Origin of the sequence: Nocardioides sp. Soil774 (genome assembly GCF_001428125.1) — a bacterium.
GTDB lineage: Bacteria > Actinomycetota > Actinomycetes > Propionibacteriales > Nocardioidaceae > Nocardioides.
Genome location: NZ_LMSM01000005.1, coordinates 397965 through 455635, shown reverse-complemented (window position 1 = coordinate 455635; position 57671 = coordinate 397965). Strand labels below are relative to the sequence as shown.

Here is a 57671-nt window from a genome sequence, read left to right as displayed (position 1 = left end):
TCGACGCACTCGGCCTCGGCGACCTGGCCCTGCGCCTCGACCCACGGCGGGTCGTCACGGTCGCGGCGACGGAGATCGCGCGCGAGCACGTGGGCCGACCGGTGCCCAACGTGCCGCTGCTGGGCGCCTTCGCCGCGCTCACCGGCCAGGTCTCCCTCGCCGCGGTGTGCGACGCGGTCCGCGAGCGCTTCCCTGCCGAGCTCGGCGAGGGCAACGTCCGCGCGGCCGAGGTGGCCCACGAGCAGGTGCTCGAGCAGCTGAGGACGTACGCCGATGCGTAGCCAGGTCGAGGGGTCGCAGGCCGTCGCGCGCGCGGTCACCTTGTGCCGGCCGCAGGTCATCGCGGCCTATCCGATCTCGCCGCAGACCCACATCGTGGAGTCGCTGTCCGACCGGGTCCGCACCGGCGAGCTGGCCGGGTGCGAATACCTCATGGTCGAGTCGGAGTTCGGTGCGTTGTCGGCCTGCATCGGGGCCTCCGGCGCCGGCGCCCGCGCCTACACCGCGACCTCGAGCCAGGGCCTGCTCTTCATGGCGGAGGCGCTCTTCAACGCCTCCGGACTGGGCCTGCCGATCGTGATGACGCTGGCCAACCGCGCCATCGGCGCGCCCATCAACATCTGGAACGACCACTCCGACTCCATGGCGATGCGCGACTCCGGCTGGATCCAGCTCTTCGCCGAGTCCAACCAGGAGGCGGTCGACCTCCACGTGCAGGCCTTCCGGCTGGCCGAGTCGCTGTCGGTGCCGGTGATGGTGTGCATGGACGGCTTCGTGCTCACCCACGCCTTCGAGGAGGTCGACCTGCCCACCCAGGAGCAGGTCGACGCCTTCCTCCCGCCGCTCGTGCCCCAACAGCTGCTCGACCCCGACGACCCCGTCACGATCGGGGCGATGGTCGGCCCCGAGGCGTTCACCGAGGTGAAGTACCTGATGCACGTCAAGCAGATGGCCGCCCTCGACGAGCTGCCGGTGATCGCGGCCGAGTTCCGCGCCGCCTTCGGGCGGTCGTCCGGTGGGCTGGTCAAGCCCTACCGCACCGACGACGCCGAGACCGTGGTGGTCGCGCTGGGCTCGGTGCTCGGCACCATCGAGGACGTCGTCGACACCATGCGCGACGAGGGCCACTGCGTCGGGGCGCTGGGCATCACCTGCTTCCGCCCCTGGCCGGCCGCCGAGGTGCGCGAGGCGCTGGCGCACGCGACGCGCGTCGTGGTCGTCGAGAGGGCGTTCGCCGTGGGGGCGGGCGGCATCGTCGGGCAGAACGTCCGCGACGCCACCCGCGGCCTGCCGCTGGAGGCGTACGACGTGGTGGCCGGCCTGGGCGGGCGGCCGGTCACCCGCGCCTCGCTGCGCCGGCTCCTCGACGACGTGCTGGCCGAGCGGCTCGACCCGACGGCGCTGCACTTCCTCGACCTCGACCACGCGCTGGTGCAGCGCGAGCTCGAGCGGTCGCGGCACGGGCACCGCCCCGGGCCGCACGCGGAGAACATGCTGCGCGCGCTCGGCACCGTCGCGTCCGGGGCCTACGAGTAGGAGGCGCGTGATGGCGTTCCAGGAGATCAAGCTCTACCAGACCGGCACGTTCGTGGCCGGGAACCGGCTGCTGGACCCCGACCAGCGCTCGGTGCAGGCGCGCACGGGGCGTTCGAACACGCTCACCTCCGGCCACCGTGCGTGCCGCGGCTGCGGCGAGGCGCTGGGCGCGCGCTACGTGCTCGACGCCGCCATGCGTGCCACGGACGGGCGGCTGGTCGCGGTGAACTCGACGGGCTGCCTCGAGGTGTTCTCCACGCCCTACCCCGAGTCGTCGTGGCAGCTGCCGTGGCTGCACTCGCTCTTCGGCAACGGTCCCGCCGTCGCGGCCGGTGTCGCCGCGGCGCTGAAGGCGCGCGGGCTCGACGACGTACGCGTCGTGGGGCAGGCAGGGGACGGCGGCACGGTCGACATCGGCTTCGGGTGCCTGTCGGGGATGTTCGAGCGCAACGACGACGTGCTCTTCGTCTGCTACGACAACGAGGGCTACATGAACACCGGCGTGCAGCGCTCCGGCGCGACCCCGCCGGCAGCGAGCACCGCCAACACCAAGGCGCTGGGGGACCAGCCGGGCAACGTGTTCGGCCAGGGCAAGAGCGTGCCGCTCATCGCGATGGCGCACGAGATCCCCTACGTCGCGACGGCGACGGTCGCCGAGCTGCGCGACCTGGAGGCCAAGGTCGAGAAGGCGATGACCTTCCGCGGCGCGCGCTACCTGCACGTGTTCGTGCCGTGCCCGCTCGGCTGGGGCGCCGACTCCGCCGACACGATCAGGCTGGCCCGCCTCGCGAAGGAGTCGGGCATCTTCCCGGTCTTCGAGGCCGAGGCCGGCGAGGTCACCGCTGTGTCCAGGATCCGCCGGCAGGTCCCGGTCGAGGACTACCTGCGCCCGCAGCGGCGCTACGCGCACCTGTTCGGCGACCACCCACGCCCCGACCTGGTCGCGCGCATCCAGGACCGGGCCGATCGCAACATCGCCCGCTTCGGGCTGCTCCCGGAAGGGGACGAGTGATGGACAAGCCCTTCGCGATCACCCTCGACGTCGGCACCAGCCGGGCCAACAAGACCGGCTCCTGGCGCACCGAGCGCGCGGTCTACACGAACCGGATGCCGCCGTGCAACGACGCCTGCCCGGCCGGGGAGGACATCCAGTCCTGGCTCTACGAGGCCGAGGCCGGCGGCGACGGCTACGAGCGGGCGTGGCGCCGGATCATGGACGACAACCCGTTCCCGGCCGTCATGGGCCGGGTCTGCTACCACCCGTGCGAGACGGCCTGCAACCGCGGCCAGCTCGACGAGGCCGTCGGCATCAACTCCGTCGAGCGCTTCGTCGGCGACGAGGCCATCCGGCGCGGCTGGACCGTCTCGGTCGACGTCCCACCGACCGGCCAGCGGGTCCTCGTCGTCGGTGCCGGCCCCTCGGGGCTGTCGGCGGCCTACCACCTGGCCCGTCGCGGCCACGCCGTCACGATCAGGGAGGCCGGACCGATGGCCGGCGGGATGATGCGCTTCGGCATCCCTCGCTACCGGCTCTCGCGTGACGTGCTCGACGCGGAGGTCCAGCGGATCCTCGACCTCGGCGTGGAGCTGGAGCTCGACGCGAAGGTCACCGACCTCGACACGCTGCGCCACGACTTCGACGCGGTCTTCCTCGCCGTGGGCGCCCAGCTCGGACGGCGGGCCTACATCCCGGCCGGCTCGGCCGCGCACGTGCTCGACGCCGTCGACCTGCTGCGAGGCGTCGAGGAGGGCGAGCGCCCGCTGCTCGGTCGCCGGGTCGCGGTCTACGGCGGCGGCAACACCGCGATGGACGCCGCGCGGACCGCCAGGCGACTCGGGGCCTCCGAGGCGATCGTCGTCTACCGCCGCACCCAGGACCGGATGCCCGCCCACGAGTCCGAGCTGCGCGAGGCCGAGGACGAGGGCGTGCTCTTCAAGTGGCTGTCGACCATCACCCAGGTCGACTCCGGCCGGCTCACGATCGAGCGGATGGAGCTCGACGACTCCGGCTTCCCGCAGCCCACCGGGGAGCTCGAGGAGCTCGATGCCGACTCGCTGGTGCTCGCGCTCGGCCAGGAGACCGACCTGTCGCTGCTCGACGGCGTGCCGGGGCTCGTCGTCCAGGACGGCGTGGTCAGCGTCGGCGCCGACATGATGACCGGCTGCCCGGGGGTGTTCGCCGGCGGCGACATGGTGCCGCAGGAGCGCTCGGTCACGGTCGCGATCGGCCACGGCAAGAGGGCGGCCCGCCACATCGACGCGTGGCTGTCCGCCGAGGTGCCGGAGCCCGGCGTACGCCCTGCGCTGGCGACGTTCGACACGCTCAACACCTGGTACTACTCCGACGCCCCGCGCGCGCACCGGCCACTGCTCGACCGGGCCCGACGCGAGTCGAGCTTCGACGAGGTCGTGCTGGGCCACGACGAGGCCACGGCGCTGCTGGAGGCGCGGCGCTGCCTGTCGTGCGGCAACTGCTTCGAGTGCGACAACTGCTACGGCGTGTGCCCCGACAACGCGGTCATCAAGCTCGACCAGCCGGGCGAGCGCTACCTGATCGACCTCGACTACTGCAAGGGCTGCGGGATCTGCGTCGCCGAGTGCCCGTCGGGGGCGATCCAGATGTTCCCCGAGCAGGTCTGAGCCGCGAGCGGGGGGCGGTGCGTGAGGAGGGTTCTGAGGCTCGAAAAGCCGCCTCACGCACCGCTCGCCGGCGTGCTCGGACCTGGGCGGTGCGTGAGGAGGGTTCTGAGGCTCGAAAAGCCGCCTCACKCACCGCTCGCGCGACGGTTCCTCACCGGAAGTCGCGCGAGGACGCCCGCGACTGCAGCACCGCACCGGCGCCGGGCACCACGACGTCGATGGCCTCGACCCGGTCGGCGATGAGGTTGGTGACGCCCTCGTTGCGCTCGAGCCGGCCGCGGACCACCACGGCGACCCGGTTGCGGGCGGCCTGCCGGTGGACCTTCATCACCCCCACCGAGCACACGACGTTGAGCATGCCGGTCTCGTCCTCGAGGTTGAGGAAGGTCACGCCCATCGCGGTGCCCGGCCGCTGGCGGTGCGTGACCAGCCCGCCGACGTGCACGCGGCGCCCGTGCTCGACGTCGGCGAGCTCGCCGACCGAGCGCACGCCCGCGCGACGGAGCTCCTCGCGCAGGTGCTCGACCGGGTGCCGATCGGGGGAGATGCCGGTCGCCCACAGGTCGGCGAGGGTGATCTCGGGCTCGCTCATCCCGGGCAGCGACGGCGCCGCCGGTGCGGGCGTGGTGCCGGGCAGGTGCTCGGCGGCCTCGGAGAAGCCCGCCGCCCACAGCGCCTCGCGCCGGTCGAGCCCCCAGGCGGCGAACGCCCCCGCCGTCGCCAGCGCCTCCAGCTGCGCCGAGGTCAGGCCGGCGCGACGGGAGAGGTCGGTGACGCCGGCGAACGCTGCCTCCTCGCGCGCTGCGACGATCCGGCGCGCCACGTCGAGCCCGATCCCGCGCACCGAGTCGAGCCCGAGGCGTACGGCGAGTGCTCCGTCGCGACGGTGGGCGGGCACCGGGTCGGGCGTGCCGGGCACCCACTCGGTGCGGGTGAACCGTGGCCGGCAGCACTCCTCGAGCCCCGTGGCAGCCACCGGGCCCACGACGGCTCCTTCCAGGTCGGCCTGCGCGGAGGACCGCGTCACGTCGGGACGGCGTACGTCGACGCCGTGCCGGCGCGCGTCGCCGACCAGCGACTGGGGGGAGTAGAAGCCCATCGGCTGGTTGCGCAGCAGCCCGGCGAGGAACGCTGCGGGGTAGTGCAGCTTGAACCAGGAGGAGGCGTAGACCAGCAGCGCGAAGGACAGCGCGTGCGACTCCGCGAAGCCGAAGTTGGCGAAGGACAGGATCTTCACGTAGATCGAGTCGGCGAGGTCGCCGGTGATCCCGCGCTTCGCCATCCCGGCGTAGAGCTTGGCCTTGACCGACTCGATGCGCTCGACGCCCCGCTTGGAGCCCATGGCCCGGCGCAGCAGGTCGGCGTCGTCGCGGCTGCAGTCGCCGAGGGTGACCGCCATCGCCATCAGCTGCTCCTGGAACAGCGGCACGCCCTTGGTGCGCTCGAGCACCGGCACGAGCTCGGGGTGGTCGTAGGTGATCGCCTCCTGCCCGGTCGCCCGGCGGACGTAGGGGTGCACGGCGCCGCCCTGGATCGGACCGGGCCGGATCAGCGCGATCTCGATGGCGAGGTCGTAGAACTCGCGCGGACGCAGCCGCGGCAACGTGCCGATCTGGGCGCGGCTCTCGACCTGGAAGACCCCGATCGAGTCGGCACGACACAGCATGTCGTAGACCGCGGGCTCCTCCTTGGGCATCGTCGCGAGGTCCCACCGCTCGCCGAGGTGCTCGGCGACGAGCCGCATCATGTGGTCGAGCGCGCCGAGCATCCCGAGCCCGAGCAGGTCGAACTTCACCAGCCCCATCGACTCGCAGGCGTCCTTGTCCCACTGCAGCACCGTGCGCTTGTCCATCCGCCCGCGCTCGATCGGGCACACCTCGCCGATGGGCCGCTCGGTCAGCACCATCCCGCCGGAGTGGATGCCGAGGTGGCGCGGCGCGCCCATCAGCTCCTCGGCCAGCGCGACCACCGGGGCGGGCACGTCGTGGGCGTCGGGGTCGCCACCCGATCCGAACTGGTCTCCGGCCACCACCGACTTCCAGCCGTCGATCTGCTTGGACCACGCGTCCTGCTGGCCGGGGGAGAAGCCGAGCGCCTTGGCGGCGTCGCGCACGGCCATCCGCGGGCGATAGCTGATGATGTTGGCGACCTGGGCGGCGTTGCGGCGGCCGTAGGTGTCGTAGACCCACTGGATGACCTCCTCGCGCCGGTCGGAGTCGAAGTCGACGTCGATGTCGGGCTCCTCGTCGCGGTGCGCGGAGATGAAGCGCTCGAAGGGCAGCTGGTAGAAGACCGCGTCGACGGCGGTGATGCCGAGGGCGTAGCAGACCGCCGAGCTCGCGGCCGACCCCCGGCCCTGGCACAGGATGCCGCGCTCGCGGGCGAAGGCGACGATGTCGTGCACGATGACGAAGTAGCCGGCGAAGTCCTTCTCCGACACCACCCGCAGCTCGTGCTCGAGCCGCTCGCGGGCCGCCGCCTCGTGGGGCACGCCGGCGTACCTCTCGGCGAAGCCGCGCTCGGCCAGCACCCGCAGCCACGAGTCGGCCGTGTGGCCCTCGGGGATCTGCCGCTTGGGCAGCGCGGGGGAGGCCTTGCGCAGGTCGAAGGCGAGCTCGTCGGCCAGGGTGACGCTGCGCGCCACCGCCCTGCGTCCGAGGTCATGGGCGTACGCCGCCAGCGCGGCGGTCGTCTCCGCGCCGCTGCGCAGGTGGGCCGAGGCCGAGAGGTCGAGCCAGCCGTCGAGCTCGGCGAGGCTGCGGCGCGCTCGCACGGCCGCCATCGCCGAGGCCAGCCGGTGGCGGTGCGGGGTGGCGTGGTGGACGTTGCCCGCGGCGACGACGTCGAGCCCGTGGTCGGTGGCCAGCCGCGCGAGCGCGGCGTTGGTCGCGTGGGCGCCCGGGCGCGGCGAGAGCTCCACGACGACGTGCTCGAGGCCGAACAGTGACGTGAGGCGGTCGAGCTGCTCGGCGGCTGCGGCCTCGCCGCCGGCGGTCAGCGCCTGCCGCACGGTGCCCTTGCGGCAGCCGGTGAGCACCACCCAGTGCCCGCGACCCCGCTCGCCGAGCTCGTCGAGGTCGTAGACCGGCCGCCCCTTCTCGTCGCCGCGCAGGTGCGCGTCGGTGATCGCCGCGGCGAGCCGGTGGTAGCCCTCGACGCCGCGCGCCAGCACCAGCAGGTGGCTGCCCTCGGGGTCGGGCACGCCGTTCTGCGGGCCGGTGAGGCCGAGCGACAGCTCGGCGCCGAAGACGGTGGGCAGGTCGTAGGCCGCGGCGGCCTCGGCCAGCATCGGTGCGCCGTAGAAGCCGTCGTGGTCGGTGATCGCGAGCGCGTGCAGGCCCAGCCGCACCGCCTCCTCGACCAGCTCGGCCGGCGACGAGGCGCCGTCGAGGAAGCTGAAGTGGCTGTGGCAGTGCAGCTCGGCGTAGGGCGTGACCGCGGTGGGCCGCTCGATGGGCCGCGCCTCGGTGGTGCCGCGCTTGCGGCGCGACACCGGGGCGTCGTCGGCTCCGGGCAGGCCGCTGAGCCGGCGCTCGAGCTCCTTCCAGTGCATGGCGGGGTTGTTCCAGCCCATCAGTCCCTCCGCCGATCAGTCATAGCCGGCCTCCAGCGACCAGCCCTCGGGAGCGCGCAGCAGCAGCCACGCGCGGCCGTCGGCGCCGACGACCTGGAAGCGGGCGGCGATGCCCGTGCCGCCCGACCACCAGCCCTCGTCGGTCGGCCACGGCCCCGCCCACGCCGTGACGGGCTGCCACGGAAGCACCCCGCCCCCGACGCGGAATCGCCGCGGCTCACCCGTCACCACACCGCGGTCGGTGACCCGCACCTCGCGTCCCGCGTCGTCGACGACCTCGGCCGGGGGGGGGAGCGGCGAACACGCGGACCGGCGCCGGCCCCGGCACCCGTCCGGGCCACGGCCGGTCGACCGGGCGCAGGTCGACCGCACGCTCGCCCCACGGCACCAGCGCCTGTCGGGCCGCCGGGCTGCGCCCCCCCTGCAGCACGGGACGGCGTACGGCGTCGAAGCCGACCATGCCCTGCACCCGGGCCACGCCCCGCTCGACGAGGTCGTCCGAGGCGCTGCCCCACAGCGCCTCGCCGTGCGCGGCCGCGGGCTCCACCACCTCGGGCACGAACCTGACGCGCTCGATCGGCGCCCGCACGGCACCCGTCTCCTTGCGCGCGCGCAGGGCGCTGGCGGCCCCGCTCGTGGACCCGGCCGACTGCAGCTGCCAGTGCACCCGGTCGACGAGGTCGCGCGCGCTGAAGTGGCGCGGGTGCAGCCAGGTGCGCGAGGAGCAGACCACCCCGTCGGCCTCGGCCTCGACGCGCACCCCGGTCGCCACCAGCTGGTGGTGGGCGAGCTGGGTGACGAAGCGCTCGGCGGTGGTGCGGCTGCTGAAGGTGATGGCCTCCACAGAGTCGAGCGGGGGCTCGAAGACCACGTCTGCGTCGAGCTCGGGCGGCGGGGTGCGGGCGGCGAAGAGGGCCCGCTCCTCGCCCCTCGCGCGACGCCGCACGGAGGCGCCGTAGGTGCCGAGCCGGTGCTCGACGGCGTCGCCTGGCAGGTCGGCGAGGTCGCCCAGCGTGCGCAGCCCGAGCCTCTGCAGCAGGCCGACGAGCTCGCGACCGCGAGGCCCGTCGTCCTGCAGCACGTGCACGGGCAGACGGCGCAGGAACGCAGGCGACCCGCCCTCGTCGACGACCACCCACGACTGCACCTCGGCGGTGCGGGCCGCCTGCTCGGCGGTGAAGAGGTCGTCGGCGATGCCGACCCGCACGTCCCACACGCCGCCGTCGACCAGGGCCTGGCAGGCGGTCGCAGCGGCGGCGGTCTCCGTGCCGTACCAGCTGCCCGGGGCCCGGACGGCGAGCAGCCCGGGGCGCAGCGCGGCGACACCGGGGCGCAGGTCTTCGATGATCCCGAGCACCCGCTCGAAGGCCCGGGCGTCTCGGTCGGGGTTGGCCGGCAGCAGCACCAGCTCGGGGCACCGGGCCTGGGCGTCGCGACGGCGCTGGCCGCGACGCACGCCCTCCGCGCGGGCGGGGCCGTTGCACACCTCGACGAGGTTGGCGTGCAGGACCGCGGCGGGGGAGCGCAGCGACCCCTCGGCCTCCTCGAGCGCGGCGACCACCGACCAGTCGGGGCACCACACGACCATCACGCGCACGGCAGGCTCACCCGGACGCCCGGATCTCGCGGACCCGCTCGACCTCGCGGGCCTCGATGCGAGCAGCTCCCGGCCAGGCGAGGTCGGCGTGCTGCGGCGCGCGCGCCCCACGGCGTACGACGACGCGCGCCCGACGCTCCTCCAGCTGTCCCGTCCCCGAGGCGAGGCCGGTCCACACGGAGCGCTCCACGCTCAGCCGGGCCTCCGCGCGGGGCCAGTCGCCCTGCACCACCAGCACCGACGAGCGCGTGCGAAGCCGGGACTCGAGGAGGCCGGCGGTGCGCTCGCTCACCGACGCGGGCGGGCGCAGCACCACCACCCGGAGCACGTCGACCAGGGCGGCGGTGACCTCGAGCCAGTGCTCGCCCGGGTCGGGGACGAGCACGGTGCGCGAGAGCTCGACGCCGAGCTCGGCGGCGGCCTCGACCCCGAAGTCGGCGCACCCGGCGAACCCCACCCACTCACCGGCGCGCGAGGCCCCGGCGACGAGCGCGAGGGCGAGGGAGGCCGAGTCGACGGCGTACGTCGAGCCGGCCTGCAACGGCACCAGGTCGGCGAGTACCGGCAGGGTGGCGACCGGCTGCGCTGCGGGTCTACGCTCCATCGCGGCCACCCGTTCGCGCAGCTGCTCGACCACCGAACGCCCGGGGTCGAGCGCGGTGATCGAGCGGGCGGAGGACATGGGTCCATCGTCGAACAAGTGTTCGAACGAGTCAAGTGAAGCGGACTGGTCGCATTGACTCGCCGAGCGAGCCGGCCATTGGGGTTGAGTGGACCCTTGCAATCATATCCGAACAGGCGTACGATGGGGCGAGCACGCTGATCCGGAACGGGTCCCACGTCTGAGGTGACGAGGACCCCGGGGTCAGGACAGTCACCCATAGAACCCGTCGTGGTGCTGACGGGATGCCTTGCGGCTCACCGGTGACGACCCGGCAATGGTGCCACCAGTCATGCNGGAGCGGCTGGGCACCCCCGTCGTGGTGCTGACGGGATGCCTTGCGGCTCACCGGTGACGACCCGGCAATGGTGCCACCAGTCATGCCTCACCGTTCTCGCCCCGGATCCTGGGCGGTGTCCAGTGAGTGCGTGCGAGGAGGTGGCCCCCGTGGATCGAGTGCATCCGATCATCGAGTGTGCGGCCGACGTCCGGGCCGCGCTGAAGGGTGCCGCGTCGGTGGAGCCGGCGTTCATGACGTTCGAGGAGAAGCGGTCCGCGCTGGTCGCGTTGACCGAGGCGCGGTCCCAGCTCGACGCGCTGAGTGTGCGGGTGCTGGCCGCCTCTGACGAGGTGGGCGAGGAGCAGGGTCTGCGGGACTCAGCGGCGTGGCTGGCCGTCGAGACCCGGGTGACCCGGGGCGCGGTGCGGCGTGACCTGGCGCTGGGGCGGGCGCTGGGGGAGCACGCCCACGTCGCGCAGGCACTCACCTCCGGTGGGCTGCGCACCGAGCAGGCGCGGGTGATCGTGGAGGCGGTTGGCGCGCTCCCGGCGCGGGTGGATGGCGAGACGCGTGAGAGGGCGGAGGCGATGCTGGTCGGGCTCGCCGCGCAGCACGACGCGCGGGAGCTGCGGCAGATCGGGAAGCGGATCCTGGACACCGTCGCCCCGGAGGTGGGGGAGTGCCACGAGGAGTCCGTGCTCCAGGAGGAGGAGTCGCGGGCCGACGCGGCCGTCGACTTCACCCTGGCCGACGACGGGTTGGGGAGGTGTCATGGCACGTTCACGGTGCCGTCCCGGGTCGGGAAGATGCTGAAGCGGCACCTGCTGGCGTTGGCGAACCCGGCGCGGCACACCGAGGCCGAGCTGCGTGACGAGACCGGCGGGTGGAAGCCGATGCGGCGTCGGATGGGGGAGGCGCTGGTGGAGTACGTCGAGCGCTACCCGGTCGATGCTTCCCCGCAGACCGCGGGGGTGAACGCCACGATCGTGGTCACCATGACGTTGGAGCAGCTGCTGGGTGAGCACGCGACCGCGCTGCTCGACGATGGCACCCGCATGTCCGCGGGTCAGGCCCGCCGGCTGGCGTGCGAGGCCGCGATCATCCCGGTCGTCCTGGACCCGAAGTCGCAGCCCATCGACCTCGGGCGCGCGGCACGGTTGTTCACCAAGGCGCAGCGCATCGCCCTCGGTCTGCGCGACGGCGGCTGCACCGCCCGCGGCTGCGAGACGTCCGCGTCGGGCTGTCACGCCCACCACGACGACCCGTGGTCCCGGGGCGGGCTCACTGACCTCGCCAACGGCCGGTTGTTGTGCCCGCGCCACCACCGTCTGGCCCACGACTCCCGCTACGCCATGACCGTCCACGCCGACAACAAGGTCGAGTTCNGACCTCGCCAACGGCCGGTTGTTGTGCCCGCGCCACCACCGTCTGGCCCACGACTCCCGCTACGCCATGACCGTCCACGCCGACAACAAGGTCGAGTTCGCCAGGCGCACGTAGGCCGAAAGGCTCCACGGCCCGCCGTCCAGGTCTGAGCGCACGTCGCGCAGGCCGTCCCTTCGAGCACGCCATGAACCTGTGGGAGCTCTCGGTGAGCTTCGCGATGGCGACTGCGGAGGCACGGCCTTCGCCCCGTCACGCTCGAGGTTGACCGAGTCCGAGTTCGAGTCCGCGGTCGATCGTCGTGGGTCAGGCGACACAGGACGGCGGAGACGCCCGCACATGGCGCGATCAGCTCGACCGGCTCTGCCGAGGTGCAGGCCTTCATGGAAGGCTTCCTGAGGCCCACGTACTACGGGCCGGAGCTCGACACTTCCGCAGCTTCGTCCCTCGCTTGCCGGGTCGCGGCGACGATGAGCGCCTTGCGCATGCGCTCCCGGGCCTTCTCCTTCGCAGCCACCAGGGCCAGATGGGTCGCGAGGGATCTGGATGCCGCCGTGCGGTTTCGGACCGTCGCCCTGCGCGACACGGACCGATTGAGCCGCCTTGTCGCCGTTGCGGGGTTGGACACCCCGTCCGGGCACACATCAGTGGTCACCTTCACGGACGCTATGGCGGTGCCCTGTCTCCGCACCCGAGCATCCGCTGTGAATCCTGCCCCAGCGCGCGTCACGCGGAGCATCTCCACCTCTGTGAACCGCACCGTCACCGACGAGGCGAGAACCTCCCTCGAGCTTTCCGTATCCGGACAGACTCGCGCGCTCACGCGTGGCTGTCCGGCCGCGGCAGGGGCGCCAGGGAGCATTGCGACAACCAGCGCCACCAGCACCATCACGAGCGTTTGCCGAGCTTGAACCGGACCGTTCAGCACAGTGACCTCCCATGTCGGGGCCACCCTATGCACGTCCGACCTCGCTCCACGCCGACGCACCTGTCAGGCGGGGGAGGGCCCAACCTCGCCGAGGCGGTGGGGGGAGTCCTGCTGCTCGTCGGGGTGCTCGTCGCGCTGCGCGTGCGAGGGCGCGCGCAGCCGGGTGCAGCCCGGACTCACGCCTCCGTGAGCCGGGCCACCACCTCACGGCGCAGCACCTTGCCCATGGGGTTGGTGGGCAGCTCGTCGACGAACACGACCCGTCGCGGCACCTTGTAGGCCGTCAGCGACTCGCGTGAGTGGGCCCGCAGCTCGTCCGGCAGCACGGGGACGCCCTCGACCGTGACCACCGCGGCGACCACCTCCTCGCCGCCGTCCTCGTGGGGGAGGCCCACGACGGCGACGTCCAGCACGCCGGCGTGGGTGCGCAGCACGGCCTCGACCTCGGAGGGGTAGATGTTGAACCCTCCGGTGATGATGATCTCCTTGATCCGGTCCACGATGGTCAGGAACCCGTCGGGCGACATGGTCACCACGTCGCCGGTGCGGAACCAGCCGTCGTGGAAGGCCGCAGCCGTCTCGTCCGGCAGGCCGCGATAGCCGGGGAAGACCTGCGGGCCGCGCACCAGCAGCACGCCGCGCTCGCCCAGGGCGACCTCGCGGTCGAGGTCGTCGGGGTCGGCGATGCGGATCTCCACGTCGGGGAACGGCACCCCGATGGCCCCGGCGCGCCGGGCCGTGCTCATCGGGTTGCCGACGATGACCGGTGAGGTCTCGGTGAGTCCGTAGCCCTCGACCAGCAGCCCGCCGGTCGCGCCCTCCCACCGCTCGACGAGGGCGGCCGGCAGCGGCATGGCCCCGGACAGGGCGTAGCGGATCCCCCTGATCGAGACGTGGCGACGCTCGGCCTCGTCGACGATGCGCTGGTAGAGCGGGGGGACCGCGGGCACGAAGCTCGGCACCTCGCGCGCGATCGCGTCCATGATCAGCCCGGTCTCGGGCTTGGGCAGCAGCACCAGCTTCGCGGCCAGCGCCACGCCCAGCAGCACGCTGACCGTCACGCCGTAGGCGTGGAACAGCGGCAGCGCCACCAGGAAGGACTCCTCTCCCTCCCGCAGACCCGGCACCCAGGCGCGGCCCTGCACCACGTTGGCGACGAGGTTGCGGTGCAGGAGCGGCACACCCTTCGGCACCCCGGTCGTGCCGGAGGTGTAGAGCAGCAGAGCCACGTCGTCCCTGCCCGGGCGCGGGTGCGCGGCGTCCAGGGGAGCCGAGGAGGACAGCTCGCTCCACTGCCGGGCCTGTGGCGCCGGGGCGGTCAGCTGGTCCCGGGCGGCACGAGCCCTTGCCACCGGCAGGCGAAGCGCGAGCCGCTTGCGCCACGGCAGCCGGGTGGTCATGTCGACCGCGACCACGTGCTCGAGGGCCGACCCGTCCCGGAGGGACTCGATCACGGGCACGACCTTGTCCCACACGATCGCCACCGTCGCGCCGTGGTCGAGGAAGGGGCGGCGGAGCTCCTCGGTCGTGTAGAGCGGGTTGTGCTCCACGACGGTCGCCCCGAGCAGCAGCACCGCGAAGAAGGCGATCACGTTCTGCGGGCAGTTGGGCATGACGAGCGCGACGTTGTCGCCGGGGCGTACGCCGAGCGCGTGCAGGCCGCCGGCCACCCGCCGCACCTCGTCGTCGACCTCGGCGTAGGTCCAGGTCCGGCCTAGGAAGTCCAGGGCCGGCCGGTCGGGACACGTCTGCGCCGCGGACTCCCACAGGTCGAGCACCGTCCGGTCGCCGTAGTCGAGGTGCAACGGCACCCCCGGGGCGTAGGAGTCTGCCCAGAGGGGCTCGGGAGCGGTCACGTCGCCAACGTATCGCCCCGGCGGCGGCTCAGGCGTGGCGCACGACGACCTGGCCCCCGTCGACCTCCCACCGCTGGTCGAGCCGCACGTTCTCCAGCAGCCGCCGGTCGTGGGAGACGAGCAGCAGCGCGCCGTCGTACGACGCCAGCGCCTCCTCGAGCTGCTGGATCGCCGGCAGGTCGAGGTGGTTGGTCGGCTCGTCGAGGACGAGCAGGTTGACCCCGCGTGCCTGGAGCAGCGCCATCGCCGCACGGGTCCGCTCGCCGGGGGAGAGCCGTCCCACCCGGCTGGTGACGTGGTCGGCCTTCAGCCCGAACTTGGCGAGCAACGTGCGCACCTCGGCCTGGGTCATGGCCGGCACGGCGGCCTCGAACGCGTCGCCGAGAGGCAGCGCGTCGTCAAGGGTGGTGCGGGCCTGGTCGATGACGCCGACCGCGACGGACGCCCCCAGGGAGGCGGAGCCCGAGTCGAGGGTGGCGTGCCCGAGGAGCAGTCTCAGGAGCGTGGTCTTGCCCGCTCCGTTGGGACCGGTGATGCCGATCCGGTCGCCGGCGTCGACCTGCGCGGAGACGGGCCCGAGCCGGAAGTCGCCCTGCGCCAGGGTCGCCTCGTTGAGGGTCGCGACCACCCCGCTCGAGCGCGGCGCCGCGGCGATGTCGAACTGCAGCACCCACTCCTTGCGGGGCTCCTCGACCTCGTCGAGCCGCGCGATGCGCGACTCCATCTGGCGCACCTTCTGTGCCTGCTTCTCCGACGACTCGGTGGCCGCCTTGCGCCGGATCTTGTCGTTGTCGGGGTTCTTCTTCATCGCGTTGCGCACGCCCTGCGAGCTCCACTCGCGCTGGGTGCGCGCGCGCTTGACCAGGTCGGCGCGCGTGTCGGCGTAGGCCTCGTAGGCCTCGCGCGCGTGGCGCCGGGCGACGGCCCGCTCCTCCAGGAACGCGTCGTAGCCGCCGTCGTACACGGTCACCTGCTGCTGGGCCTGGTCGAGCTCCACGATCCGGGTCACGCAGCGGGCCAGGAACTCGCGATCGTGCGAGACGAGCACGACGCCGCCGCGCAGCCCCTGCACGAAGGCCTCGAGCCGCTCGAGCCCGTCGAGGTCGAGGTCGTTGGTCGGCTCGTCGAGCAGCACCACGTCGAAGCGGCTCAGCAGGAGCGCGGCGAGCGCCACGCGCGCGGCCTGGCCGCCGGACAACGAGGTCATGAGGGCGTCGGGGCCGACGTCGAGGCCGAGGTCGGCCAGCACGGGGAGGAGTCGGTCGTCGAGGTCGGCGGCACCGCTCGCCATCCAGCGGTCGAAGGCGACGGCGTAGGCGTCGTCGGCGCCCGGCTCGTCCGACCCGAGCGCGGCGGCGGTGGCCTCCATCGCGGCGGTCGCCTCGGCGGCACCGGTGCGGCGCGCGACGTACGCCGCCACCGTCTCGCCCGGCACGCGCTCGTGCTCCTGGGGCAGCAGCCCGACGAACGCGTCGCGCGGCGCGCAGCTGACCGAGCCCGCCACCGGAGCGGCAGCCCCGCCGAGCAGCGACAGCAGGGTGGACTTGCCCGCACCGTTGGCGCCCACGACGCCGATGACGTCGCCGGGGGCGACGGTCAGGTCGAGGCCCTCGAACAGGATGCGGTGACCGTGCCCTCCGGACAGGTCCTTCGCGACGAGCGTGGCGGTCACGGGCGCGAGCGTAGTCGTCAGCGGGGCAGCCCCGAGAACTGGTGCGCGACCCGTGACCTTCGCCCCTGTCGAGGTGGCCGGGCGCCGACGACGCTGGGGGCCGGGAGGTGCTCCGATGGGCGAGCGACGACGGCTGGGTGCGCAGGACGCGCTGTGGCTGGAGATGGACGAGCCGGGCAACCTGATGGTGGTCGACAGCCTCTTCTGGACCGCGGAGCCGATCGACTGGGACGCGTGGACCGTCGTCGTGGAGGAGCGCCTGTGGGAGCGGTTCCCGGTCTTCCGCAGCGTGGTGGTGCGCAGCGACGGCGGCTGGTGGTGGGAGGAGCGGCCGGACGCCAGGTTCGAGGACCGGCTGGAGCGGGTGGTGCTCCCCGACCCCGGTGGGGACGCCGAGCTCCAGGCGCTCATCGCGTCGCGGCGCACGGTGCCGCTCGACCGTGAGGAGCCCCTGTGGCGCGCCGTGCTGGTCGACGGCTACCGCGGCGGCAGCGCGGTGCTGTTCCGGGCCCACCACGCCATCGCGGACGGCATCCGCATGGTGCAGCTGACGCTCAGCGTCTTCGACCCGGCGCCCGACGCACCACCCCTCGCCGACGTACGTCCTCACGACGGAGCCGCGCAGGTGGTCGGGCCGGTGGTCGGGCCTGCCCCCGCAGGCGGCGGCGTCGTCGGGACGGCCCGCGCCTCGGCCCGGCTCGCCCGCACCCTCGTGGCCAACCCCGTCGGCGGGGCGCACACCGCGCTCGGCGCCGGTCGCTCGCTCGCGGGCGCGGTCCTGGGCAGCGTGCCGGGCGACGTGGACACCGTCCGCAAGCTCGTCCTCGGCACCCGCAACGACGCCACCCGCTGGACCGGGTCGGTCGGGGAGCGCAAGGCGATCGCCTGGTCCCCGCCGATCGCCCTCGACGCCGTGAAGGCCGTCGCCGGGGCCCACGCCGCCACCGTCAACGACGTCCTGGTGACCTGCGTCGCCCAGTCGTTGCACGACTACCTCGCGGGCCACGGGACGGTGTGCCGCAGCGTGACCTGGGACGTGCCGGTCAACCTGGTGCCCTTCGACCCGGCGCTGCCCGTCGAGCTGGGCAACAGCTTCGCGCTCGTGCAGCTCGAGCTGCCCACGCACCTCGACGACCCGCTGCGCACGCTCGGCGTCGTACGCCGTCGCATGGGCCGCATCAAGTCCGGCCACGAGGCCGTCGTGGACTTCGGCGTCCAGGCGGTCATGTCCCGGCTGAGCAGGCGGGTCTACCGCTTCTCGGTCGACCTGCTAGCCAACCGCGCCGTCGGCGTCCTCACCAACGTGCCCGGCCCTCAGGTGCCGCTCCACGTCGCCGGTCGCAGGATCGAGGGGATGATGGGCTGGGCGCCGCTGACGGCGGACCAGGTGATGAGCTTCACGATCTACAGCTATGACGGCAAGGTCTTCGTCGGCATCGCCGCCGACGCCGGCCTGGTGCCCGACCACGAGCAGGTGGTGGACGGGTTCGTCGACGCGTTCCACGCCCTCGAGCGGCTGACGCTGCGCTGATCCCGCCCGCAGGAGTGGGGCGCCGTCGGAGGCCGCGCGGGAGGATGGGGTCGTGGGACCAGACGAGGAGCGGCGGCGCGGCGACGCGGTCCAGTGCGCAGCAGCGCTCGCGACCGTGGTGCTGGCTGGCCTCGTGGCCGACCGGCACCCGACGGCCGACCGTCGGGTCTTCGCCGCGCTCAACCACCACGAGTCCGACCCCGCGGTGCTGCGGGTGGTGCAGCAGCTCGGGATCCCGTGGGTGCTGCCCGGCACCGCCGTGGCCGCGGTCGCGACGGGTCACCGCGGGCTCGCGCTCGCCGCAGCGCTGGCCCTGCCGGTGGAGAAGGCGCTGGAGGTCGGCATCAAGCAGGTGCGGACCACACCCCGGCCCCTCTACGTCGAGCCGACCGTCCTGCGTGACGACGCCCCCGTCGAGGGCGGGTCGTTCCCCTCGGGTCATGCCGCCATCGCTTTCACCGCCGTCCGACTCGTGGCGCCCTACGTGCCGCGACCGCTGGCCGCGTCCCTGTTCGGCTGCGCGGCGGTGGCTGCGGGCGTGCGGGTCTCGCAGGGCGCGCACCACCCGGTCGACGTGGTCGGCGGTGCCGCTCTCGGTGTGGGCATCGGCGCCGGGCTGACGTACGTCGCTGCCCGCACGCGCTGAGCTCATGGCGAGCGCGCCGGTGCCGCTCGACGACGAACCAGAGGGAGGGGTCCGGCGCCTCGGACGCGAGGCTAGGGTGAGGCGCGTGCCTCCTCCCCACGACCGGCGCTGGACCGCCCGGCCACCAGGGGAGGGCCGGCTTCCGCGGGTCGATCCCCTCACGTTCCTGGTCGGCGTGGTCTCGGCCCTCGTCTACACCCTCCACGGCTTCCACGGTGCCCTGACCCGCGACCTCGGCGTCTACAGCTATGCGGGCCAGCAGGTCGCTGACGGGGTGCCTCCCTACGTCGGCATCCTCAACCGGGCCGGGCCGCTCGCCCACGCGATCCCCGGTGTCGGCGCCCTGGTGGCACGCCTGTTCGGCACCGACGAGCTCGTCACGATGCGCGTCGTCTTCATGCTCATCGCGACGGCCGCCGTCTGCACGATCTACGTCCTGGGCCGCGACCTGCTCGGCTCGCGCGCGGCGGGGCTGGTCACGGCGGCGACGCTCCTGTCCTTCCACGGCTTCATCCACTACGCCTCCAGCGGGCCGCGCGAGAAGACCCCGATGACGCTGTTCGTCATCGTCGCCCTCTGGGCGCTCACGCACCGCCGCTGGTTCACCGCCGGGGTCTTCACCAGCCTCGCGACGCTGTGCCTGCAGACCGCGTTCTTCAGCACCTTCGCCGCCGTCGTGGCGGCCGTGATGCTCCTGCTCGGCGGCGCCGCGCGACTGCGTGCCCTGGGCCGGGTGGCCGTGGGCGGCCTGGTGCCGGTGGCCCTGCTCGCCGTGTGGTTCGCGCTCGCGGGTTCGCTGCGCGAGGCGATCGACGGCTTCTACGTCATCAACCGCCGCTACACCGTGCCCAACCCGGTGACCGCCGACCTGGAGCGGGTCTGGCTCGACCTCGACGCGGCCTACGGCGTCACGGTGTGGCTGATGCTCGCCGGCGTCGTCGCCTTGGTGCTGCTGACCGTCGCCGTCGCGGTGCCGCGCGCCCGGGCGGCGTACCCGGCGCTGCGGGCGCTGCCCGCCATGACGACAGGTCTGCTGGCGGGTCTGGCGTGGACGCTGAAGGACTACGACGCGTGGCCCGACCTGTTCCCGGTCCTGCCGTTCGCGGCCCTCGGGGTCGGCGCGGCCGTCGCGGTCGCGGTACGCCGTCTCCCGCCGCGACCGCAATGGGCGGTCACGGCCGTGGTCGCGGGCGCGTGCGTCGTGCTGGGAGCGGTCTATGCCGCCTCGGCCCGCGACGACACGCTGCTGGACCAGCGACAGGCCACCGCCGACGTGCTCGCGCAGCTGCCCGACGACGCCACCATCACCTCGATCGAGGCCCCGCAGCCCCTCGTCCTCACCGGACGCACCAACCCGACGCGCTACCAGATGTTCCGCAGCGGCCTCCAGGACTACATGGACGACACCTGGCCCGGCGGGCTCGACGGGTTCAGGCGCGACCTCGTCGCCGACGGCCCCGACCTCGTCTCGGTCGGGGAGACCGTCTCGATGACGTGGCGGGCCTCGCTGCAGCCCGACTACGTCTTCGTCGGCCGGGCGCCGATGTGGGAGTGGTACGCCCGTGCCTCGCTCGGCGAGGAGACGATCGCGAGGCTGCGCACCGCCGCCGGCTACGACCCGGACGACCCGCTCGCCCGCACCGGGCCGCGATGACGGCGGCGCGGCGCGGCGCGGTCGCGCTCGCAGCCGGCTCCGTCCTCAGCGGGCTGCTCGCCTACGTGCTCTTCGCCCTCGTCACGCGCGGCATCGGGTCCGAGGCGGCGGCGCCCGTGTCGGTCCTCTGGACTCTGTGGGCGCTGGTCAGCGCCGCCTTCACCTTCCCTCTCCAGCACTGGGTCACCCGCAGCGTGGCGGCCGGTCATGAGGGCGAGGTCAGACGTGCGGCCGGGCGCGTGGCCACGGTGGTGGTCGCCGCGGCCGTCGTGATCGGCGTGGTGACGTGGCTGCTGCGCGAGCGGCTCTTCCACCGTGACGACGCGTGGTTCCCGGTGCTGGTCGTCCTCGTGACGCTCGGGTCGGCGGCCGTCGGCGTGCTGCGCGGCACGCTTGGGGGGCGCGGCCGCTTCGTGGCCGTCGGCGTGAGCCTCGTCGCCGAGAACGGCCTGCGCTGCCTCATCGTGGTCGCCCTGCTGTTGTCCGGCGTGCGTGACCCGGAGCTGCACGGCCTCGCGCTCGCGGCAGGCGGGTTGATCGCGCTGTGGCCCTCGGGCTGGCGGTTCGCCGACGCGGGCACCGCCCACGGTGGCGCGCTCGCGTTCCTCGGCGGCGCCGCGGCCGGGCAGGTCGTCGCGCAGGGCGTGCTGACCGGCGGCCCGGTGCTCCTCGCGCTCTTGGGGGGCTCGCCCGTCGAGGTCACCTCGACCTTCGCTGCCCTCGCGCTCTTCCGGGCGCCCTACCAGGTCGTGCTGGGGGCACTCCCGCAGCTCACCCAGCAGGTGACCGTCCACGTCGTCGCGGGGCGCCTCGACCGGCTCCGGGCGATGGGGCGCGCGCTGGCGGTGGTCACCGTCGTGACCGCCTGCCTGGCCGCGGCCGTCGGTGCCGTCGCAGGCCCCTGGCTGCTGCGGCTGGTCTTCGGCGGCTCGGTGGTGGTGTCGTCGACCGTCGCAGCCCTGGTCGCGGCGGGGTGCACCCTCGCGGTGGCCAACGTCGTGCTGATGGTGGCGGCGCTGGCGGGTCACCGACCGTTGCGGGTGACGGCGGCCTGGGGCGTCGCCCTCGTCGCCGGTGCGGTGGCCGTGGTCGTGCTGGCCGGTGCCGCGGCCGTGGAGCGGACCTCGACGGTCTTCCTGCTCACCGAGGTCGTCGCCACCGGCGCCCTGGCGCTCGCCGCGTGGACGTCGCTCAGGCTCGGGTCGCTCCGGCGGGCTTGACCGCGGCGAGCAGCACCGAGGAGCCGTAGGGCAGGTCGCGGCGCTGCAGCAGCCGGGCGTCCGCGGCGCACAGGCCCATCAGCACCCGGTCGACGCGCGGCGAGACCTGGGGGAGCCGGGTGTCGCCGGCCGGCGGGGGAGACAGCCGGCGGCGCAGCCGTTCGGCGACGAACAGCGGGAACACCCCGGTGAAGGCGTACGTCGCCCGCGCCACCCGCATCCCGCCCTCCTCGACCAGGTCGACCAGCTGCGCGCGGGTGTAGCGGCGGTGGTGCCCGGCCTGGACGTCGTGGTCCGACCACGCCCACTGGTAGGCCGGGACGGAGAGGAGCATCCGCCCCCCGGGCACCAGCACCCGGGCGAGCTCGGCGATCGCGCGGGCGTCGTCGGCGCAGTGCTCGACGACGTCGAACGCCGAGACGACGTCGAACGTCGCGTCGGCGAACGGCAGCTCGGTGGCCGACCCGCACACGCCCTGCCCGGGCACGAGCCCCTCGGGCAGCAGGTCGAGGCTCACGTGCTGCTGCTCGCCACGCATCCACCCCACGCTCGGGGCGTCGGCGCTGCCGACGTCGAGCGTGCGGCGCGGGGTGCCGAGGTGGGGGCGCATGACGACGTCGAGCAGGTCCGAGCGGGCGCGGTGCCACCAGTAGCCCTGCTGGCGCAGCGACGACGACCCCCGCTGGACGGGCGCGTCGGCGCCCACCGACCGGGATCCGTCGTTCACCGGTTCGAGAGGGTCGCGGTCGCGGCGTCGAGGAAGGTGGTCGTCACGCGGTCGCGGTCGGGGTGGGAGATGTTGTTCCAGAACGGCAGGCGCAGCAGGCGGTCGCTGATGTCGCGCGAGACCGGACAGTGCGTCTCGCGCACGGCGAAGGACCGTCCCGCGTCGGAGGCGTCCAGCGGCTGGTAGTGGAAGGTCGCCTGCACGCCCGACTTGCGCATCAGCTCCAGGACGTCGTTGCGGCGGTCGCGGTCGGGCAGCAGCACGTAGAACATGTGGTGGGCCGAGGTGCGGTCCGGCGGCACCCGCATCAGCTCGAAGCCGAGCTCGTCGACGTACGGCGCGAGCGCGGCCTCGTAGTGCTCGTGCAGGGCGCGACGCTTGCCCTGGATCACCTCGCGCATCTCGAGCTGCGCCAGCAGGTAGGCGGCGAGGACGTCGGAGAGGCCGAACGAGGAGCCGGTGTCCTTCCAGGTGTACTTGTCGACCTGGCCCAGCATGAAGGCGTGCCGGTTGGTGCCCTTGTCGTAGAGCACCCGCGCCCGCTCGACGTCCTCGGGGTCGTTGAGCAGCAGGGCGCCGCCCTCGCCGCACACGAAGTTCTTGGTCTCGTGGAAGCTCAGGGTCGCGTAGCGCCCGAGGCTGCCGAGGGGCTGGCCGCGCCACGCGCCGAAGAGGCCGTGCGCGTTGTCCTCGACGAGCCGGACGTCCGGCCAGTCGGCGAGCACCGCCCGGATGCCGTCGACGTCGCAGGCGATGCCGGCGTAGTGGACGATCACGACGGCCCGCACGTGCTCGTCGAGCAGCGTCGCGAGGTGCGCGGGGTCGAGGCCGAGGGTGACCGGCTCGATGTCGCAGAACACGAGGCCGGCGCCCTGCCGGGCGTAGGCGAGACCGGTGCTGGTGAACGTGAAGGACGGCACGATGACCGTGTCGCCGTCGGTCAGGTCGAGCAGCATCGCCGACAGCTCGAGGGCCGCGGTGCAGGAGGTCGTCATCAGCGCCTCGGCCGACCCGGTCTCGGCCGCGAGCAGCTCGGCCGCGCGCCGCGTGAAGTCGCCACCCGAGGCGAGGTGGCCACCGCGCACGGCGTCCTGGACGTAGTCGAGCTCGCGCCCCTCGACCGACGGCAGGTTGAACGGCACGTCGGGCAGCTCCTGCCCGAGGTCGTCCTGAGCTGGTGCGAGTGCCACGTGTGCCTCCCGGTCGTCGTCGGTCACCACGGCAGCGACCTGCCGAGCTGCGCCGCCAGGGCAGCGTCGCTCGGCTCGAAGTACTCCTGCAAGGTGCCCCGCAACGCCCCGCTCAATACGGGCCGGTCGCCGGTGCTCTGGTTCACGGGTCCGCCGGTGGGCGCCGGGGCCCTCGCGGGATCGACGCCGAGCGCGGTCATCAGCCCCGTGAGGACGGACGGGTCGACCAGCAGCTCCTCGAGGAAGAGCACGTGCGTCGAGCCGGGGAACGTCGACGTCCACGGCGGGAGGTGGTCGGCGTACCTGCCACGGCGGAGGTAGGCGAAGGGGGAGACCGACGCGGTGGTCGGGTCCCACGGCTGCTCGTCCCCGAGGTCGGCGAGCAGCGCCTCCTCCAGGCCGCGGGCCTCCAGGCCGTGGTCGGTGCTGAACCGCCAGTGGCTCACCGCGCGCTGCACCGGGTCGCGCAGCAGCACGACCACGTGCGCGTCGCCGAGCACCGTCGCGGCGCGGGCCGGGGTGGCGGGGTCCTCGAGATAGCTGGTGCTCTTGTCGAGGAGCAGCTGGTCGTCGCGGGCGTGGGCGAACCACGTCCCGACGTACCAGTCGCGCCCTCGCGCGGCGAGGTCGGCGTCGCAGAACACCTTGGGCTCCGGGCGCGGGGGACTGGCGACGGCGATGTCGGGATGGGCGCCGAGGGCCGTGGCGAGGTACGTCGTCCCGCAGCGCTGGGCGCCCGCGAGCAGCACGTGACGAGGCTGGGCCGCGATCACGACGAGACCCGCTCGGACACGTGGTAGGTCGTGACGGCGCTGACCGCGTTGAGGGTGCGCACGACGTACTCGCCCAGCATCGACAGGAGCATGATCACCACGCCGTTGAGCACCGCCAGGAGGACCGCGATGGTGGTCCAGCCGGGCACGACCGAGTCCACGAAGAACGATCGGGCGAGGTAGAAGATGCCGAGCAGGAAGCTCAGCCCGGCAACGGCGAACCCCAGGGCCGCGGCGGCGCGGAGGGGGAAGACCGAATAGCTGAAGAGGATCGTCAGCACCAGCGAGGCGATGCGGCGCAGGCCGTAGTTGCTGACGCCGCTCGCCCTCGGGTCGTGGCGGACCAGGACGTCGGCGGGGTCGTGGGAGAACATCAGGGCCTGGCCGGTGATGTAGGGGTGGGCGGTGCGGGAGCCGCAGATCCGGTCGACCACGTCGCGGCGCAGGATCCGGAAGTTCGACACGGCCAGGCCGGGCGGCTGGTCGAAGACCCGGCGGTTGACGGCCGAGATCGCCCGGCTGCCGAGGCGGCGGTAGCCGCGGGCCTGCTTGCGCTCGAAGCGGCCGAAGACCACGTCGTGGCCCTCCATGGCCTTCTCGATCAGCAGCAGGGCCTGGTCGGGTGGGTTCTGCAGGTCGTCGTCGAGGGTGATGACGAAGTCGCCGGTGGCCTCGCGCATCCCGGCCAGGTTGGCGTGGTGCTGGCCGTAGTTGCGCAGCAGGTCGAGCGCGACGACGTGGGGCGAGCGGCGTGCGCGCTCGGCGATGACGTCCCAGCTGCGGTCGCGGCTGCCGTCGTTGACGAGCACCACCTGGTAGCGCAGGCCGGCGGTCTCGAAGACCTCCACGACCCGGTCGATCGTCGTGCCCACGACGTCCTGGCTGTTGTAGACGGGGATGACGACGGAGTAGCTGAAGTCGGACGGGCGCGAGCTCCCCGGGGCGACGCGGACGCGAGCGACCTCCTCCTCGCCCACCACGCGCTCCTCTCGTCCGTACGCCGTCACCCGGCGGATCCTCACCACCCTATGACCCCGGGCGGGGTCGCTGTCAGTCCCGGAGGGTGAACAGCCGGCGTCGTGGGCACGGGCCCGCCGGCCGGTGGCCGTCCGCGGACGCCGACCGTGCGCGGGGCGAGCCACCACGCGAGGGCGGCGATGGCGAGGCCGGCGGGGACGTCGACCGCGAAGTGCCAGCCGAGGTAGACCGTGGCCACCATCGTCCCGGCCAGGAACACGCCGAGCGCGATCGTCGTACGCCGTCGCCGGTGCCACCACGCGAGCCCGAGGATCGTGGCGGTCACACCCACGTGGAGGCTCGCGAACGCCGAGACCTGGGCGAAGGCGTCGCCGGCCTGCGGGTGCGCGAGGAGGTCCGCGCGCCCGACGAGGTAGCGGGCCTGGGTGTCCTGGATGACCGTGTGCGGGAGACCGGCGAAGTCGCCGGGCTCGGCGTGGAACGGTCCCAGCGAGGGGATGAGGTAGTAGCTCGCGGTGCCCAGGACCCACGCCCACACGAGCGCCGCGATCCCGACGTAGGCGTCACGGACGCGGGTGGCCATGACCACGGCTGCGGGGACGGCGACGATCACCAGGCTCGAGAACGTCTCGTACCAGGCGGTCAGCACCCAGGCTGCGGCGTGCTGTCCCAGGAGGTCGTGCAGCAGCACGGCCGGGCTGTGCCCGAGGAACAGCCAGCGGTCCCACCCGGTGAGCATCGCGTCGCGCGGGTCGTTGAGGACGTCCCAGCTCTTCAGGTTGCGATAGGTGAAGTAGGTCAGGTGGTAGGCCAGCAGCGCGGCCCATGCCAGCGCGAGCCGGTGCGGGGTCCACCGGGTGCGGACGGTCGACCACAGGCGTCGTGCGGTGCGCGGGCGCCCGGTGCGCCTGAGTGCGTCGAGGACGAGCAGGCCGAGGAAGACTGCGAGGGTGACGAGCAGGCGGCGCGCCAGGACCGTCCCGTGCGGGTCCCGGAAGGGGATCTCGACCTGCGCCGACCGGGCGACCCCGAGTGCGAGGAAGCACGCCACCACGACCCACAGGCGTGCCGTGCGGCGCCAGGCGGAGCGGGCTGCGGACCCGACTGGCGCCTGGTCGACGACCGCGGCGGTCATGGGCGGACCGGGTCTCGGTGGTGGTCCACGGAGGCGTGGGACCTGCGGCGGCGCAGCGCACCCCGGACGACGACCAGGGCGACCACCACGGCGGTCGCACCGAGACCGACCAGCGAGACGTAGTGACCGACCGTGTGCCAGCTGGCCCCGGCGAGGTAGCCGGCCACGGCCATCGTGGCGCCCCACAGGGCGCCACCGCTCGCGTTGGCCACGGCGAATCGCCGGTAGGGCATGTGCGCCATGCCGGCCATGCCGGGGATGACCACCCGCAGGGCGGCGGTGAACCGGCCCCCGAAGACCGCCCAGCCGCCGCGGTGCTCGAGGGCCCGCTCGGCCCGGTCGAGGTGCTCGGCGCGGACGAACCGACCCACGGTGGAGTCCAGGATCTGTCGACCCCAGCGGCGGCCCACGACGTAGCCCACCGCGTCGCCGGCGATCGCCCCTCCCGCGCCGGCCAGCACCACCCCGGCGAGCGGGACGTGGCCGAGGCCGGCCGACACCCCGCCGAGGAGGACGGCCGTCTCGCCCGGGAAGACGAAGCCGAGGAAGGCCGAGGACTCCAGGGCCGGCAGCGCGAACACCACCAGCAGCGCCAGCCACGCCGGCGTCGCCAGCAGGTGCTCGACCAGGCCGGTCATCAGTCCTCCCTCGGTGCGGCGACGACCCGGGAAGGGTCCCGCCTCGCTGCACACCGTAGGCGCCGGCGCATGAAGCGCGCATGAAGCGCCCATGAAGTCGGCCCGAGGAGGTGGCAGGGGCCAGGTCAGGACCCTGCTTGCGGGCATGGACTCGATCGCCGCCTGCGCAGACGTGACTCAGCCGAGGGTGGTCAGCAGCGTGGCCATGGCCTTGTCCTCGGCGGCCCGGTCCGGGCTGGTCGCCCGGACGGACGTCAGGACCTGGTCGATCTCGGTGTCGACGAAGGTCCACGCCTGGCAGCTCTTCGGCTGCAACGAGGCCTCGTCGTCGTCCCACGCGGTCTCGAGGTCGGTGACCCGCGCCTGTGCGCCCTGCTGGTCACCGGAGTCCACCAGCTTCTGGGTGTCCTGCACGATCGTGCGGTAGCCCTGCACCGACTGGGCCGGGAAGTCCGCGGACACCTGCTGGGTGGCCTTCGCCTGGTCGAGGGGCGCGCCCTTGCTGCACGACGGGGCCGGGCCCTCGTCGGCCAGGGCGCTCTGGTGGGGTTGGGCGTTCGCCCAGGCGAGCAGGGCGACGGTCGCGACGGCAGCGGCGACCAGCACACCCAGGGTGGCGCGCCGGCGCTGCGGCGTGGTCTCCGGGACGTAGGCATCGGCCTCGTGGTCCTCGATGACGTCTGCCTTGGTGATCGACAGGTAGACGACTGTGGCGAGGATCGCGCCGAGGAAGATCAGGCTGGTGCCGAAGACCCCGATGCCGAGGCCCTGCTCGCCCTTGGGGAGACCGAACCAGTCACCGATGTTGGCGCCGAGCGGACGGGTCAGGATGTAGGCCACCCAGAAGGTGAGCACGACGTCGGCGCCCAGTCGCCACAGCAGGGTGACGAGCGCGATCAGTCCGAGGGGCAGCAGGATCGACAGGCCGGGACCCCAGCCCGTCAGCTCGAGGGTCCAGTCGCCGGTCGCGGTGCCGAGGGCGAAGGTGACCAGGACGGCGAACCAGTAGAAACCCTCGCGCGGCGTCGAGACGATGCTGTGGATCGACAGCGTCCCCTCCTTCGCGTACCAGACGCCGAACGTCACGGCGAGCAGGACCGAGAAGACCGTCGTGCTGATCCAGAGCGGCACCCCCAGCTGGTCGGTGAGGATGTCGGTGTAGAGCGTCCCGGTGACGCTCACCACGACGACCGTGAGCCAGTACGGAGCGGGGACGTAGCGACGCAGGCGCATCTGTGCGGCCAGCACGACCACGAAGATCACCGTGAACAGGATGGCAGTGTTCACGAGGCCGACCCCGAGGGTCATGTTGATCCAGTCGGCGAAGCTCTCGCCGACCGTGGTGCAGAGGATCTTGATCACCCAGAACCAGATGGTGACCTCGGGGACCTTGTTGAGCATCTGTCGTACGTCGGGGGCGACTCGCGTGCGTTCAGTCATGGCGCCACGGTGCCAACGACCACCTGTCGACAACCTGACCAGGTTCGGGCTCGACGAGCTCGCCGACAAGAAGCTCGTGCGGCGGCGGCAGGGCCGCAGCGGCTGCTCGGCATCGGCGGAGGGGACCAGCGCCGCCACAGGACCGCGGCGGACGTCGCGTGCCCCTGCCGTCAGCTCTCACCCGTCGGGTCACCCTCCGAGCCAGCCCAGCCCTTCCGCCACCTGCTGGAGGATCAGGGCGGTCAGCAGGACCCCCACGGCGGTGGCGGCGATCCCGGCCGTCGTGCGGGTGCGCGCGATCTGCTGCACCTGCGTGATCTCCTTCGCCCGCGCGCTCTGCACGGCGATCAAGGCGTGACGCGGGAGGTGAGGAGGCGAAGGGTGGCCTGGAGTGCCTCGAACTCAGCCTCATCCAGACCGAGCTGGTCCTTCATGCCGCAGTGGATCCGCTCGGCGTGCCGGCGCAGCGACTCACCCTTGGCCGCCAGGGAGACCACGACATATCGCTCGTCATCGTTGTCGCGGCGACGCTCGACGAGGCCGAGCCCCTCCATCCGCTTGAGCAGGGGAGTGAGGGTCCCGTGGTCGAGACGGAGGTGGGCGGCGACCTCCCTCACCGTGAGGCTCTCGTGCTCCCACAGCACGATCAGCACCAGGTACTGCGGGTAGGTCAGTCCCAGCTCGGACAGCACCGGACGGTACGCCGACGTGACCGCACGAGACGCGGCGTAGAGGTCGAAGCACAGCTGCTGCCCGAGCGATGGTGCCGGTGTCGACCTCATGCGAGACATTCTGCCCCACTGCCGGTATGTTGAGCACAATTGTATTGTGCACAATGCGCAATGCCGCAGATGGGGTCTGGGAGGGCACCTGTGGCTACATGTGCGTGTGGAAGTGCCGGTTCTCGGCGCGAGGAGCTGGACGAGTTGCTCGTGCGGTCGGGAGCGGGCGACGTGGACGCCTTCGCGGATCTCTACGACCACCTGGCGCCGCGAGTGTTCGGACTCGTCACGAGCGTCGTGCACGATGTGGCGGTCGCGGAAGCAGTCGCGTGCGAAGCCTTCGTCGACGTGTGGCGCCGCTCGGCCACGTTCGACCGGACGTGCTCCAGCGCCGCCGCCTGGGTCCTGGCGGTGGCGCACCGGTTGGCGGTGCGTGCCAGACGTCAGGTGGTGACGACCTGCGCATGTCCTGCGCTGCCTGCGGCTCGCGACTCGATGCTCGCCCGCAGTGGTCTGTCCGCGGTGCAGGTCGACGCCGTCCGACTTGCCTACTTCTCGGGACTCGACCACCGGCGTGTCGACGCTGCCCTCGCTGGTGACCAACCGGCCGCAGCACTCCTGACCGACGCCCTACGGTTCCTGTCCGCGAGCAGCCCCTCGCGTTGACGGCCGCGGCGCAGGCGGTCGGTACGCCGGTCTAGCCCTCACCTCGGCGCGCTGGCGCTTCGCCCCTGCGGGAGTAGCGTGCGGATGTCCGTGCTCGAGCACACGGGGGTGGTCAGCGGGGGACGTCCCTGTGGCCCCATGGGGGATGGGGGCGCAGGGACGTTGCTGTCGAGGCCGTCGCGAGGCAGCCGCGCGGGCGGCCTCGCGGGACGACCGGGTGACCACCGCCGACCAGATGGCTGGGTCGGTGAAGCGCCATCCGGCGCGGCCGTGCACGACCACGTCTCCGCCACCCTAGGAGATCTCGATGCGTCACGTCCCGGCCAGTTCGCTCGTGCTTGTGCACTAGCTCCCTGCGGCACGCGGACGAACGCCTTCACGCCGTACGAAAGGCCAGCAAGCGCGCTCGCTACATGGCCGAGTCGACAGTTGGAGTGTTCGGGCGCAAGGCGAAACGTCTCTCCAAGGCCGCCGAGGCAGTCCAGGAAGCCCTGGGGCACCACCAAGACCAGGTCCTCTTCCGCAGATTCCTCTCGCATGCAGAAGCTCACCTGACATTCGATGCCCAGGAACGACGAACCATCGCCCTCATGAGCGAGGCTTGGGGCCCGGCGGTGGACGCCGACTGGAAGGACGTCCGCCAAGCGCTCGAGGACGTCGACCGGAAGTCGTTGAGGTCTTGGATGCGCTGACGCCACCCGGTTCGGCGACTGCTCGTCTAGCTCGTGCTCGGCATCGAGCTTCCGCCTCCGATTCTGAATTGGCCCCTCAGCTCGCGACGGTCGCGTCGAAACACACGTGTGGTGCTGCACCCCCGGTGAAGCTTGCGTCGCCCCACGAGCGGACCCCCGGAGCATTCGGATGCAACCAGGAGCGGGTCCCGGTGGTCGACTGAGCGGCGACCGGGACCCGGAGCCAATCGAGGGGGCCCCTCAGGATGAACGTTCCGCTGGCCATCGAGCCGGCTGACCGGGCTTGGCCGACTACAGGCGCTGCGTCACGCAGCGATGTGGCACGTGTCCAGACGGTGTCAGTTCGGTGCTCGCCGGAGCACTGGCCCCGAGGACCCCAGCCGAGGGCGGCCCGCAGCCCCGGCGGACGAACAGTACTCCGGGTCCGCGGGCCGCAGGAGTCGTCAGCGGGTCAGCGACCGCTGCAGGGCGTCGAGGTCGTCGGTGTTGATCTGGTCAACGCCGAGTGCGACGAGCTTGGCCCACAGTTGCTCGCGGGCCGGACCGGGCTGGTCAGGCGTGGCCCAGAAGCGCACCCGGTAACCCCGGGCGTGTGCCGTGGTCACGATGTCGCGCAGCTTCTGCTCCTCGGCTGCCGGCATCTCGCCGTTGCCGTCCCAGGTGAAGTTCTTGGTCCAGTTGTCGCTGACCAGCGGCATGAACGACGCCGACAGGCCGCTGTTGAGGTCGGCGAGCCGGCCGTCGTAGCCGGCGTACCGCTCGGTCTGGGCGAGCATCGCGGCCTTGTCGCGGTTGCCGCTGATGACCGCGGTCACCGCACCGCGGTGGGTCTCGGAGGGGGTGAAGGTCGTCATCAGGTTCGGGTGCTCGCGCAGGACTGCGTCGACGGCCGCCCAGGTCGGTCCAGCCTCCGACTTCACGTCGATGAGCAGCTGGAAGTAGCCGTCCCAGCCCGGGTACTCGGTGCCGCCGTTCATCTTGCGACGGGCCTCGAGCGGGGAGAGGTACAGGGACTCGAGCGTCCGGCCGGGCTGCACCTGGTCGCGGTCGTGGGCGACGAGCAGCTGCCCGTCGACGAGCCAGACGTCGGCCTCGACGCTGGTGAAGCCGTGCTCGAGCGCGTCCTGCAGCGGGCGCTTGTGCTCGTAGTCGTTGTGGGCGTGGGCCTGCTGCAGTGGCGCGGCCTGCCGCGGTGCGACGTACGCCCGCGGCAGCTCGTACCCCCGCTCGGCCAGGACTTCGCGGAGCCTGTCGGGGTAGTCGGTGATGAGCCCGTCGATGCCGTCGTCGATGAGCTTGTTCATCGTGGGCTTGTCGTCGACGGTCCAGGGGATGACCTTGATGCCACGGGCGTGAGCGGCCTCCACCATGTCCTTGGTGACGTAGGGCCGGTAGTTCGAGTCGGTGACGGTGCCGTTCTGCGGGAAGCCGTGCACAGGTGAGAACGCCGAGGCGCCGAAGCTGTCGACGGCCTTGATCGGGTCGCCGCCGAAGTCGTCGATGTCGAGCCCACCGAGCCACGGGGACTTCCCCGGCTGTCCGGTCTGGAGGAAGTCATAGTTGGTCAGCGCCACCAGCGGCAGGCGCGGGTCGACCTGCTTCATCCGCATGAGGGAGCCCCAGTCGAAGCTCTGGATGGTGACCTGGGGAGCGATGTCGGCCGAGCGGATCTCGCGGTCGGTCACCTGGACGAACTGCTCGCGGGGCGCGGTCTCGCTGGGGGCACCGGCCTCGACCTTGGTCTCCACGTTGAGCTTCATGTCGTGGGCGTCGTAGGCCTTCACCAGTCCGAAGACCTCGCTGAGAAGCGGCATCCGTTCGCCGGGCGACGCCGTCTGGCCGGGGAACTGCGGCAGCGTCCGGCTGCCGCAGTCGAGGGTGCGGACCTGGGCCAGCGTGAGGGTGTTGACGTACTTGCCGACGTAGGGGTACTCCGGGTCGGCCGGCGTGGCCGGGTGCGTGTCCTGACACTTGCCCCCGTTGACCTTGCGGTCGTGGGTGACCACGGCCTGGCCCTCCTCGGTGATCTGGACGTCGAGCTCGAGGGTGCTCACTCCGAGCCGGATGGCCCGGTCGAAGGAGGCAAGGGTGCTCTCGACGGTGAGGCCGAGGCCGCCGCGGTGTGCCTGCAGGTCGAAGCCCGGCTGCGCGGCGTCACCTGACTGCGCAGCTTGGGCGGACTGGACGGGCGCCGCGACAACAGCCGTGGCGGCGACGAGGGAGGCCAAGGTGGCCTTGAGGTTCCGAGTGGTCATGACGCGCACCCTTCGCGGACGACCGAACCACCTGGTGAACAGGACGCGACGGGGCACCGACCGCCGTCCGGCCAGACGACGGCGGCGGTCACCACCAGCGCGCGACGCCCCCCGACACTCGCGGCCCGGCACCGTTCTCCGGTTGTTCGCAGGAGAGTCACTGCTCGTCGGCCGATGGTCCCTAGCGTCGCAGGCTCCTGCCCCCGACCGAGGAGTGACCTGTGACCCGTCGCCTCACCTCCCTGTCCTGTGCCGCCGTACTGGTCCTCGGCCTGAGCGCCGCCGCGTCCGCCCGGACAGGCGCACCGACCGCGGATGACGACCCGCTGGTCGACACGTTCGAGAACGTCTCGCGCAGCACCACCTGGACGAAGACGGGGACTGTGCGCCTCGACTTCAACACCCACCACCCGCAGGCCATGGAAGTCGTCGGCGACCGCATCTACCTGTCGTCGGTGGAGATCATCGAGGCGCCGGTGAAGTACCCGCAGCCCGTCGACGGGTACGACCGCAGCCCAGGCAAGGGTGTCGGCCACCTGTTCGTGCTCGAGAAGGACGGCACCCTCATCAAGGACATCGTCCTGGGAGAGGGCGACATCTACCACCCCGGCGGTCTCGATGTGGACCAGGACGGCAACATCTGGCTGCCCGTCGCCGAGTACCGCCCCAACAGCGAGGCCATCATCTACAAGGTCGACCCGAACACCTTCGAGGCGCAGAAGATGTTCACCGTCGCGGACCACATCGGCGGCGTCGTCCGCGACCAGGAGTCCGGTCGCCTCGTCGGCCAGTCCTGGGGCTCACGCCGCTTCTACGAGTGGACCACCTCCGGCCGGCAGAAGTCCCGGTGGTTGAACGACAGCCACTTCATCGACTACCAGGACTGCGAGTACGTCGCCTCTCGCAAGACCCTGTGCTCCGGCATCGCCGCCCTGCCCGCACAACCCGGCGCCACCACTCCGTACGAGCTCGGGGGGTTCGCGCTGCTCGACCTGAGGACCCGCCGCATCATCCACGAGGTCCCCACCCAGCTGTGGTCGACCGCCGGGCACGTCGTGACTCGCAACCCCACCGACATCGACGTCGTGGGCGACCACCTCACGATGTACGCCGCCCCGGACGACTTCGGCGAGGGCAACAACACCGAGATCCTCACCTACGAGGCCGTCGTCACGCCTCTGTCCTGAGCGTGCCTCGAGCAGCAGGCTTTGGTCACGGGCGTTGAACATCCAGCGGCGCTCTTCGGAAGGTGGCGACGCACAAGCCATCGTCGCACCCGGCCACGCAACCGACCTGGCGAGGCGCTGGCCGGGTCAGCCGACCGCGGGGGCGATCGGATGCTCCAGTGTGCTCACCCGTGCGTGGCTTTGCCACAGGGCCTCCCGGTCAGACCCGCTCGCCGGCGCGGCGGAGACAGCCGGACCCGCCGAGATCCACACCCGTCGGACGTGCTCGCCGCGGTCGGTGCGCCGGTCCAGCCCTCGCCTCGGCGCGCTGCCGCTTCGCCCCTGCGGGAGCAGCGTGCGGATGTCCGTGCCCGAGCCGTCAGCGCAGGCGCGGGAGTCGTGAGCTTCCGTCGTACCCGCCCTTGGGCGCACCGACTCCGAAGAAGTCCGCGACGGTGGGGGCGACGTCGATGGTCCGCGCCTGCTCGGACGCCGAGACGCCTCGCGGGACGACGGGGTGACCGCCGCCGATGAACCACGGGATGGGCCGGGTGGCCGGGTGACCGTGGTTGCCGGGGATGGGGTTGGACCAGATGGCTGGGTCGGTGAAGCGCCACCCGGCGCGGCAGTGCACGACCACGTCTCCACTGAGCGGGCCGGTGCGCAGCGTGAGGTCGGTCCGGGGGTCGAGCGCCTCGAGGACGCCCGGCGTGGCGGAGGCCAGCGAGATCATGCGCGCGACCGCGGCGTCCCGCGCGGCAGGGTCACCGGTCCAGTACAGGAGGTCGGCGCCCCCGTTGTCGGCGATGACGACGTGGCCGGCCAGCAGGGGGTCCGCATCGAGGACCGGCTGCAGGTGCACGACCGAGTCCGGGCGCGACCAGTCCATCGAGTGGTCGGCCAGCACGATGACGATGGAGTCCTGCCATCGCCCCGAGCTCTTCAGGGCGTCGACGAAGCGGCCCACCTGGACGTCGGTGGCGGCGAGCGCGGCCTCGCGCGCGGCCCGCAGGGACAGGGGGCCGGTGAGGTCGGAGTGGCCCACCCGGTCGATGTCGCCGAGGTTGACGAACATCAGGTGCGGGTCGTGCTGGTCGAGCATCGCCAGCGCGGCGTCCATGGTCGCCAGGTCCGGGGAGTGGCCTGTGACGGGCAGCACCGGGGTGGGTTCCCACCGGTGGGTGGCGCGGTCACCGAAGACGCCGTACAGGTACTGCTTGCTGAGCACGGTGCCGGTGGTCAGGCCGGCGGCGTTGAGCCGTTCGATGACGGTGCCGATCTTGATGTCGGTCGGCCGGTCCATGTTGCGGACGACCTTCTCGGTGCGGTCGTAGATGGAGTTGGCCGGCACGCCGCTGCGGTCGGGACGGACGCCGGTCATCATCATCACGTGGTTGGGGATGGTCTCCATGACCGGCATCGAGGACGCGTACGGGTGGTTGAACCCGTCATCGCGCAGCGCGGCCGCGCGGGGCATCAGCGGTGAGGTGACCTCGTCGGGGCGGCACCCGTCGAGGACGAGGACGTAGGCGCGGCGAGGTGACTGCGAGGCCGCCGAGGCGGGCGCTGCGCCGGCGACGGTCGAGACGGCCGTCGAGATGGCGACGGTCGCTCCGCCGGCGCCGAGGACCTTGAGGAGCGAACGTCGGCCCGTGCGGATGTCGTCGAGGCCGCGGGCGAACGCGTCACTGGGGGAGTGGTCGTGGGGGGTGCACATGGTTCGGCCTCCTCAGGCGCTGGTGACGGGCTGGGCGACGGGCGTGACCTTGCTGGCGCCGGACCGGGTGGCCCATGACACGCTCCAGTGGGACGCCGCGTTGCGGTCGGCACGGTCACCGATGACGTAGTAGTCCATCTGGGCGCGGGCAGCGGTGACGTCGAAGATCGAGTAGCCGTGGTCGTCGAAGTTGAGGTAGCGCACGTGGCGGTTGCTCGTCTGGAGGGCCGCCTCGACCGTCAGGCTCGTGGTGCGTGGCGGCGTGCCGGTGATGTCGTCGAGGTTGTTCGAGGTCACGGACGTGCACACGAACTCGACGCCTGCCGAGTCGCCGAGCGGGTAGGTGGCGGCGTCGTAGGGCAGGTCGCAGGCCCACGCCGAGTGGATGTCGCCGGTGAGGAAGACGACGTCGCGCAGCCCGCGGTCGCGGATGTGGGTGAGGACCTCGCGGCGGTCGTCGGTGTAGCCGTCCCACTGGTCGACGTTGTACGGCGCTCCGTCGCGCGGCAGGATGCCGGTGACGTCGTCGATGGGCCCGATGAGGTCCTTCGGGACCTGCGCGAACGTGACAGGGGCGATCATCACCGGGTTGCCGACGAGCTTCCACTGCACCGACGCGGTCAGTGAGGTCTTGAGCCAGTCGAGCTGCTCGCGTCCGGTGATGGTCCGCTCGGGGTCGTCGATCGCCGGGTCGATGAGCGGGGTGGCGACCTGCTGGTCACGGTAGGTCCGCAGGTCGAGCATGCTGATCTCGGCCAGCCGCCCGAAGGTGAGCCTGCGGAACAGCCGGGTCCCGTCGTCGAGGGCGGCCGTGCCGTTGATCCGCACCGGCATCCACTCGTCGTACGCGCGGTGCGCGCGTGCCCGACGCGCGAGGTAGTCACCCTCGGCAGGCTGGTGGTTCTCCGCCCCCTCACGCCACGCGTCGTTGGCGACCTCGTGGTCGTCCCAGGTGACGATGAACGGGTAGCGCGCGTGCAGCGCCTGCAGGTCGGGGTCCTGCTTGTACTGCGCGTGACGGCGCCGGTAGTCGGCCAGCTGCACCATCTCGGTGGCCGGGTCGTGGCGTCGGACGTCGACGTTGCCCTGGCCGTACCCGTACTCGCCGGGGGCGTACTCGTAGACGTAGTCGCCGAGGTGGAGGATGGCGTGCAGGTCGTCGCGGGCGGCGAGGTGACGGTAGGCGCTGAACCAGCCGGCCTGGAGGTTGGCGCAGCTCACCACACCGAGGCGAAGGTTCTCCGGGGTCGCGTTCGCGTCGGGGGCGGTGCGGGTGCGGCCGACCGGGCTGGTGGCGCCGGCGCTCACGAACCGGTAGTGGTACCAGGTCTCAGGGTCCAGGCCGGTCGCGTCGACCTTGACCGTGTGGTCGCGTGCGGCGCTGGTGGTGACGGTGCCCGCGCGGACGACCTTGCGGAAGCTCGCGTCCGAGGCGACCTCCCAGCGGACCTTAGTGTCGGGCCCCAGCCCGGAACCGGGGGTGGACTCCGCAGTGGGCGTCACGCGGGTCCACAGCACCACCGCGCGGGGCAGCGGGTCACCCGAGGCGACCCCGTGCTGGAACACGCCCGTGCCCGCCGCTGCGGCTCTGGTGGAGCTCCCGGTCACGGTGGCCGCGAGCCCGGCGGCCGCGGCGCTGGAGGCAAGGAAGGTGCGTCGTTGGAGAGTGGTCACGCTTCAGTGAACGACGGAACCGCCCGCAGATCACGGCCTGATCGGTGTGACAACCGTCTGTTCACCCGCCATTGGGGGAGGGGAAACCCGCCATCTGACGCCCGGGACGTTCATGGTCAGCGGGGCGTCTGAGGTCTCTAGGGTGGGGTGATGGCGATCGAGCTAGAAGGCAGTCCAGTCCCTTCCACGGCCTCGGCTCCGGCAGGCGATCCTGGGCGGCGGCCGGCGCTGCTGGTGTTCGACGTGAACGAGACGTTGTCGGACATGGGCCCGTTGCGGCAGCGCTTTGCCGAGGTGGGCGCTCCGACTGGTCTGATGGGCGTGTGGTTCGCGGGACTGCTGCGTGACGGGTTCGCGTTGACGGCGACCGGCGACAACGAAGCATTTGCGCACCTGGCGGAGGACGGTCTGCAGGTCACGTTCCACGGCTTGTCGTTGGACCGGGACGTCGACTCGGCGGTGCAGCACGTGATGGAGGGCCTGCCGAGTTTGGGCGTGCACCCGGACGTCGTGGAGGGGGTGCGAGCGTTGGCGGAGTGCGGGCTGCGGTTGGTGACGCTGAGCAACGGGTCGAGCGGCATTGCGGAGAAGCTCCTCGAGGAGGCGGGTGTCCGTGACCGGTTCGAGGCGCTCCTGTCGGTCGAGGACGCGGCGTTGTGGAAGCCGGCCAAGGAGTCGTACGCGTACGCGCTGGACCGGTGCGGGGTCGACGCCGCGGACTCGATGCTGGTGGCGGCCCATCCCTGGGACACCCATGGCGCCTCGCGGGCGGGCCTGATGTCGGCGTGGGTGAACCGGACGGGTGCGCCGTACCCGTCGTACTTCGCGGCACCGGACGTGACCGTGTCGACCCTCAGCGAACTTGCTGAGCATCTCGCCTGAGGAGAACCCGACGCGATGAACGCGCCGGACGCGGTCGGGATCCTGCCGACGTGCTACGTCCATGCCTCACGACGACAGAAGACGTCCCTGGACAACCACAGATGTCCAGGGACGTCTTCGCAGGTCAGACGCAGCTCAACGGGTGAACCCGCAGAGGAGCGCTGATTAGATGTCGTAGTAGAGCTCGAACTCGTGCGGGTGCGGGCGCAGCTGCACCGGCAGGATCTCCTGGGTGCGCTTGTAGTTGATCCAGGTCTCGATCAGGTCGGGGGTGAACACGTTGCCGACCGTGAGGAACTCGTGGTCGCGCTCGAGGTTGTCCATGACCGCGCCCAGCGAGGTGGGCACCTGGTCGATCTCGGCCATCTCGTCCGGCGGCAGCTCGTAGATGTCCTTGTCGATCGGGTCCGGCGGCTCGATCTTGTTCTGGATGCCGTCGATGCCGGCCAGCAGCAGCGCCGAGAAGGCGAGGTAGGGGTTCGCCGACGGGTCGGGGCAGCGGAACTCGATGCGCTTGGCCTTCGGGTTCGCGCCCGTGATCGGGATGCGCACGCAGGCCGAGCGGTTGCGCTGGGAGTAGACGAGCGAGATCGGGGCCTCGAAGCCGGGCACCAGGCGGTGGTAGGAGTTCACCGTCGGGTTGGTGAAGGCCAGCAGCGACGGCGCGTGCTTGAGGATGCCGCCGATGTAGTGGCGCGCCATGTCCGACAGGCCGGCGTACCCGGTCTCGTCGTAGAACAGCGGGTCGCCGTCCTTCCAGATGGACTGGTGGCAGTGCATGCCGGAGCCGTTGTCACCGAAGATCGGCTTGGGCATGAAGGTCGCGGTCTTGCCGTTGCGCCACGCGACGTTCTTGACGAGGTACTTGAACTTCATCACGTCGTCGGCGGCCTTGAGCAGCTCGTCGAACTTGTAGTTGATCTCGGCCTGGCCGGCGGTGCCGACCTCGTGGTGGGCGCGCTCGACGTGGAGGCCCGCGCGCTCCATCTCGATGACCATCTCGTCGCGCAGCTCGCCGAAGTGGTCGTAGGGGGCGACCGGGAAGTAGCCGCCCTTGTACTTCACCTTGTAGCCGCGGTTGTTGTCCTCGGAGCCGCTGTTCCAGGCGCCGGCCTCGGAGTCGATGTGGTAGAAACCGGCGTTCGCAGAGGTCTCGAAGCGCACGTTGTCGAAGACGTAGAACTCGGCCTCGGGGGCGAAGTACGCCGTGTCGCCGATGCCGGTCGAGGCGAGGTAGGCCATCGCCTTCTTGGCGATGTTGCGCGGGTCGCGCGAGTAGGCCTCGCCCGTGATCGGGTCGTGGATGAAGAAGTTGACGACGAGGGTCTTCGCGACGCGGAAGGGGTCGATGTAGGCCGTGGTCACGTCGGGGAAGAGCGACATGTCGGACTCGTGGATCGCCTGGAAGCCGCGGATCGAGGAGCCGTCGAAGGCGAGGCCGTCCTCGAAGACCGACTGGTCGAAGGAGGACACCGGCACGGTGAAGTGCTGCATCACACCGGGCAGGTCACAGAAACGGACGTCGACCATCTCGACGCCCTCGTCCTTGATGAACTTCAGCAGCTCATCGGAGTTGTTGAACATTCGGGTCCTCCTTGACGGCGCCCAGCGCACGTCGAGTTTGCAGCGTCACGGAACGGGGCCTCGTTGCACCGTGATCGTCACGCTAGGCGGGAGCAGTTTCTAGACCGTATCCCGTTTGTTTCGCCCGTGTTACAAGTGCCCGGAGGGTGGAGCCCGTGCGGGCCCTGCCTAGGCTGGCGGAGTGACCACAGCCGTAACACCGCAGCTGCGACCCGCCGGCTGGGGCCGTCGGCTCGGCGCCCTGCTCATCGACTGGGCCAGCAGCTGGGCCGTCGCAGAAGCGCTGGCCGCGATCGGCCTGGTGCGCGACGACTCCTCGACCATCGGCGCCGTGGGCACGGTGGTCCTGGTCGTTGAGATGGCCTTGTTCACCGCGCTGATGGGCGGGTCGTTCGGCAAGCTGGTGACGCGGGTGCGGGTCGTGCGCCACGACGACCCGTCGCGGCCGGTGAGCCTGCTGCGAGCGATGATCCGCACAGTGCTGACGTTCCTGCTGCTCCCGCCGTTGTTCACCGTCGACGGGCGCGGACTGCACGACGTGGCCGCGGGCACGCGGACCGTGACGATCTAGGACGGTCCGGCCGGCGTGGCCGACCGCGAGGTCAGCGACCGCGCTGCGAGCGCATGCCCTTCATCGAGGTCGGCACCGGGCCCTTGGGCAGCGGCAGCTTGCCGCGCTGGGCGTCGAGCGCCTTGAGGCGCTGGAGGATGTCGGTGATCTCGGCCGGCTTCACGTTGCGACCGAGCTTCTGCACGTGGCGCACCAGCTTTGGCAGCGGCACCTCGCCCTCGCCGCGGCCGGCGATGACCTCGTGGATCGGCACGCCGTAGGCGACCCGTTCGTGCTTGCGCCGCTCGTTGACCATCAGCTGCTTGACGCGGCTCTGGCTCGAGCCCTCGCCGACCAGCACGATGCCGGGCGGGCCGACGACCCGGTGCACGACGTCCTGCTGCTTGGTGAAGCCGACGACGGGGTCGACCTTCCAGCCGCGGCGCAGCATCTGCAGCGCACCGGCGGCGGCTGCGGGCTGGCCCTCCATCTGGGTGTACGCCGCCGACTGGGCGCGGCGGCCGAAGACCAGCAGGGCGGCCAGCATGCCGAGCATCAGCGCACCGATGATCGAGATGATCAGCGACAGGACGCCGTCACCGGGCAGCAGCCACATGAGGCCGAAGCCGACCACTGCTCCGAGCACGAACACGCCCAGGATGATCCAGCCCAGGCGCGGGTCGCTGCGCTTGGCCATCGTGTAGGTCTGCATGATCTGCCCACGGCGCGAGGTGGGCGTCGAGGGCGTGGGGGCGGCGGTCGACATAGGTGGCCTTGTCCAGCTAGGAATGGGCGGAGAGAGGTGGTGCGGGGGAGCCGTGGAGGCTCGGGTCAGACGGTCGCGGCAGCGCGTGCGTCCATGGCCTGACCGTACAGCCGTCCGGCGCGGTAGGACGAGCGGACCAGCGGCCCGGACAGGGCCCCGGCGAAGCCGATCTCGTCGGCCTCGGCCTTGAGCTCGACGAACTCCTCGGGCTTGACCCACCGCTCCACGGGGTGGTGCCGCGGCGACGGGCGCAGGTACTGGGTGATCGTGATGAGCTCGCAGCCGGCCTCGTGGAGGTCGCGCAGCGCCTGGCTGACCTCCTCGCGGGTCTCGCCCATGCCGAGGATGAGGTTGGACTTGGTGACCAGGCCGAAGTCGCGCGCCTGCGTGATGACGTCGAGCGAGCGGTCGTAGCGGAAGGCCGGGCGGATCCGCTTGAAGATCCGCGGCACGGTCTCGACGTTGTGCGCGAGCACCTCGGGACGGGACTCGAAGACCTCCTGCAGGAGGTCGGGCTTGCCGTTGAAGTCGGGGATCAGGTTCTCCACACCCGTGTCGGGGTTGAGCTCGTGGATGGCGCGCACCGTCTCGGCGTAGAGCCACGCGCCGCCGTCGGGCAGGTCGTCGCGGGCGACGCCGGTGATCGTGGCGTAGCGCAGCTGCATCTTCTGCACCGACTCCGCCACCCGGCGGGGCTCGTCGCGGTCGAGCGGCTGCGGCTTGCCGGTGTCGATCTGGCAGAAGTCGCAGCGACGGGTGCACTGGTCACCGCCGATGAGGAAGGTGGCCTCGCGGTCCTCCCAGCACTCGAAGATGTTGGGGCAGCCGGCCTCCTGGCACACCGTGTGCAGTCCCTCGGACTTGACCAGGTTCTGCAGCGAGGTGTACTCCGGGCCCATCTTGGCGCGGGTCTTGATCCACTCCGGCTTGCGTTCGATCGGGGTCTCGGCGTTGCGTACCTCGAGGCGGAGGAGCTTGCGTCCTTCGGGTGCGGGAGCAGTCGTCACACGCGCCACTCTACGACGGGGCCGCGGGGCTCCCAACTCGCCCGGTCGGTGCCCGTCAGGGCAGGTCGCGACGCTGGAACGACCACAGGGAGGCCGCCACCACCACGGCGAGCACGACGCCGAGGTAGAGCGAGCCGTCCACGAGGGTGATCGTCCGCATGCAGCTCGCCGCGCCGGTCTGGTAGCCCGAGTCGCAGGCGGGGTTCCAGACGTAGTAGTCGAAGCCGTCCTCGAGCACCGCGAGGGCGTTGGACGGCAGCAGCCAGCGCAGCCCGCCCTCGCCGACCAGCGCGAGGATGCCCAGCGACCCGCCGGCGGCGATGCCGAGCCCGACGCCGAGCGTGGCGACGGTGCTGCGGAACAACATCGTGAGCGCATAGCCGAGCAGACCGGCCAGGGCCACCAGCACGATGCCGCGCGCGGTCGTGGCGCGTACGTCGGCCCACTGCGCCGCCGGCACCGCGATGTCCCGGTGCGCGGCCAGTGCCGCGGTCGCGCCCCAGAAGGCCAGCAGCGCGACGGCACCGACCACGAGGCCGGTGAGGACCACCGCCAGCGCCTTGGACAGCCAGACGCGACGGCGACGTGGTTCGAAGAGCAGCTGGTTGCTGATCGAGCCGGTGTTCCAGTCGTGGCCCACGAAGGTGGTGCCCAGGATCAGCACGAGGACAGCCAGGATCGTGACCACGGCGACGCCCTGGTCCCTCAGCACCGAGGAGACGTCGAGCGTCGGGCGGTAGAGGTAGTTGGCCACCGTCGGCGTGAGCAGCTCGGTGCAGTCGACGTCCTCCGACGGGGGCGCGTAGTTCTCCGGGGACTTCTCGCACTTCCTGATCTCCCGGCGCACCCACGGCTGGTCGGCGTCGCGCGCCGCCTGCTGCTCGGCGGCAGCGACGTCGTCGTCGGAGAAGGGCCGCGTCGACCAGGCGGTGCCGACCCAGATCGCGGCCGGCACCAGGAGGCAGGCGGCGACGAGCACGACCACGGCGCGGCGCCAGCGCAGGCGCGTGAGCTCGACGCGCAGCAGGTCCTTCATCGGTAGTCCTCCGTGCTCGGCAGGGCGCCCATCCGGTCGTCGGCGGTGAGGTCGAGGAACACCGACTCGAGGTCGGCACGCAGCGGCGTGAGCTCGTGGAGCCACACCCCGCCCTCGCCGAGGACCCGGCTGATGTCGGTGCCGGGTCGCTCGGTCTGCACGGTCAGGGCGCTCCCGTCGGCGGTGGTCGACATCCCCTGCGCCTGCAGGAGCCTCGCGGCGCCGGCGGGGTCGTCGGCCACGACGCGGTAGGCACCGGTGGTGGCCATCAGGTCCTCCACGGTGCCCGAGGCGAGCAGGCGGCCGTTGCCGATGATGGTGACGCTGTCGCACACCTGCTGCACCTCGGCCAGGATGTGCGAGCTGAGCAGGACGGTGACGCCGCTGGCGCCCAGGCCCTTGACGAGGTCGCGGATCTCGCGGATGCCGGCCGGGTCGAGACCGTTGGTGGGCTCGTCGAGGATGAGCAGGTCCGGCGTCTTGAGCAGCGTGGCCGCGATGGCCAGCCGCTGCTTCATGCCGAGGGAGTAGCCGCGGAACCGCTCGTCGGCGCGCTGGCCGAGCCCGACCTTGTCGAGCGCGTCGTCCACGGCCGCTCGGTCGCGACCGACGGTGGCCGCCAGCAGCGCGAGGTTCTGGCGGGCGGTGAAGTGCGGCGCGAACTTGGGCGACTCGACCACGGCGCCCACCCGCGACATGACCGCGGGGAGCGAGGCCGGCACCGGCTCGCCGAGGAGCCGCATCGTGCCGGAGGTCGGGGTGGCCAGGCCCAGCAGCATGCGGATCGTGGTGGTCTTGCCCGAGCCGTTGGGACCGAGGAAGCCGTGCACGCCGCCACGCGGGACGGTGAGGTCGAGGTCGTCCACTGCGACCCGGGTGCCGCGGCGCGTGCTGAACTCCTTGCGCAGCGCGCGCGTCTCGATGACCGACTCGCCCATGTGTGTCCCCCGACCTGGCCGGATGCGTGGCCCGAAGACTGGCAGGTCGGCGGCTCGGCTGCCGTGCAGGCGCGCCGGTACGTCGTACGGGCGGGGTCAGGCGCCCGGACGCACCAGCTCGATGCGCGGGCCGCGTCCGGGCTCCGGGCGGGGCTCGTAGTCGGGCGTCGCGGCGTAGGGCTCCCACGCGAGGTAGGCCGACAGGTGCTCGCGCACGCTCGGCAGCACGTCGGTGACGGTCACGTCGCGGCCCAGCTCCGCGGAGAGGGAGGTGACGCCGGCGTCGGCGATGCCGCACGGGACGAACCGGTCGTACCACCCCAGGTCGACGTCGCAGTTGAGCGCGAACCCGTGCATCGTCACGCCGCGGCTGACCCGGATGCCGATGGCGGCGATCTTGCGCTCCGGACCGCGGTCGTCGGCCTGCAGCCACACCCCGCTGCGCCCCGGCACGCGGGCGGTGGTGACGCCGAGGTCGGCGCACACCGCGATCAGTGCCTCCTCGACGCGACGGACGTAGTCGACGACCTTGACGTGGTCGGGCAGCCGCACGATCGGGTAGCCGACCAGCTGACCGGGGCCGTGGAAGGTGATCTTGCCGCCGCGGTCGACGTCGATGACCGCGGCGCCGCCTGGGTCGAGGGGTCGCTCGTGCGGGTCCGTCCGCTTGCCGGCGGTGAAGACCGGCGGGTGCTCGAGCAGCAGCACCGAGTCGGGACGGGTGCCGGCGACGACGGCCTCGTGCACCTGTCGCTGCAGCTCCCAGGCGGCGAGGTAGTCGACGGCGTCGTCGCCCAGGCCGGCGATCTCGTAGTCCAGCGGCATGCCGCGAGCCTACGCGCCCGACCGGCGAGCGCCGCCTGTGGATGAGCCCTGCGGGGGTCGGCCGCTCTCGGCCATGGTGGTCGGGTGGACCCCCGACGACTGCTGCCCGTCCTCACCGCCGTGGCCTGCGCCTGCGTCGTGGCGACCCTGGTCGTCACGCTGGCACGGCCGGGGGATCGGCCGGGGGACCGGCCGGGGGATCGGCCGGGGGACCGGCCGGGGGACGCAGCACCGGCCCCGTCCGCGGTGCCTGACGGCGTGGACCGTACGCCGCCCGCGCAGGTCCTCAGCCGGTGGGACGCGCGCCGCTCGGCTGTGTGGGCTGCCGGCGACGTCGAGGCGTTGGCCGAGCTCTACGCCCACGGCTCTCGGGCCGGGGCCGCCGACGTGCGGCTGCTGCGGAGCTACCGCGAGCGCGGCCTCACCGTCGACGGCCTCGCCACGCAGGTCCTGGCCCTGCGCGTGGTGGAGCGCTCGCCCGGACGGATGGTGCTGGTGGTCACCGACCGGGTCGTGGCCGGCCGGGTCGTCGGTGGGCCGGTGCCCGTCGCGCTCCCGTCGGACCGGGCGTCGGCGAGGAGGGTCGTCCTCGTGCGCCGGGGCGGGGCGTGGGTGGTGGCCGAGGCGCGCGATCAGGACAGCGCGGCGGCGAGCACCTCGCGGACGTCCTCGTCCTCGAAGTCGTAGCCGGCGCGCTCGAGCGCCGCGGGGCGTGCGTTGATGGAGCCGAGCAGCTCCGAGGCCAGGTCGCCGGCGCCCACCTTGAGCACCGGTGCCGGGACGGCGAGGAACGTCTTGCGGTGCACGGCGGAGGCCAGTGCGTGGGTGAACTCCGCGTTGGTCGGGGTGTGCGGGCAGCACAGGTTGAAGGCGCCGGACACGTCACGCGACTCGATGAGATAGCTCACCGCGCCCACCCAGTCGCGCAGCGAGATCATCGGCATGAACTGCTCGCCCGACCCGAGCCGGGCGCCGCCGCCGAGCTGGAAGAGCAGGCGCAGCTGCTTGAGCGGCGGTGAGGTGCGGTCCATCACCGGGGCGGTGCGCAGCACGCACACGCGGGCGCCGGCGTCGCGGGCCGGCTCGGTCGCGGCCTCCCACTCCCGAGCGACGCGGGTGAGGAACGCGTCGCCGGTCGTGCCGGTGTCCTCGGTGACCGCGGCCGGGCCGTGGTCGCCGTACCAGCTGATGCCGTTGCCGGCCACGAATGCGGGTGGCCGCTGGCTCGCGGCGATCGTCGAGGCGAGCAGGCGGGTCGTGGAGACGCGCGACTCCAGCACCTCGCGGGCGTGCTTCTTCGAGTGCGGGTTGGCCGCGATGCTGGCACCGGCGAGGTTGACGACGGCGTCGGCACGGCCGATCACCCCTGCGTCGACCGTGCCCGCCGCGGGGTCCCAGCGGGACTCGTGGCTCGAGGAAGGCTCACGCCTCACGAGCGCGGTCACCTCGTGGCCCTGCACCCGCAGGTGCGTGGACAGGTGGGTGCCGAGGAAGCCCGAGGCACCGGCGATGACGACGCGCATGCCACCACCCAACCACGCGGCCACAACTGCCTCAGCCGGCCAGGTGTGCCCAGCGCTCCGAGAGCTCGCGCCACGGCCCGTGGTCGACGACCCGTCCGGCGTCGAGGACCACGACACGGTCGGCCTGGGCCAACGCCGCCGACTTGCTGGTCGCACCGATCACCGCGGCCCCACGCGAGCGCAGCGCCTGCCACAGCTCGATCTCGGTCGCGGCATCGAGGGCCGACGAGACGTCGTCGGCGAGCAGCACGTCGGCCTCGGTGGCCAGCGCCCGCGCCAGCGCGAGGCGCTGCACCTGCCCGCCGGAGAGGCGTACGCCGCGGTGGCCGACCAGGGAGTCCGGGCCGCCCGCCTCGGCCACGTCGCGACCCATGCGGGCCGCATCGAGCGCCGGGAGGACCGCGCGGTCGGCGTGGTCGAGCGCGACGTTGCCGGTGAAGGTGCCCGAGAGCACGCGAGGCACCTGGGCGACGTGGGCGACGCGGCCAGGCCGCAGGGCGGTCTGCGGGTCGGCGACCACCTCGTCGTTCCACCGGATCTCCCCGGTGCTGGTGACGAGCCCCGCGAGCGCGCTCAGCAGGCTGGACTTGCCCGAACCGACCTGGCCGAGCAGCAGCACGAGCTCGCCGGCGCGGACGTCGAGGTCGACTCCCTGGACGCCGAGGGTGCCGTCGTCGTGGACGGCGTCGAGGTCGCGCACGGAGAGCGTGTGCAGCGGCTCGCGGTGGGAGGGCTGGGGGTCGGGGCCGGTGCCGTGCACGAGGTCGACGCCGGGCGGGAGGTCCATCAGGTCGCCGCCGCCGGCGAGCTCGCTGGTGGCGTTCATCCAGGCGCGCACCCCGGGGGCCTCGGTGACCACGGAGCCGGCGACCCGGCCGAACCAGTCGAAGCCGCTGACCGCGTTGGCGAGCAGCAGGGCCGTCGCCAGGCCCCAGTGGTCGGTGAGCAGCCCGGCCCAGGCCGCGACGACGCCGAGCTGCACCATCACGACCGGCACGCCGTCGAGCAGGGCCTGCACCCGGTGCTCGCGCACGGCGGCGTCCACGCGCCCACCGTCGACGAGACGCAGGTGCTGGTGCACCTGCGGGGTGGCCGCGGCCAGCTTGACGGTGCGGATCGACTCCAGGGCCGAGACCAGCGACTGGCCGAAGCCGGCGCGGGCCGAGGAGGCCGCGGCGGCCGAGCGGCCGGCGACGCGACGTCCGAGCGTGGAGGCGAGGGCCGAGACCACCATGACCGTCAGCAGCACCGCGCCAGCCACCCAGGTCTGGGCGATGAAGCCGGTGAGGACCGCGACGAGCAGGCCGTTGACGAAGTCGACCCAGCGGTCGGTGTAGCGCGCGAGCCGGTCGGCGTCCATCGTGCGGGCGACCACCTCTCCCGGCGGCGTGCGCAGGAGGCGGCGCTGCGAGGTCTGGCCGTGGAGCACCGAGGCCCGCACGCGCAGGCGCACCTCGACCCACCAGTGGGGGTAGGTGCGCAGCGCCTGCGAGAGCAGCAGCGGGCCGGCGACCAGCGAGACCACCAGCGCCGCGACCAGCCAGTCGGGCCGCTCGCCCTGCTGCAGGTCGGTGACGATGCGGCCCCAGACCCAGCCGGTGACGGCACCGAAGGCGCCGGTGAGCGAGCACAGCAGGAAGAGCACGGCGCCCAGCAGTCCCCACTGGGGCTGGATGCGCACGGTGTGCAGGACGGCCCGGGCCAGGCTCGGGGTGGGGGCGAGCTCGGGAGGCGGCGGGGGAGAGGTGCTGCGCCGCACGGAGCCGATCGCGGCGTCGGCGTGGTGGTGCTCCTCGACGACCGCCTCGTGGGCGGCCGCCTCGAGGAGGTCGCGGAACGGGCCGTCGACGCTCGCCAGCCGCGCCCGGGGGCCCTGCTGGACGACGTGGCCGGACTCGAGCACCGCGACCTGCTCGGCGCGCTCGGTGGTGGAGAGCCGGTGGGCGACCAGGATGCCGGTGCGGCCTGAGATGAGCCGGTCGGCGGCGCGCACCACGCGTGCCTCGGTGACCGGGTCCATGCGGGCGGTGGCCTCGTCGAGCACGACCACGCTCACGTCGCGCACGAGCAGGCGGGCGAAGGCGACGAGCTGCTCCTCGCCGGCCGACAGGCTGGTGCCGCCCGGTCCCAGGACGGTGTCGAGGCCCTCGGGCAGACCGGCGACCCAGTCGGTGAGGCCGAGCTCGGCCACCGCCGCCTCGATGTCGGCGCGGGGGACGTCGTCGAAGAGCGTGATGTTGTCGGCGAGCGTGCCCGCGAGGACCTCGGTGCGCTGGGTGACGACGCCGACGGCGGAGCGCAGCTGCTGCAGGTCGAGGTCGCGGACGTCGACGCCGCCGAGGAACACCGTGCCGCGGGGCGGCTCGACCGCGCGGGAGAGCAGGGAGGCCAGCGTCGACTTGCCCGAGCCGGTGCGTCCCACCAGGGCGCAGGTGTGGCCCGCGGTGAGGAGCAGGTCGACGTCGCGCAGCGCGAACGTGCCGGTGCCGTAGCTGAAGTCGAGGTGGCGGAACTCGACGTCGAGCGGCCCGTCGGGGACGGGCAGGCCGCCGGTCGGCTCGGCGGGGGAGGCGAGCATGCCGCGGAGCCGCAGCACGGCGCCGAAGCCCTCCTGCAGGTCGGGGAGGTGGCGCGCGAGCATGTCCACGCCGCCGACGAACATCGTCGTGACGAGGAACAGCGTCACCAGGCGCGCGGTCGACAGGTTGCCCGCGACGACGAGCGCGATGCCGACCACGCCGACGGCGGCGAGGGCGCCGTGGAGCAGCCCGCCGCTGCGCCGGGTGATGCGCACCTCGACCGCCAGCACGGCGTCGAGCGTGCGGTGCACGACCGAGGCGAGGTGGGCGTTGCGGCGCAGCACGTGGGCCTGGCCGAGCGACGTGCGCAGGTCGTCACGGGCGGCGACGCCCTCCTCGGTGGACGCGGCGTGGTCGGTCCAGGCGGCCTCCTCGATCACCTTCTTCTCCGCGACCTGGGGCAGCAGCCGGCGCACCGCGAGGAAGGTCACGAGGGCGGTCAACGGGAACAGGAACACCGCGGGCCACCAGGTGAGCGACGCGACCACCCACAGCGGTCCCGACGCCAGCAGGGTGCGCGCGGCCTGCCACACGCCCCAGCGCATCAGCTGGCCGACCTCCCAGGTGTCGTCGTCGATGCGGTCGAGCACCTCGCCGACGGCCTGCTCGGAGAGCTCCGACAGCGGCTGCGCCATCGCGGCGTCGAGCAGGTCGGAGCGCAGCTGGCCCTCCGCGCGGTCGCAGATCGTGGCCCAGATGGTCTTCGCCACCGTGTCGACGACCGCGCCCCCGACCACGCACAGCGCCAGCAGCAGCAGGAGCCGCTCGGTCGGGTCGTCGGCCAGACGCCCGGCCACCATCGAGCCCAAGGAGGCGGCGATCGCGCCCACCAGCGACATCGAGAAGCAGAGGTAGGTGAGCGGGCGTCGCACACGCCGCCAGTCGACGGGCTGGCGGTGCTCGGGGAGCTCCGAGGTGGTGAGGGTGGCCGGCGCGGAGCGGGAGGTGTCGGTGAGGGTCACGGTGCCTTCAGGCTAGGTGGTGGGACTGACAACGCGCCTGCGGTTTTCCGGCGTACGCCGCCCTCCACACCCGTCCCGGGGGAGGGGGCCCTGAGCTGTGGAGATGGGTCCCGGACCAGGACACGGCAATGGCCGCTCGAGTCGTCCCGAGGCGGCGCTCAGACCTCGAACTGACCGGCCTCGAGGCGCTTCTTGACCTCCTGGAGGAAGCGGCCGGCGTCGGCGCCGTCGACCAGGCGGTGGTCGTAGGTCAGCGACAGGTGCACCATGTGGCGCACCGCGATCGTCTCGCCCAGGTTGGGGTCGTCGATCACGACCGGACGCTTCACCACGGCACCGGGGCCGAGGATCGCGACCTGCGGCTTGTTGATGATCGGGGTGTCGAACAGGGCCCCGAAGCTGCCCAGGTTGGTGATCGTGAACGTGCCGCCGGACAGCTCGTCCGGGGTGATCTTGTTGGTGCGGGTGCGCTCGGCGACGTCGGCGATCTTCTTGGCGAGGCCGGCGATGGAGAGGTCACCCGCCTCCTTGACCACCGGGGTCAGCAGGCCCTTCTCGGTGTCCACGGCGAACGCGATGTTCTCGCGGTCGTAGTAGGTCACCTCGCCCTTCTCGGCGTCGATCGCGGCGTTGAGCTTGGGGTGCAGCTTGAGCGCGTCGATCGCAGCCTTGGCGAAGAACGGCAGGTAGGTCAGCTTCACGCCCTCGCGGGCCAGGAAGTCGGCCTTGGACGCCTCGCGAAGGCGGGCGATCGAGGTGACGTCGACCTCCATCACCTGCGTGAGCTGGGCGGCCTCCTGCAGCGACTCGACCATGCGCGAGGCGATGACCTTGCGCAGTCGCGACAGCGGCTCGGTGGTGCCACGCAGCGGCGAGGGGCTCGCGGCGGCGGGAGCCGACGCGGCCGGTGCGGCTGCGGCGGGCGCCGCGGCAGGAGCGGCCGGGGCCGTCTGCTGCGACTGCTGCTGGGCAGCGGCGGCCGCGTCGAGGACGTCCTGCTTGCGGATGCGACCACCGACGCCGGTGCCCTGCAGCGAGCCGAGGTCCACACCGTGCTGGTCGGCCATCTTGCGCACCAGCGGGGTGACGTACGCCGTCTGGTCACGGCCACCCTCCGACGCGCCCTCCGACGCGGTGTCGGCAGCGGGCGCCTGGGGCGAGGGGGCCGGGGCCTCCTGCTTCGGGGCCTCCTGCTGGGGAGCCTCCTGCTGGGGAGCCTCCTGCTTCGGCTCCTCCTCGGCCTCGGGCTCCGGGGCCGGCTCGGGCTCGGGCTCGGGAGCCTTCTCCTCGGCCTTCTCCTGGGTGGGCGCCTCCTGCTGCTGCGCGGGCGCGGCATCGGCAGAGCCGATGATCGCGAGCTCGGCGCCGACCTCGACGGTCTCGTCCTCCTCGGCCTTGATCTCCAGCAGCGTGCCGGCGACGGGCGAGGGGATCTCGGTGTCGACCTTGTCGGTGGAGACCTCGAGCAGCGGCTCGTCGACCGCGACCTCGTCACCGACCTGCTTGAGCCAGCGGGTCACGGTGCCCTCGGTGACCGACTCGCCGAGCGCGGGCAGCGTCACCGGCGTACCGGAACCGCCACCGGACCCACCCGAGCCACCGGAGCCACCCGAGGACGCGGCCTCGGCGGCCGGCTCGGACTCGGCCGGGGCGTCGTCCTTCTCGGACTCGGGGGTCTCGTCGCCGGGCGGCAGCTCGCCGGTCTCCTCGGCGGCCTGCTCCTCCTGCTCGGCCTTCTTCTCCGACTCCTGCTCGTCGGCGGGCTGGGCCTCGGGCTCGGCGGAGCCGGACGCGTCGCCGGCGGACTCGCCCTCGTCGCCGACCACGGCGAGGACCGCGCCGACCTCGACGGTGTCGTCCTCGTTGGCCTTGATCTCGAGCAGGGTGCCCGCGACCGGGGAGGGGATCTCGGTGTCGACCTTGTCGGTGGAGACCTCCAGCAGCGGCTCGTCGACGGCAACCGTGTCACCGACCTGCTTGAGCCAGCGGGTGACGGTGCCCTCGGTGACGGACTCGCCGAGTGCGGGGAGGGTGACTTCGGAGGCCATGTGGTTCCTTCGCTCGTCTGTGGGTGGGGGATCAGGAGTGGGGGATCAGAAGTGGGGGATCAGGAGTGGGCGTGCAGCGGCTTGCCGGCGAGGGCCAGGTGGGCCTCGCCGAGCGCCTCGTTCTGGGTGGGGTGGGCGTGCACGAGCGGTGCGACGTCGTCGGCGTGTGCTTCCCAGTTGTAGATGAGCTGGGCCTCGCCGATGAGCTCACCGACCCGATCGCCCACCATGTGGACGCCGAGGACGGGACCGTCGGTGAGACCGACGAGCTTGACGAAGCCCTGGGTCTGCAGGATCTGGCTCTTGCCGTTGCCGCCGAGGTCGTAGGTCACGACGGTGACGGCGTCGCCGTGGAGCTCGCGTGCCTTCGCCTCGTCGAGACCGACGGAGGCGATCTCGGGGTGGGAGTACGTCACCCGCGGGATGCCGGCCTCGTCGATGGGGCGCGGGTCGAGGCCGGCGATGTCCTCGGCGACGAAGATGCCCTGCTGGAAGCCGCGGTGGGCCAGCTGCAGGCCGGGGACGATGTCGCCGACGGCGTAGACCCCCTCGACGTTGGTGCGGCAGCGCTCGTCGGTGAGCACGAAGCCGCGGTCCATCTCGACGCCCTGCTCGGCGTAGCCGAGCCCGTCGGTGGAGGGGCCCCGGCCGACCGCGACGAGGAGCACCTCGGCCTCGATGACGCTCTCCCCGTCCTTGGCGCCCTCGACGGTCACGGCCACGCCGGTGTCGGTGGTCTTGACGCTCTGGAACGGCGTGCCGGTGAGGAAGCTGATCTTGCGCTTGCGGAAGGCGCGCTCGAGCGCCTTGGAGGAGGCCTCGTCCTCGACCGCGACCAGGCGCGGGAGGGCCTCGATGATCGTGACGTCGGAGCCGAACGACTTCCACACGCTGGCGAACTCGCAGCCGATGACGCCTCCGCCGAGCACGATGGCCGAGGCGGGCACGCGGTCGAGGCGCAGCGCGTGCTCGGAGGTGAGGATCCTCTCGCCGTCGACCTCGAGGCCGGGCAGGCTCTTGCTGTAGGAGCCGGAGGCCAGCACCACGTGCTTGCCGGTGTACGCCGTGCCGTCGACGGTCACCTCGCGCGGACCGGTCAGCACGCCAGCACCCTCGATCACGGTGATGCCGCGCGACTTGATCAGGCCCGTCAGACCCTTGAAGAGCCGCTCGACGACCTTGTCCTTGTAGGCATTGACGCCGCCCATGTCGATGCCGTCGAGGGTGGCCGAGACGCCGAACTGCGAGGCCTCGCGCGCGGTGTCGGCGACCTCCGCCGCGTGCAGGAGGGCCTTGGTCGGGATGCATCCCACGTGCAGGCAGGTGCCCCCGAGGTTGCCCTTCTCGACCAGCCCGACCGTCAGGCCCAGCTGGGCCGCTCGCAGGGCACAGGCGTAGCCGCCGGACCCTGCCCCGAGGACGAGGACGTCGAACTCAGCGTCCGTCACAGATTTCCCTCCACACGTGAGACTTCTCTCCAGCCACGTTCCGGCTCGCCCGCCGCGATCGCGGGCCCGCCCATCCTTGCACTCTTCGTGCGCCTGTCCACACCGGGTCACGGCCGCGTCGCGCGCTTCGTGGGGACCGCCCCGGCACAATGACCGTCATGGGTCTGTTCGATCGCTTCCGGCGCACCGGACGCACGAGTCGTCCGGCGCACGACGCCGCGCGCACCGGTTCCACCCGCGTCCGCGCGGCTGACGGCGAGGACGTGCGCCACCTCGAGCAGTTCATCGCCACCCGTCAGGGGGTCGAGGGCTTCGTCGAGCCGCGCACGGCGGTGAGCGACGTGACCCTCCTGCTCGTCGCGCACGACGGCGAGTGGACGCGTCGGCGCGTGCCGAGCGTCAAGTGGGCCCACGACTTCGCCAACCGCCACCGCGTGCCGTCGTACGACGCCGCGGTGGTCGGCGTGCCGCAGCGGATGCGCGACTACAACCGCCGCCGCAAGGCCGGGGGGATCTGAGGGACCGAGCGGTCGGCTCAGGCCTCCGACAGCGCCCGGGCCAGCTCGACGAGTGTGGTCACGCCGAACCCGGTCGCCCCGCTCGGCACGTGGCCGTAGGGGCCGCCGGTGTTCATCTCCTTGCCGGCGATGTCGAGGTGCGCCCAGGGCAGGCCGCCGGTGAACTCGCGCAGGAAGGCCGAGGCGTAGAGGCCGCCTCCCCAGCGCACCCAGTCGTGCTGCAGCAGGTCGGCGACCTTGGAGCTGGTGATCCGCTCCGACATCTCCTCGGGGATCGGCATCGGCCAGTGCTGCTCGCCGGCGGCGACGCCCGCGGCCAGGACCGCCTGCACCTGCTCGTCGGTGCCCATCACGGCACCGACCTTGTCGCCGAGGGCGAGCTGCATGTGGCCGGTCAGCGTCGCGATGTCGACCACCACGTCCGGCTCGTCGCCGACCGCCATCGAGAGCGCGTCGCCGAGCAGCATCCGGCCCTCGGCGTCGGTGTTCGCGATCTCGACGGTCGTGCCGCTGTGCATGGTGATCACGTCGCCGGGGCGGGTGGCGGTGCCGGAGACCATGTTCTCCGCCATCGGTGCGTAGGCGGTGACCTTGATCGGCAGCCCGAGGCGCGCGATGGCCAGGGTCGCCGCGACGACGCTGGCCGCACCGGCCATGTCGCCCTTCATGGTGACCATGCTCGAGGACGGCTTGATGGTGAGGCCGCCGGAGTCGAAGGTGACGCCCTTGCCGACCAGCGCGAGGTGGGTGGTCGCCCCCTTGGGTGCCCACGTGAGCCGCACCAGCCGCGACGGTGCCGCGGAGGAGTTCCCGACGCTCAGGATGCCGCCGCAGCCCATCTCCTCGAGCTGCTCGTGGTCGAAGACCTCGAGCGTGACCTTGGGTGCGCCACGGCCCTTGGTGACCTCCTTGTGCGCAGCGGTCACGAGCTCGGCGAGCAGCGGGGGCGTGCAGTCCATCGGAGGGGTGTTGACCCAGTCGCGGGTCAGGGCCACGGCGTCGGCGAGGACCTCGGCGCGCTCGAGCGCCGCGGTCGCCTCGGCGCGCCGGGCGATGGGGGTCAGCACCACGACGTCGGTGGGCTCGGTCGTCTCGGCCTTCGCCGACTTGTAGGCGGTGAAGGTGTAGCCGCCGAGCCGGTGGCCCTCCACGACCGCCTCGACGAGCTCCGGGGTGTCGCTCGGCAGGGCGAGGGCGACGGAGGCCGCGTTGGGGACGCTGCGCGCGGCGACGCCCGCGGCACGGCGTACGGCGACGGGGTCGCCCGCGTCCTCGCCGAGCCCGACGAAGACCAGGAGGGGCGCGTTGACCTCGTCGCGCGTGGGTGCCTTGACCGCCTCGCCGGCCTTGCCGGTCACGCCCATGGTGGACAGGAACGGCCGCAGCCGCCGGCCGTAGGCCTGGGCGACCTCGTCGGCCGCGTCGCACAGGCGCGGCCCGTCACCGGTGGCGACGACACCGACGACGACGGCGTCGGCGCGGGTCTTGGCAGGACTGGAGCTGCGCAGGGAGTACGAGGTCACGCGGGCATGTTAGGGGAGGTCCGGCTGTCCGGACGCTGCGGTAGGTTTCGAGCCATGGCCGCAACGCTCAAGCAGTCGCCCCTCCACGACCGTCACGAGGCGCTCGGCGCCAAGTTCGCCGAGTTCGGCGGCTGGTCCATGCCGCTGGAGTACCCCACCGGGGTCGTCAAGGAGCACACGGCCGTGCGGGAGTCGGTCGGGATCTTCGACGTGAGCCACCTGGGCAAGGCGATGGTGTCCGGCCCGGGCGCCGCCGACTTCGTCAACGCGACGCTGTCCAACGACCTGGCCAAGATCCACCCCGGCAAGGCGCAGTACACCCTCTGCCTCGACGAGTCCGGCGGCATCGTGGACGACCTCATCGCCTACTGGCACGACGACGAGCACGTGCTGCTGATCCCCAACGCCGCCAACACCGCCGAGGTCGTGCGCCGCCTGCAGGCGCAGGCGCCCGAGGGCGTGAAGGTCGTCGACCACCACGACGACTACGCGGTGCTCGCCGTGCAGGGCACCCGTTCCGACGAGGTGCTGGCCAAGGTCGGCCTGCCGACCGGCCACGACTACATGTCCTTCGTCGAGGCCGAGCTGGGCGACACCGGCGTCGGCGTCGTCGTGTGCCGCACCGGCTACACCGGCGAGCGCGGCTACGAGCTCGTCGTGGTCAACGACGCGGCCGGTCGGCTGTGGGACGAGCTGATGGCGGCCGGCGAGGAGTGGGGGATCGCGGCCTGCGGGCTCGGCGCCCGCGACACGCTGCGCACCGAGATGGGCTACCCGCTCCACGGCCAGGACATCAGCCTCGACACCAACCCCGTGGAGGCCGGGCTGTCGTGGGCCGTGGGCTGGAAGAAGGACGCCTTCTGGGGCCGCGACGCGGTGCTGAAGGTCAAGGAGGAGGGGCCGAAGCGCCGCCTGCGCGGGCTCGTCGCGGTCGGTCGCGGCATCCCGCGCCCCGGCATGGGCGTCACCCTCACCCAGGACGTGCCGCTGGCCGACATCACCTCCGGCACCTTCTCCCCGACGCTCAAGAAGGGCATCGGCCTCGCGCTGATCCCGACGATGGTCGCCGAGGACGCCGAGGTCGGCGTCGACGTCCGCGGACGGCGCGAGATCTTCCAGCTTGTCAAGCCGCCCTTCGTCGACCCCTCGGTCAAGGAGTCCTGATGCTGCCCGGGCAGCCCCCCACGTTCCGCCAGCCGTCGGCCTCCGACCGGCCTTGGTGGTGGCGCCTCGAGGACGCCGCGGGGGAGGCGGTCGAGGTGGAGGGCCACTCCGACCAGCGCTTCGGCACGCAGGGCGACGCCGAGTCGTGGGTCGGTGAGATCTGGGCCGACCTCGCCGAGCACGGCGTGGCCGCGGTGACGCTTTTTGAGCACGACCGCCAGGTCTACGGCCCCATGTCGCTCAGCGCCTGAGCCCATCCGTGCCCGGCGCCCGCACCGAAGACACGCCGTGAGCGCCGATCCCGACTTCACCCGCTACGTCGACGCGCGCTGGCCCGACCTGGTCGGTGGCCTCGAGGACGACGGCGTCGCGCCCGACGACGCGCGGCTCGCGGTCGCCGAGACGCTCGTGGCGAGCCGGCGGCAGTGGTCGCGCCGGGTGCGCGACGAGCAGGTCGACGTCAGTCTCTGGGCCGAGGCACGCGAGCGGGCCGGACTGCCCGTGCGTCCGGGCGAGCCGGCACCCCACGGCGTACGTCCCCTCGACCCGCGCGACACCGCGGACGCCTGGCTGGCTCGCGCCGAGGCGCTGCGGACCACGCGTCGGTGGCGTGGTGCCCGGCGCGGTCTCGCCGGCCTCGTCGCGGCGGGCGTGCTGGCGGCGGGCTGGGCGTGGTGGGCGGCGCGGCCCGAGCCGCCCGCGGTGCGCGAGGAGGCCAACGAGCTGCCCGTGCCCTGGTATGCCCAGGGCGAGCTCCACCTCGCCGACGTCGTCGTCGACCTGCCAGGGATCGACGTGTTCGTCGCCGACGGGGACCACGTGGTGGCGCGGCTGAGGTCGGGCGAGGTGGTCCGCGTGGCCGCCGACGGTGACGTCGACGAGGTCGACGACGCGCCCGCCTCCCTCGACGAGCTGTCCCTCGCGCCACCCATGGCAGGCCTGGCGGACACGCTGGGCCCCTACGACGTGCTGGTGCAGAGCGTGCCGCTCGCCGACGGGGGATGGGCGCACCTGATCGACTCCTCGCGCCGCGACGGTGCGCTGGATGCCGTACGCCAGTCCGAGTCCGGGCGGCGGGCCCTCGTGGTGTGCCGCACCGAGACCACCTGCGACGCGCCGCTGACCGTGCTGGCGGAAGGCACCGTGCGGCTGCGGTGAGGCCGCCCCCACGTCGCCAACCGACGAGTAGCTCCGGCGCGCGTGGGTAGCCTCCGCACGTGGCTGAGGCGTTGTGGACAGGTGTGGCTCGGGCGTACGCGCGGAGCTTCGCGGGGTTGTGCGAGGGCGGCATCCCGACCCTGACGGCGGGACTGCCGCCGGGCGGCCGGTTGCTCGACGTCGGCTGCGGCACCGGTGCGCTGGTGCAG

48 protein-coding genes and 1 pseudogene (2 of these 49 cut by a window edge) are annotated in these 57671 nt (G+C 72.5%); 20 read left to right on the top strand and 29 right to left on the bottom strand.

The genetic code is table 11. The features are described from left to right. The 4 genes in view from ASG76_RS04995 to ASG76_RS04980 are tightly spaced (at most 10 nt apart) and all read left to right on the top strand, a layout consistent with a single transcriptional unit that may run on beyond the window. A protein-coding gene (locus tag ASG76_RS04995) for a 2-oxoacid:acceptor oxidoreductase family protein (protein ID WP_235529410.1) crosses the window boundary here: on the top strand, positions 1 to 281 show its 3' portion. It extends 319 nt beyond the left edge of the window; 281 of the gene's 600 nt are visible here — the last part of the coding sequence; the start codon falls outside the window, past its left edge; its stop codon occupies positions 279 to 281. After that, positions 274 to 1536, top strand: coding sequence for a pyruvate ferredoxin oxidoreductase (porA, locus tag ASG76_RS04990; protein ID WP_056600778.1), 1263 nt, complete (start codon positions 274 to 276; stop codon positions 1534 to 1536). Before ASG76_RS04995 ends, porA begins: the two co-directional genes overlap by 8 nt. Before the next feature lie 10 nt (positions 1537 to 1546). Continuing rightward, entirely contained in the window at positions 1547 to 2548 is a 1002-nt protein-coding gene (locus ASG76_RS04985; RefSeq protein ID WP_056600776.1) for a thiamine pyrophosphate-dependent enzyme, read from the top strand. Then, positions 2548 to 4176, top strand: a complete 1629-nt coding sequence (locus ASG76_RS04980; RefSeq protein WP_200948062.1) for an NAD(P)-binding protein — start codon at positions 2548 to 2550, stop codon at positions 4174 to 4176. Before ASG76_RS04985 ends, ASG76_RS04980 begins: the two co-directional genes overlap by 1 nt. Positions 4177 to 4327: 151 nt before the next feature. Here the strand turns inward: ASG76_RS04980 and ASG76_RS04975 are convergent, their stop codons facing one another. From ASG76_RS04975 to ASG76_RS04965, 4 genes are read right to left on the bottom strand one after another with little or no spacing between them, the layout of a single operon-like run. Then, the gene (locus tag ASG76_RS04975; protein ID WP_056600772.1) at positions 4328 to 7750 is read right to left on the bottom strand and encodes an error-prone DNA polymerase; all 3423 of its coding nucleotides are present in this window, start codon (positions 7748 to 7750) and stop codon (positions 4328 to 4330) included. A gap of 15 nt (positions 7751 to 7765) precedes the next feature. Further along, the gene (locus ASG76_RS19550; protein ID WP_235529409.1) at positions 7766 to 7939 is read right to left on the bottom strand and encodes a hypothetical protein; all 174 of its coding nucleotides are present in this window, start codon (positions 7937 to 7939) and stop codon (positions 7766 to 7768) included. Between the two features lie 28 nt (positions 7940 to 7967). Then, positions 7968 to 9338 (bottom strand): DNA polymerase Y family protein, encoded by a 1371-nt coding sequence (locus ASG76_RS04970; RefSeq protein ID WP_235529423.1) that lies wholly within the window; start codon positions 9336 to 9338, stop codon positions 7968 to 7970. A 16-nt stretch (positions 9339 to 9354) separates the two neighbouring features. Continuing rightward, positions 9355 to 10029 (bottom strand): hypothetical protein, encoded by a 675-nt coding sequence (locus tag ASG76_RS04965; protein WP_056600771.1) that lies wholly within the window; start codon positions 10027 to 10029, stop codon positions 9355 to 9357. A gap of 312 nt (positions 10030 to 10341) precedes the next feature. Between ASG76_RS04965 and ASG76_RS19835 the strand changes: the two are divergent. Further along, positions 10342 to 11673, top strand: a pseudogene (locus ASG76_RS19835) (DUF222 domain-containing protein); the annotation flags it as partial. Between the two features lie 1102 nt (positions 11674 to 12775). On the opposite strand, the gene ASG76_RS04950 reads toward ASG76_RS19835, so the two are convergent. Next, on the bottom strand, positions 12776 to 14455 hold the full coding sequence (locus ASG76_RS04950; protein WP_056600765.1) for a long-chain-fatty-acid--CoA ligase: 1680 nt from the start codon (positions 14453 to 14455) through the stop codon (positions 12776 to 12778). A 28-nt stretch (positions 14456 to 14483) separates the two neighbouring features. Continuing rightward, entirely contained in the window at positions 14484 to 16127 is a 1644-nt protein-coding gene (locus ASG76_RS04945; RefSeq protein WP_056600764.1) for an ABC-F family ATP-binding cassette domain-containing protein, read from the bottom strand. A 115-nt stretch (positions 16128 to 16242) separates the two neighbouring features. Between ASG76_RS04945 and ASG76_RS04940 the strand changes: the two genes are divergently transcribed. The 4 genes from ASG76_RS04940 to ASG76_RS04925 all read left to right on the top strand — a co-directional run bounded on the left by ASG76_RS04940 (position 16243) and on the right by ASG76_RS04925 (position 21178). Further along, positions 16243 to 17658, top strand: a complete 1416-nt coding sequence (locus ASG76_RS04940; protein ID WP_056600762.1) for a WS/DGAT domain-containing protein — start codon at positions 16243 to 16245, stop codon at positions 17656 to 17658. 52 nt (positions 17659 to 17710) lie between these two features. Continuing rightward, positions 17711 to 18304 carry a phosphatase PAP2 family protein gene (locus ASG76_RS04935; protein WP_056600761.1) on the top strand — a complete coding sequence of 198 codons (594 nt, stop codon included), beginning with the start codon at positions 17711 to 17713 and terminating at the stop codon, positions 18302 to 18304. 85 nt (positions 18305 to 18389) lie between these two features. Next, positions 18390 to 19958 carry an ArnT family glycosyltransferase gene (locus ASG76_RS04930; RefSeq protein ID WP_157558947.1) on the top strand — a complete coding sequence of 523 codons (1569 nt, stop codon included), beginning with the start codon at positions 18390 to 18392 and terminating at the stop codon, positions 19956 to 19958. Then, the gene (locus ASG76_RS04925) at positions 19955 to 21178 is read left to right on the top strand and encodes a hypothetical protein (RefSeq protein WP_056600757.1); all 1224 of its coding nucleotides are present in this window, start codon (positions 19955 to 19957) and stop codon (positions 21176 to 21178) included. The genes ASG76_RS04930 and ASG76_RS04925 overlap by 4 nt, the downstream gene beginning before the upstream one ends. Here the strand turns inward: ASG76_RS04925 and ASG76_RS04920 are convergent. From ASG76_RS04920 to ASG76_RS19545, 9 genes are all read right to left on the bottom strand, one after another. Continuing rightward, positions 21150 to 21905, bottom strand: coding sequence for a class I SAM-dependent methyltransferase (locus ASG76_RS04920; protein ID WP_235529408.1), 756 nt, complete (start codon positions 21903 to 21905; stop codon positions 21150 to 21152). The genes ASG76_RS04925 and ASG76_RS04920 overlap by 29 nt on opposite strands. Further along, positions 21902 to 23095: a dTDP-4-amino-4,6-dideoxygalactose transaminase gene (gene rffA, locus ASG76_RS19015; RefSeq protein ID WP_162254079.1), complete on the bottom strand. Its 1194-nt coding sequence runs from the start codon at positions 23093 to 23095 to the stop codon at positions 21902 to 21904. The genes ASG76_RS04920 and rffA overlap by 4 nt, the downstream gene beginning before the upstream one ends. Before the next feature lie 23 nt (positions 23096 to 23118). Continuing rightward, entirely contained in the window at positions 23119 to 23844 is a 726-nt protein-coding gene (locus tag ASG76_RS19240; protein WP_162254078.1) for a sulfotransferase family protein, read from the bottom strand. A 20-nt stretch (positions 23845 to 23864) separates the two neighbouring features. Then, positions 23865 to 24875, bottom strand: coding sequence for a glycosyltransferase family 2 protein (locus tag ASG76_RS04905; RefSeq protein ID WP_162254077.1), 1011 nt, complete (start codon positions 24873 to 24875; stop codon positions 23865 to 23867). An 11-nt stretch (positions 24876 to 24886) separates the two neighbouring features. After that, positions 24887 to 25981: a phosphatase PAP2 family protein gene (locus ASG76_RS04900; RefSeq protein ID WP_056600749.1), complete on the bottom strand. Its 1095-nt coding sequence runs from the start codon at positions 25979 to 25981 to the stop codon at positions 24887 to 24889. Further along, a complete protein-coding gene (locus ASG76_RS04895; protein ID WP_056600747.1) occupies positions 25978 to 26619 on the bottom strand; it encodes a DedA family protein in 642 nt (213 codons plus the stop codon). Before ASG76_RS04895 ends, ASG76_RS04900 begins: the two co-directional genes overlap by 4 nt. Positions 26620 to 26796: 177 nt before the next feature. After that, complete coding sequence (locus tag ASG76_RS04890; RefSeq protein ID WP_056600745.1) at positions 26797 to 28059, bottom strand: hypothetical protein; 1263 nt, start codon at positions 28057 to 28059, stop codon at positions 26797 to 26799. A 189-nt stretch (positions 28060 to 28248) separates the two neighbouring features. Then, positions 28249 to 28410 (bottom strand): hypothetical protein, encoded by a 162-nt coding sequence (locus ASG76_RS19005; RefSeq protein WP_157558945.1) that lies wholly within the window; start codon positions 28408 to 28410, stop codon positions 28249 to 28251. After that, positions 28407 to 28841 carry a MarR family winged helix-turn-helix transcriptional regulator gene (locus ASG76_RS19545; RefSeq protein ID WP_056600744.1) on the bottom strand — a complete coding sequence of 145 codons (435 nt, stop codon included), beginning with the start codon at positions 28839 to 28841 and terminating at the stop codon, positions 28407 to 28409. Before ASG76_RS19545 ends, ASG76_RS19005 begins: the two co-directional genes overlap by 4 nt. A gap of 171 nt (positions 28842 to 29012) precedes the next feature. Between ASG76_RS19545 and ASG76_RS04880 the strand changes: the two genes are divergently transcribed. Then, the gene (locus ASG76_RS04880) at positions 29013 to 29447 is read left to right on the top strand and encodes a sigma factor (protein ID WP_162254076.1); all 435 of its coding nucleotides are present in this window, start codon (positions 29013 to 29015) and stop codon (positions 29445 to 29447) included. 338 nt (positions 29448 to 29785) lie between these two features. Continuing rightward, the gene (locus ASG76_RS18695) at positions 29786 to 30139 is read left to right on the top strand and encodes a CHAD domain-containing protein (protein WP_162254075.1); all 354 of its coding nucleotides are present in this window, start codon (positions 29786 to 29788) and stop codon (positions 30137 to 30139) included. Positions 30140 to 30582: 443 nt separating this feature from the next. Here the strand turns inward: ASG76_RS18695 and ASG76_RS18690 are convergent, their stop codons facing one another. Next, on the bottom strand, positions 30583 to 32394 hold the full coding sequence (locus tag ASG76_RS18690) for a glycerophosphodiester phosphodiesterase family protein (protein ID WP_082587255.1): 1812 nt from the start codon (positions 32392 to 32394) through the stop codon (positions 30583 to 30585). Between the two features lie 221 nt (positions 32395 to 32615). Here ASG76_RS18690 and ASG76_RS04865 point away from each other — a divergent pair, with 221 nt between their 5' ends. Next, complete coding sequence (locus tag ASG76_RS04865) at positions 32616 to 33581, top strand: DUF6454 family protein (protein WP_056600738.1); 966 nt, start codon at positions 32616 to 32618, stop codon at positions 33579 to 33581. A 358-nt stretch (positions 33582 to 33939) separates the two neighbouring features. Here ASG76_RS04865 and ASG76_RS04860 read toward each other — a convergent pair whose 3' ends face one another. Further along, the gene (locus tag ASG76_RS04860) at positions 33940 to 35277 is read right to left on the bottom strand and encodes an alkaline phosphatase family protein (protein WP_082587254.1); all 1338 of its coding nucleotides are present in this window, start codon (positions 35275 to 35277) and stop codon (positions 33940 to 33942) included. A 12-nt stretch (positions 35278 to 35289) separates the two neighbouring features. Then, positions 35290 to 36951, bottom strand: coding sequence for an alkaline phosphatase D family protein (locus ASG76_RS04855; RefSeq protein ID WP_056600736.1), 1662 nt, complete (start codon positions 36949 to 36951; stop codon positions 35290 to 35292). Between the two features lie 150 nt (positions 36952 to 37101). On the opposite strand from ASG76_RS04855, the gene ASG76_RS04850 reads away from it, so the two are divergent. Beyond that, positions 37102 to 37833 (top strand): haloacid dehalogenase type II, encoded by a 732-nt coding sequence (locus ASG76_RS04850; RefSeq protein ID WP_082587294.1) that lies wholly within the window; start codon positions 37102 to 37104, stop codon positions 37831 to 37833. 165 nt (positions 37834 to 37998) lie between these two features. On the opposite strand, the gene glnA is transcribed toward ASG76_RS04850, so the two are convergent. Continuing rightward, positions 37999 to 39417: a type I glutamate--ammonia ligase gene (gene glnA / locus ASG76_RS04845; protein ID WP_056600734.1), complete on the bottom strand. Its 1419-nt coding sequence runs from the start codon at positions 39415 to 39417 to the stop codon at positions 37999 to 38001. Between the two features lie 181 nt (positions 39418 to 39598). Here glnA and ASG76_RS04840 point away from each other — a divergent pair, with 181 nt between their 5' ends. Next, entirely contained in the window at positions 39599 to 39988 is a 390-nt protein-coding gene (locus ASG76_RS04840) for an RDD family protein (RefSeq protein WP_056600732.1), read from the top strand. 31 nt (positions 39989 to 40019) lie between these two features. Here ASG76_RS04840 and ASG76_RS04835 read toward each other — a convergent pair whose 3' ends face one another. The 5 genes from ASG76_RS04835 to lipB all read right to left on the bottom strand — a co-directional run bounded on the left by ASG76_RS04835 (position 40020) and on the right by lipB (position 44539). Further along, entirely contained in the window at positions 40020 to 40733 is a 714-nt protein-coding gene (locus tag ASG76_RS04835) for a DUF4191 domain-containing protein (protein ID WP_056600731.1), read from the bottom strand. A gap of 65 nt (positions 40734 to 40798) precedes the next feature. Further along, entirely contained in the window at positions 40799 to 41740 is a 942-nt protein-coding gene (gene lipA / locus ASG76_RS04830) for a lipoyl synthase (RefSeq protein ID WP_056600729.1), read from the bottom strand. Between the two features lie 55 nt (positions 41741 to 41795). Then, the gene (locus ASG76_RS04825) at positions 41796 to 42776 is read right to left on the bottom strand and encodes an ABC transporter permease subunit (RefSeq protein WP_056600727.1); all 981 of its coding nucleotides are present in this window, start codon (positions 42774 to 42776) and stop codon (positions 41796 to 41798) included. Next, positions 42773 to 43714 (bottom strand): ABC transporter ATP-binding protein, encoded by a 942-nt coding sequence (locus ASG76_RS04820; protein ID WP_056600725.1) that lies wholly within the window; start codon positions 43712 to 43714, stop codon positions 42773 to 42775. The genes ASG76_RS04825 and ASG76_RS04820 overlap by 4 nt, the downstream gene beginning before the upstream one ends. Positions 43715 to 43810: 96 nt before the next feature. Beyond that, positions 43811 to 44539: a lipoyl(octanoyl) transferase LipB gene (lipB, locus tag ASG76_RS04815; protein ID WP_056600723.1), complete on the bottom strand. Its 729-nt coding sequence runs from the start codon at positions 44537 to 44539 to the stop codon at positions 43811 to 43813. Positions 44540 to 44623: 84 nt separating this feature from the next. Here lipB and ASG76_RS04810 point away from each other — a divergent pair, with 84 nt between their 5' ends. Continuing rightward, positions 44624 to 45226 carry a hypothetical protein gene (locus tag ASG76_RS04810; RefSeq protein WP_157558944.1) on the top strand — a complete coding sequence of 201 codons (603 nt, stop codon included), beginning with the start codon at positions 44624 to 44626 and terminating at the stop codon, positions 45224 to 45226. Here ASG76_RS04810 and ASG76_RS04805 read toward each other — a convergent pair. The 4 genes from ASG76_RS04805 to lpdA form a co-directional block, all read right to left on the bottom strand. Next, positions 45172 to 46062 carry a TIGR01777 family oxidoreductase gene (locus ASG76_RS04805; RefSeq protein WP_056600720.1) on the bottom strand — a complete coding sequence of 297 codons (891 nt, stop codon included), beginning with the start codon at positions 46060 to 46062 and terminating at the stop codon, positions 45172 to 45174. The genes ASG76_RS04810 and ASG76_RS04805 overlap by 55 nt on opposite strands. A gap of 31 nt (positions 46063 to 46093) precedes the next feature. Continuing rightward, positions 46094 to 49603, bottom strand: coding sequence for an ATP-binding cassette domain-containing protein (locus ASG76_RS04800; protein ID WP_056600718.1), 3510 nt, complete (start codon positions 49601 to 49603; stop codon positions 46094 to 46096). 158 nt (positions 49604 to 49761) lie between these two features. After that, positions 49762 to 51651, bottom strand: coding sequence for a 2-oxoglutarate dehydrogenase, E2 component, dihydrolipoamide succinyltransferase (sucB, locus tag ASG76_RS04795; RefSeq protein WP_056600716.1), 1890 nt, complete (start codon positions 51649 to 51651; stop codon positions 49762 to 49764). A 59-nt stretch (positions 51652 to 51710) separates the two neighbouring features. Further along, on the bottom strand, positions 51711 to 53099 hold the full coding sequence (lpdA, locus tag ASG76_RS04790) for a dihydrolipoyl dehydrogenase (protein ID WP_082587252.1): 1389 nt from the start codon (positions 53097 to 53099) through the stop codon (positions 51711 to 51713). A 158-nt stretch (positions 53100 to 53257) separates the two neighbouring features. Between lpdA and ASG76_RS04785 the strand changes: the two genes are divergently transcribed. Then, complete coding sequence (locus ASG76_RS04785; protein WP_056601021.1) at positions 53258 to 53617, top strand: hypothetical protein; 360 nt, start codon at positions 53258 to 53260, stop codon at positions 53615 to 53617. Between the two features lie 17 nt (positions 53618 to 53634). Here the strand turns inward: ASG76_RS04785 and ASG76_RS04780 are convergent, their stop codons facing one another. Then, the gene (locus ASG76_RS04780) at positions 53635 to 55140 is read right to left on the bottom strand and encodes a leucyl aminopeptidase (protein ID WP_056600714.1); all 1506 of its coding nucleotides are present in this window, start codon (positions 55138 to 55140) and stop codon (positions 53635 to 53637) included. A gap of 54 nt (positions 55141 to 55194) precedes the next feature. Here ASG76_RS04780 and gcvT point away from each other — a divergent pair, with 54 nt between their 5' ends. The 4 genes in view from gcvT to ASG76_RS04760 are tightly spaced (at most 59 nt apart) and all read left to right on the top strand, a layout consistent with a single transcriptional unit that may run on beyond the window. After that, complete coding sequence (gcvT, locus tag ASG76_RS04775; protein ID WP_056600711.1) at positions 55195 to 56304, top strand: glycine cleavage system aminomethyltransferase GcvT; 1110 nt, start codon at positions 55195 to 55197, stop codon at positions 56302 to 56304. Then, positions 56304 to 56555 carry a hypothetical protein gene (locus tag ASG76_RS04770; protein ID WP_056600709.1) on the top strand — a complete coding sequence of 84 codons (252 nt, stop codon included), beginning with the start codon at positions 56304 to 56306 and terminating at the stop codon, positions 56553 to 56555. The genes gcvT and ASG76_RS04770 overlap by 1 nt, the downstream gene beginning before the upstream one ends. A 37-nt stretch (positions 56556 to 56592) precedes the next feature. Further along, positions 56593 to 57462, top strand: a complete 870-nt coding sequence (locus ASG76_RS04765; protein WP_056600706.1) for a hypothetical protein — start codon at positions 56593 to 56595, stop codon at positions 57460 to 57462. A 59-nt stretch (positions 57463 to 57521) separates the two neighbouring features. Beyond that, positions 57522 to 57671, top strand: partial view of a class I SAM-dependent methyltransferase gene (locus tag ASG76_RS04760; RefSeq protein ID WP_082587251.1) — the 5' portion only. Its footprint extends 633 nt past the window's final position; 150 of the gene's 783 nt are visible here — the first part of the coding sequence; the start codon lies at positions 57522 to 57524; its stop codon lies off the right edge, out of view.

Excerpts from the sequence above, each read along its gene's own strand:
- porA (WP_056600778.1), top strand. The coding sequence starts at position 274 with ATGCGTAGCCAGGTCGAGGGGTCGCAGGCCGTCGCGCGCGCGGTCACC.
- ASG76_RS04985 (WP_056600776.1), top strand. The coding sequence starts at position 1,547 with ATGGCGTTCCAGGAGATCAAGCTCTACCAGACCGGCACGTTCGTGGCC.
- ASG76_RS04980 (WP_200948062.1), top strand. The coding sequence starts at position 2,548 with ATGGACAAGCCCTTCGCGATCACCCTCGACGTCGGCACCAGCCGGGCC.
- ASG76_RS04975 (WP_056600772.1), bottom strand. The coding sequence starts at position 7,750 with ATGGGCTGGAACAACCCCGCCATGCACTGGAAGGAGCTCGAGCGCCGG.
- ASG76_RS04970 (WP_235529423.1), bottom strand. The coding sequence starts at position 9,338 with ATGGTCGTGTGGTGCCCCGACTGGTCGGTGGTCGCCGCGCTCGAGGAG.
- ASG76_RS04965 (WP_056600771.1), bottom strand. The coding sequence starts at position 10,029 with ATGTCCTCCGCCCGCTCGATCACCGCGCTCGACCCCGGGCGTTCGGTG.
- ASG76_RS04940 (WP_056600762.1), top strand. The coding sequence starts at position 16,243 with ATGGGCGAGCGACGACGGCTGGGTGCGCAGGACGCGCTGTGGCTGGAG.
- ASG76_RS04925 (WP_056600757.1), top strand. The coding sequence starts at position 19,955 with ATGACGGCGGCGCGGCGCGGCGCGGTCGCGCTCGCAGCCGGCTCCGTC.
- ASG76_RS04900 (WP_056600749.1), bottom strand. The coding sequence starts at position 25,981 with ATGACCGCCGCGGTCGTCGACCAGGCGCCAGTCGGGTCCGCAGCCCGC.
- ASG76_RS04895 (WP_056600747.1), bottom strand. The coding sequence starts at position 26,619 with ATGACCGGCCTGGTCGAGCACCTGCTGGCGACGCCGGCGTGGCTGGCG.
- ASG76_RS04890 (WP_056600745.1), bottom strand. The coding sequence starts at position 28,059 with ATGACTGAACGCACGCGAGTCGCCCCCGACGTACGACAGATGCTCAAC.
- ASG76_RS19545 (WP_056600744.1), bottom strand. The coding sequence starts at position 28,841 with ATGAGGTCGACACCGGCACCATCGCTCGGGCAGCAGCTGTGCTTCGAC.
- ASG76_RS18690 (WP_082587255.1), bottom strand. The coding sequence starts at position 32,394 with ATGACCACTCGGAACCTCAAGGCCACCTTGGCCTCCCTCGTCGCCGCC.
- ASG76_RS04860 (WP_082587254.1), bottom strand. The coding sequence starts at position 35,277 with ATGTGCACCCCCCACGACCACTCCCCCAGTGACGCGTTCGCCCGCGGC.
- ASG76_RS04850 (WP_082587294.1), top strand. The coding sequence starts at position 37,102 with ATGGCGATCGAGCTAGAAGGCAGTCCAGTCCCTTCCACGGCCTCGGCT.
- glnA (WP_056600734.1), bottom strand. The coding sequence starts at position 39,417 with ATGTTCAACAACTCCGATGAGCTGCTGAAGTTCATCAAGGACGAGGGC.
- ASG76_RS04835 (WP_056600731.1), bottom strand. The coding sequence starts at position 40,733 with ATGTCGACCGCCGCCCCCACGCCCTCGACGCCCACCTCGCGCCGTGGG.
- ASG76_RS04825 (WP_056600727.1), bottom strand. The coding sequence starts at position 42,776 with ATGAAGGACCTGCTGCGCGTCGAGCTCACGCGCCTGCGCTGGCGCCGC.
- ASG76_RS04820 (WP_056600725.1), bottom strand. The coding sequence starts at position 43,714 with ATGGGCGAGTCGGTCATCGAGACGCGCGCGCTGCGCAAGGAGTTCAGC.
- lipB (WP_056600723.1), bottom strand. The coding sequence starts at position 44,539 with ATGCCGCTGGACTACGAGATCGCCGGCCTGGGCGACGACGCCGTCGAC.
- ASG76_RS04805 (WP_056600720.1), bottom strand. The coding sequence starts at position 46,062 with ATGCGCGTCGTCATCGCCGGTGCCTCGGGCTTCCTCGGCACCCACCTG.
- sucB (WP_056600716.1), bottom strand. The coding sequence starts at position 51,651 with ATGGCCTCCGAAGTCACCCTCCCCGCACTCGGCGAGTCCGTCACCGAG.
- ASG76_RS04785 (WP_056601021.1), top strand. The coding sequence starts at position 53,258 with ATGGGTCTGTTCGATCGCTTCCGGCGCACCGGACGCACGAGTCGTCCG.
- gcvT (WP_056600711.1), top strand. The coding sequence starts at position 55,195 with ATGGCCGCAACGCTCAAGCAGTCGCCCCTCCACGACCGTCACGAGGCG.
- ASG76_RS04770 (WP_056600709.1), top strand. The coding sequence starts at position 56,304 with ATGCTGCCCGGGCAGCCCCCCACGTTCCGCCAGCCGTCGGCCTCCGAC.